Below are 57671 nucleotides of genomic sequence, written 5' to 3' on the forward strand. Positions count from 1 at the left end.
TCAATCTGGTTAAGATCAATGGACTTAGCTAATGGATTTTGTGAGATAAAGGGATCGAATAAGAATTTTTTGGTTTCCGTTTCTAACAAGAAACAAGATTGACCGTAGTATGTATATTTCATTAAAACATCCCCCCTAATCCGCCGAGCATATCTTTAGTGGCAGCTTGCATTTCGTTAGCACTTACCAGATCGGCCTGTGTTAAGGCTTTATTTACTGCAGTTAGCAAAAGCTCTTCTAACTCTTCTTTGTCTGCCTGCTTATAAAAATCTTCATCAATTTCTATTGCAGTTATCACTTTGTTTCCGGTTGATGTAACCCGAATTGATCCACCTTCAACTTCTCCAAACACAGAAATGGTATCTAATCTTTTTTTTATTTCTGCTGCCATACCTTGTGCAGCCATTAATTTATCGAACATAGGTTTAATTTAATAGTTAAATATAAAAATATATTATCTTTTTCTTGGCTTTGCTCGCTCGTATTGCGAAGGCCATTTTACATCGTCACCTAACTCAAATGCCGCATGCAATGGGAAGTAGGGGTCTCGTAAGAATTCACGGGCAATGAATATTAAATCGGCTTCGCCTTGTTGTAAAATAGCTTCGGCTTGCTGCGCTTCAGTAATTAATCCGACGGCTCCTGTGGCAATATTTGCCTTATTTTTAACAGCTGATGCAAAAGGTACTTGATAACCTGCTTTAAGTGGAATTTCTTGTTTCAATGTTAATCCCCCTGAAGAGATGTCCATTAAATCGATCCCCATGTTTTTCAGCACGACTGATAATTGAATAGATTCTTCAAGTGTCCAACCCCCTTCGGCCCAGTCTGTTGCCGAAATCCGTACAAATAAAGGGTTTTCTTTTGGCCAAACCTCTTGTACGGTTTCTACCGTTTCGATTAACAATCTAATTCTATTTTCGAAACTCCCTCCATAGCTATCAGTGCGGCGATTGCTAATGGGCGATAAAAATTGATGTAATAAATACCCATGAGCAGCGTGAATTTCAACGACTTTAAATCCAGCTTTAATGGCGCGTAAGGTGGCGGTTTTAAAATCCTCTTTAACCTTTTCGATACCTGCTAAGTCTAATGCGGTAGGTGTTTTATCTGTCGGATTAAATCTTTCTGAACTTGCCGATACTGTGGTCCAACCTCCATTGTTTTCGTCTAGTTGCAAGGGATTTTCCCAAGGAATATCAAAACTTGCCTTGCGGCCAGCGTGCGCTAACTGAATGCCAGATATTGATCCATTTTCGTGAATGAAATCTGTTATTTCTTTTAATTTTTCGATGTGCTCATCTTTCCATATTCCAAGGTCGCCGACAGAAATTCTACCTTCGGGCGAGACAGCAGTAGCCTCTGTAATCACCAAGCCTGCTCCACCTACGGCGCGAGAACCCAAATGAACTAAGTGCCAATTGTTGGCAAAACCGTCAACAGCAGAATATTCGCACATTGGCGAAACCACTATTCTATTTTTTAACTCAATGTTTTTAATTGGAAATGGAGTAAAAAGCAAGGACATCATATTGTTTTTTCAACAAATTAACAGTATAAGAACTAGAATTGTTCATTTTATTGCAAAAATGACTTTAGTCTAATTATTTCATTAAAGCGGTAGTGAAGCCCACCACAAGTTTGAATAAATTATCGTAAACGGTAAAAGGCAAGGTTTCGGCTTTATCATCGACGTCGTGATAGGCTGCTATTCCACCTTGGGTGTACAAGAAAAATGCAGGCACTCCTTTTTCGGTGAAAAAATAATGATCACTATTGGCAGCTTTTCCTCTTGGATTAATTTTAACTAAAAATTTTCCGTTTGCATTTATTGCGTTTAACAGCGCAAATTCTTTTGGACGAAGTGTTGCGTTAACCACCGTTGCACCTGTTTCCCCAGTTCCAACCAGATCTAAGTTCAATAAAAACCGGATTTTAGAAAGGTCGACCAAAGGGTTTTCGGTGAAATATTTAGAACCAATTAAGCCGGCTTCCTCCGCGCCAAAGCAAATAAAGGCAATTGTATAGGGTGGAGGATTTTTAGCATAATGTTTTGCTAAACTAAGGAGGAATGAAACTCCACTTGCATTATCGTTGGCGCCTGGAAAATAAGTGTTGTTTCCCATACCCCCTAAATGATCGTAGTGCGCAGATATTACTACAATTGAGTCTGGGTGTTTTTTACCTTTTATCGAAGCATACACATTGGAAGCTTTAAATTCTGGAAAGAACTGGTTTTCTATATCAATGGTAAAGTTTTGGGGTTGCTGAGAAATGACATCTTTTTTAACCAAGATTTGGGTATAATTTTCGACTTTTGTGGCTACCGACCAGGTTAATTTGGATTGAAGGGTTAGGATAAGTTTTTGTTCTTCGTTAATGAAGTTGAGGCTATCTTTCTGAACAAATGTGCCTGCTGCATTAACTCCCTTACTTGCTTGTGAAACAATAAAATCTCTTCCGGGAATTAATTTTTTACCATCTATGCTTAGTTCCATTCTTCCCGGAAAAGTATTTACGGGAAAAGAAAACACTTGTTGAATGGGCTTTAGCTTCATTTTTGCGAATTCTTTTTCAATAAAATCTGCCGCGTTTGCCATCCCATTTTTGGTATAGCCTCTGCCCCATAGTGCCGGAGAGGTAAGGGCAGTCAAAGTTTTACGAGTATACGTTAGATCTTGAGCAAAGCAAAAATTTACAAAAGAAAAAAACATTATTAAGAGGAGCCCTTTCATTTTTGCGCCTGTCGGAAACTCTTTTCTAAGCAAAATACTTTTTGATAAATGGTTGCCCATTAAATTAAGCATGAACAATGTTTTTTCGCCAATAAAATGCCATAAATCTGCTCGAAACGCCTTTCTTAGATCTTGTATGAAAACACCATTTTGTGATTCGTATAATTTATGTAATGTATTAACTCGTTTCAACATAATGCTCGGGATCATGAATTATCCGATAAAATTATACTATCGAAGTTAAGTATTTCTTTGTAAAACTAAAGAGCCGTAACAGTGTAGATTTTGTAGATATTTATACTGTTACGGCTAATATATTGGGTAACGGCTAAAAATTTAGCTTTTAGCAAGAAATGTTAAGATAACTTTCTTGACGCTTTCTTTATTCTTTGTAGAATCCCATTTTTCTTTTACAGATTGGTTTCCTAGCGCAAAAAACTGCTCATATAATAATTTGTTATCAACTTTTGGCATTAGTCTAATAACGGTGTTTTCGGTAAAAATAGTATCCCAGGTTTCGCGGGCATCTTTCCAGAATTTTTCTTGTTCTTTCCACCAGGTGTATGCATAGCCGAATGGTTGAGGATCGGTTTTTACAAATTCTTCCATCCCTTTCTCCATAGCTAATAATTTATCGCCGCTTTCCGAACGAATTATTTTTTTATTGTCCTGCTCAAACATCCAACCTGTTTTTGTTAGGTATAATGAGTTGCCACGATTAAGTACATTATAATCGCTCCGTTCTGAGTACTCTCGACGCGGCAATGGAGAGTCGGCATTGCTCTGCCATTGATGTTTGCCATCTACGTGTACCCATGTGCCCATCGCTTGGTAGCGTGGACTATCATCAACTTGATATACTTTCTGAGTCCATTTTCCCTTCACGTCATTTGGCGATACTGTTACTTTCTTCCAAGTATTATTTTTATCAAAAAATAAAATTTGTGTGTCTTCAAAGGTCCAGTCTTCTCTCCAATGTTTAATAATCGTGCTATCGCCACGCATAACTAATAGATGTTGAATTACAATTTTCTTAGGAGAATCTTCTAAAATTAAGGCCAATTCTTTAGCTGAGGAACGGTGTCTTTCATGGAATTCATAATCATCATCAGGAGAAAAGGTTTCAGCATAATTGAAAGTTACCATATATGTTCCTGCCAAAGATTTGATAGCCTCACGGTCTTGATCAAACTTTGTTTGAGCATTTATTACTAGTGCAGAGAGGGCTAAAGCGAAGAAGAAAATTATTTTTTTCATTACTAATTATTTTTTATTTGGATTAATTCTTAATAAATTTTGTGCTTGCTTTCTTTTTCTTTCGACCAAGCCAAATTATAACACCTGTAACCGGCATGCTTGCAGCAATTAAGCTGGCCAAAAAAGCGAGTATTTTACCCGGTAAGCCTGCTATTGCTCCAATATGAATGTCGTAATTCATTCTTATAATCTTATCTGCGGTGCTAGTGTTTAAAAATTTTCCATACAGATGTGTTACTTCAATTTCTTTTAATGTATGTTGATCAAAGTACCGATAGTCTGCTTTCCAATAGGTAGAGGGGTCGGGGTTTCTCGCAATTTCTACAGCGCCCGTTTTATTTTCGGGAATGTGTACATCATAGCTTCCCTTAAAGGAGGGTTCTGCTTTTACAAATTTAGACCATAGGATATCTGCGGCTGTTGCATTTAAACTTAAATTAGCTATTCTGCTGGTATCGGAAAATGTTTCTGCATATTCTGTCATCGATTTTCCTCCTGAACTTAACCAGTACACAGATTTTGAAAACCATTGAAACCCCATTACCATGCCAGATAAAGCGATAAAAATTACAATAAAGCTCATATAAAAGCCTAAGACATTATGGAGATCATAATTTAATCTGCGCCATTTTGATTTTAATCTTACGGTAAAACGCTGTTTTCGTGCGGCCTTACTTTTAGGCCACCATAAGATCAAGCCCGATATTAATAGAAAGACAAAAATCATGGTTGCCGAGGTTAAAATAGGTTGACCAATTTCTGGAGGTAACCACAAATAATAATGGCCCATAATTATAATTCTAAAAAAATCATCATCCATGTTCTTAACCTTTAAAACCTCCCCTGTGTATTGATTTACAAAAACAATAAAGTAATAGGCGGGTTCATCATGATAATACACAACTTGTGTCGTTCTTCCAGATTGGTAGGTTACACTATGCGCTTGTTTATTAGGTAGTGCCTTATCCGCAATTGCTTTTAATGTGGTTGGGGGTAATAAGGGTTTATCTTGTGCGGCTGTAAAACGATAGGTTTGAATGGCATCTTCAATTTCTCTTTCAAAAGCCAATATGCAACCGGTTATACCCAAGAAGAACACAAATAGCCCGGCGATTAATCCGAGCCATAAGTGTATTTTACCTATCCAATATTTGAACGTGTTAATCTTTTTCTTTGGTGGCATAGTTAAAATTTGTAAGCAAGGCTTAATCTAAAGTTCCTAGGCGATTCTGCTTGCCATGAGTACACCGCTTGCGTGTAATCAGGAGCATTCCAGTAATTGGTATAATAAGCTCCGTTATATAAATATTTATCTAAAAGGTTAAATGCATTTACTGTAAGCTTAAATTTTTTCTTTTCCCAGAAAAGGCCTGCATCTAGCTTGAAATAATCAGGCAGATTTTCTGCTGTATTTTCTCCACTATAGGTTCCTATAGCTCGTCCAGCTAGATACGTAAATCCAGTTGAAACACCTGTTCCTTTAAATGTTCCTTTTGATATGGAATAACTTAACCAAGCGTTGGTTGTATGCTTAGAGAAACCTGGCACAACCTGACCAACAAAAACACTAGTTACCCCATCAGCTACCGCTGTTATTTTTCCATCTGTATAGGCATAGTTTGCAATTAACTTTAAGTTAGATGTTAATTCTCCTTTTAAATCGAATTCTGCTCCCTGTGCTCTTTTTTCGCCGATAACTATGCTGAAACTCTCGCCAGCCTTGTTGTAAGGATCGGTTGTAAGTTCATTTTGTTTCATAATACGATATACTGAAAACGTAGTATTCCATTTTCCGCCAAACCAATCTTTCTTCAAACCAATCTCATTATTCGTTCCTGTAATTGGACTAGGAGTTTTACCGTTACGTAGTATGCCGCTTTGAGGGGTAAATGCCTCATCATATACGCCATAAATTGAGGTGTTTTTATCAATAGAAAAACTTAGGCCAATTCGAGGCGTAAAATGCTTTGCTTTATCAGAAGGACCTCCCCAAGCCGATTGACTTACGAAAGTATATCGACCTGCAAGGGTTAACCTAATTTTGTTGGCAAAAAACCCTAACTCATCTTGCACATAGCCACTTAAATATTTTTGATCCATAAGTCCACCAGCCGCCTTGGCTCGTGTTTCTAAGCTTGTTTCACGGTCAAAATTAGGGTAGCCGTTTGAAGGATAGCCATAATTTGGATTATTCACATCAAAGGGTGCGTTGGGAAGATCTAAATCGTGAGATTGACCCCAATCTGCCATGTAATTTTTCTTTCCCCCATCAAATCCAGTCAGAATTCGATGTGTTATACCACCCGTTTGGGCTGTTCCATTAATGAAAAATTGAGCTAGTTTCATGGTGCTTTCTGCATCCCAAATGCCAACATTTCTGATCATTGTATGATTAGCATTGATGGTAGATGGCCAAGAGCTATAACCCGTTTGAAGATACTTTGAATAGGCTCCTTGTGCCGTTGCTTTCCAGTTTTTATTAAAATGGTGCTGTACATTTAAGAAGCCGCTGTGATCGTTTATTTTGGTTGGATCAATTCCTGGCTGTGTTAATGTAAAATTTTGTGGCAACGTCGCGTAACCACTCGTATTAAAAATATAATAAGAACCCACCTCGGTCATCTTCGCATTTTGCCAAGTATATTCTGCGGTTAACTTAGTATGATTACCAAGCTGATAACTTAGAACTGGGGCAAATGTATACCGATCGTTTTGCTCATAAGGTCTGAATGAGCCCTTAGATTGTGCCGCAACGTTTAGTCTAAGCAGTAATTTTCCATCAGCAGTTAATTTTCTATCTAGATCAACTGTGGCACGATACAAGTCGTAGCTCCCAACAGTAATCGCGGCTTCACCTGAATTAAAGCCAGTAGGTTTTTTGGTCACCACATTATACATACCACTCGGGTCGCCATTACCCAGCATAAAACCTGCGGGACCTTTTACAAATTCGATATGATCTACAATACTCATGTCTTCTGTTAACGGTCCCCAATAGGATGCTACAAAATTAAACCCATTCCTCATCGCTTGAATTTGAGAACCGCGCATGTTGATATTGGTATATAAATCTCCCCAATGTTCCAGCCGAACTGCACCACTAATATTTCTTATCAATCCGTCGCTCATACTAATAACCTGTTGGTCTTTGATGGCCTGACCGCTAACAATTTGTATATTTTGTGATGCCTCTAAAAGCGGTTCATTAAGCCGTAATGAGGCAGAGGGTAAGCTAATTTTATAGCTATTCTTTTTACCGGCAATGGTTACTTCCTGTAATATTTCATTATTTTCTGTCAAAGTAAAATCTACTATTTTCGTTTCTCCAGTAGTTACGTATACTTCCTTTTCTTGTGTGCGAATTCCAACTGCACTAGCTTTTAAGCGGTAGGCACCTGGCTTAACCCTAAGAAAAGTGTATTCTCCTTTATCGTTTGATACGGCGGTTTGATTTTTATCCGTAAAACTAACGGTTACATAAACGGCGGGCTGCCCATCGGCAGTGATTATTTTTCCTTTAATGATACCATTTAATTGGGCAAAGGCTGAAATAGAAATACAGAGTAGAACAAGTGTAATTTTAAATTGTAAAGGATTTCGCATAATTATTTTTATTTAGACTGATTATAAATTGTGACAAAGTAACGACCTAAAATGTTAGGTTCCAAATTATTTTGAAAGATTCTAAATAAGCTTTGATGAAGGGGGGAGTAAGCTTGGGTGGGGTAGTATATTAACCTACGTATGGTAAAAACGGTGAGAATGTTAACAGAAAGCAATCTTTAAGGGTAAAAAAGTATAAAAAAATACGATTCTTATTGCACAACTCGATTTTTATTTAAACCTTTGCCTCTCAACTAATTTAATACGGTACACTTAACAAGATAATGAGCAAGAATATTATCCATAAACTTTCGATTTTAGAAGCAAAGAACATTGCTGCTGAGAGCTTGTTTATTGAGCGCTTGCGACCCGTATTTTACATCACCACCAATCGGCAAAATTACACGCCGCGTATTTAGTACACCTTACTAATACATATGAGGAATTGATCCTCTCTAAAAACCCAATTAACAAGAATATCTTAATTTTTCGTTAGAAAACGAATGAATATTGACGAATTTATAGTCCAGGTAGCCATCCCAGAGCATCGTGTTTTTGCTGAGGAGATTGTGACCGAAATGGCCGAATCGGCTAAAGCTCGTGGAACAGGCATAGCAAAACGTTCGCCAGAATACATTTCTGGTAAAATGGAAGAGGGTAAAGCTGTAATTGCTTTTCATAAAGACGGCTCATGGGCAGGTTTTTGCTATATCGAAACCTGGAGCCATGGTCAGTTTGTGGCCAATTCGGGATTAATTGTAAGTCCGAAGTACCGAAAGGCAGGTTTAGCCCATGCCATTAAGGAATCGATTTTTAAACTTTCGAGAACCTTATATCCCAAAGCAAAAATATTTGGTTTAACTACGGGCTTAGCCGTAATGAAAATCAATTCGGATTTGGGCTACGAACCTGTTACCTATTCTGAACTTACACAAGATGAAGATTTTTGGAAAGGATGCCAAAGCTGTGTAAACTTCGAAATATTGAAGATGAAAGATCGCAAAAATTGCATGTGTACAGCCATGCTTTACGATCCGGCCGAAAAGAAACACGAGGCAGCGAAGGTTTTTGCAGAAGAATTGCAAAAAAAACCTGGGCTTTATGAACGTTTTATGCGTATTAAGCAGAGTTTGGTAGTGAAACCAAAAACTGGGTTAAAATCTATTCTCTTGCTATTTACCGTTTTATTTAAATCATAATATAAGATGAAATATTTATTAGTTAATTAAAAGCAAGATTAAACCATAAATATTCCATATGATAATTAAAAATATACAAAAAGACATATGAACAAGAAAGTTGTTTTAGCATTTAGTGGGGGATTAGACACCTCTTTTTGCTGCATTCATTTAGCCAAAGACCGTGGATTAGAAGTTCACTCTGTAATTGTTAATACTGGGGGTTTTTCTGCAGATGAATTGCAAGAAATTGAAAAGCGTGCTTATGCTTTAGGTGTTGCATCACACGCTGTGGTAGACGAAACTGAAAACTATTATAATGGATGTATCAAATATCTAATATTTGGTAATGTATTGAAAAATGCTACTTATCCACTTTCTGTAAGTGCAGAGCGTGTTAGTCAAGCCACTGCCATTGCCAATTATGTAAAAAAAATTGGGGCTGATTATGTTGCTCATGGCAGTACAGGTGCGGGGAACGATCAGGTTCGCTTTGATATGATTTTTAACATCTTAATTCCCGGAGTAGAGATCATCACCCCAATTAGAGATTTAAAGTTATCCCGCGAAGCGGAAATTGAATATTTAAGCGGTCATGGTGTAGAATATAGTGCTGAAAAAGCAAGATATTCTATTAACAAAGGCCTTTGGGGAACGTCGGTTGGCGGGAAAGAAACGCTTACTTCGAACGAAACTTTACCCGAAAGCGCTTGGCCAACTCAAGTTTCGGAAACCGAAGCGCGTAGAATTGAATTAACTTTCGAGAAAGGAGAATTAGTAGCGCTTGATGGAGAGAAATTAAGCCCAGTTGTAGCCATTCAAAAACTACAAGCCATTGCGCAACCTTTTGGCATCGGTAGAGATATCCATGTTGGTGATACCATTATTGGTATTAAAGGTCGTGTAGGATTCGAAGCGGCAGCTCCAATTATCATCATCAAAGCCCACCATACCTTAGAGAAACATACGCTAACCAAATGGCAATTAAGTTGGAAAGAGCAATTGTCTTCTTTCTACGGAAACTGGTTGCACGAAGGTCAATTCCACGACCCAATTATGCGAAATATCGAAGCTTTTTTAACGGATACGCAAAAGATGGTAAGCGGAAAGGTATTTGTAGAGTTATTGCCGTATCGTTTCCAAATTATCGGGATCGAATCAGAGCACGATTTAATGAGCAATAAATTCGGTAGCTATGGCGAAATGAATAACGCATGGAGTGGTGATGATGTGAAAGGGTTCTCGAAGATTTTTGGTAATCAGGTGATGATTTGGCATAAGGTTAATGGAGAAGAAGCTGAAAGCTAAAAGACTAGAGCTAAAAATATGATAGAAATCCTTTCAAAAAAGAATTGTTTAAGCCATTACAAATGGGGTGATAATTGTGATGGATGGAATTTTGTAAGCAATGCTGAAGCTGCAATTAAGCAAGAGTTAATGCCCGCTAAAACTGCTGAAAAATTACACTTCCACACTTATGCAGAACAATTTTTCTATGTATTGAAAGGACAAGCAACATTTTTAATTGAAAATGAAGTCGTTTTAGTCGACGCAAATACAGGCTTACAAATAAAAGCAGGCGACAAACATAAAATCTCGAATGAAACAAATCAGGATTTAGAATTTATACTTTTTTCATATCCATCGACACAAAATGACAGAACAGATTGTGAGTAATATAACCCTTAAGCAGATTAATTTGGCTGAAGCCGATTTGGTAGTTGGTTTGTTTAATCAGTATCGAATATTCTATAAACAGTTTTCTGATCTTGGAATGGCTAAGGCATTTATTGAGGAACGTTTGGGTAATCATGAATCGATTATTTTCATAGCAATGAATACGGAGCAAAAACCTATTGGATTTACTCAACTTTATCCTAAATATTCATCGGCAAGAATGACTAAAAATTGGATCTTGAATGATTTATTCGTTGATGTTAATTATCGCAAACAAGGTGTTGGCGAAATGTTAATCCGAAAAGCAATGGATTTTGCAAAAATACAAGGCTCAACGTTTGTACAATTGGAAACAGCAGTAGATAATTATACGGCTCAAAGTCTTTATGAAACAATTGGTTTTCAGAAGCAGGAAGAAGATAAGGAATTTTTTCTTTATAAGGTAAGTTTATAATCATGACAAAAAAAATAAAAGTTGGAATAATAGGAGGTGCGGGCTATACCGGAGGTGAAATGCTACGCATTTTGATTAATCACCCTAATGTAGAAATCGCCTTTGTAAATAGCACAAGTAATGCAGGAAATTTAATTTCTGATGTGCATACTGACTTAATTGGTGAAACGGATTTAAAATTTACTGCTAATTTGCAACAAGAGATCGATGCGTTATTTTTATGCGTTGGTCATGGCGATGCAAAGAAATTTTTAACCGCAAATCCAATTAACAATAGCATAAAAATTATTGATCTTTCGCAAGATTTTAGATTAACTGCGAACTCCCAACTAGAAACTCAAGACTTAGGACTCAAGACTCGAGACTTCACCTACGGTTTACCAGAGCTTAACCGTGAAGCTATAAAATCTGCTTCCAATATCGCTAACCCGGGTTGTTTTGCTACTTGTATTCAATTGGGATTATTGCCATTGGCGGCTAAAGGTTTGCTTAAAACCGAAGTACATATTAATGCAACCACTGGTTCAACTGGTGCCGGACAAAGCTTATCGACAACGTCTCACTTTAGTTGGAGAAACAATAACCTTTCGGTGTATAAAGCTTTCGAGCATCAACACTTAAATGAAATTGGAGAAAGTTTGAAACAGTTGGATGCTAGCTTTAATCAAGAGTTAAGTTTTATTCCCCAACGTGGCGATTTTGCAAGAGGTATTTTGGCCGCAATATATACAGAGAGTGATTTAACTTTAGAAGAAGCTCAAGCATTATATGAAGCATATTACGCTACACATCCCTTTACCCATGTAAGCAAAAAAAATATCGATTTAAAGCAAGTTGTGAATACCAATAAGGCATTAATACACCTCGAAAAACATGGAAATAAGCTTTTTATAGTAAGTATAATAGATAATTTGTTAAAAGGTGCTAGTGGACAAGCGGTTCAGAACATGAATTTGATGTTTGGATTAGAAGAGCGGCAAGGTTTAAACCTTAAGGCAATCGCATTTTAATCATTATTTAACAATTTCAAATAACTATAACATGAATTTATTCGACGTATACCCATTAAACGACATAGAAATAACAAAAGCATCAGGCAGCACTGTTTGGGATGCTAAGAATGAACAATATCTAGACTTATATGGCGGTCACGCCGTAATTTCTATCGGCCATACCCACCCGCATTATGTGAAACGATTAACGGATCAGCTTAACAAAGTTGGCTTTTATTCGAACTCCGTTAAAATTCCCTTGCAGGTGCAGCTTGCCGAAAAACTAGGAGAGGTTTCGGATAAAAAAGATTTCCAATTGTTTTTATGCAATTCGGGAGCTGAAGCCAATGAAAATGCCTTAAAACTAGCCTCATTTTATAACGGACGAAAAAAGGTGATCGCTTTTAAAGGAGCCTTTCATGGTCGTACTTCTTTAGCCGTAGCCGCTACCGATAACCCTAAAATTGTGGCGCCAGTTAATGAAAATAACAATATCATCTTCTTGCCGCATAATAATGAGGTTGCTTTAGAAGAAACATTTAAAGCACAGGGAGATGAAATAGCTGCCGTAATTATCGAAGGCATTCAAGGTGTTGGTGGAATTAAAGAAGCTTCGAAAAGTTTTCTCCAAAAAATTCGTTCATTATGTGATCAATACAATGCCGTTTATATTGCCGATAGCGTCCAATGCGGCTACGGACGAACTGGTTTGTTCTATTCTCACGATTATGCTGGCATAGCAGCCGATGTGTACACCATGGCAAAAGGAATGGGAAATGGTTTTCCAGTTGCTGGAATTTCTATAGCACCAAAGTTTAAGCCTTGGCATGGTGAACTAGGAACTACTTTTGGAGGCAATCACTTAGCTTGTGCAGCTGCATTAGCCGTGCTTGAGGTGATGCAACAAGATAACTTGATGCAAAACGCTGAAGAAGTGGGTAATTATTTAATCTCAGAGTTAAAGAAGTTTGAACAGGTTAAAGAAGTTCGTGGTCGTGGATTAATGATTGGAATAGAGTTACCCGAAGAACTGGCACACGTTAAAAAGGAATTATTATTTACACATCATATTTTTACGGGCGAAGCAAAGCCAAATGTTATTCGATTATTGCCTGCTTTGAATTTGAATAAAGATCAAGCAGACGAGTTTTTAACAGCATTTCGTAAATTAGTAAACTAAGGCGTCACATGAAAATTTTCACTTCCGTACACGATGTACCCAGCATTAAGCAATTTGTAAATGATGCGCTAGCCTTGAAAGCAAGTCCATATGCTTTCCAACATCTAGGTAAAAACAAAACCTTGGGCTTAGTTTTTATGAATCCGAGTTTGCGTACGCGGTTAAGTACGCAAAAGGCTGCCCTTAATTTGGGGATGAATGTAATGGTAATGAACCTCGATAAAGAAGGCTGGGCCCTAGAAACCCAAGATGGAGTAGTAATGAATGGCGCTACTGTAGAACATATTCGCGAGGCTGCTGCGGTAATGGGTCAATACTGCGACATTTTAGGGTTGCGTTCTTTTCCAAAGCTGAATAATCGAGAGGAAGATTACAGCGAAGATTTCTTTACTAAATTCGTAAAGTATTGCGCAATTCCAGTAATAAGTTTAGAAAGTGCAACACGTCATCCTTTGCAAAGCTTTGCTGATATTATTACCATTCACGAAACTTGGGATTCTTTAAAGGTTGGAGCTAATGCTAAGCCTAAAGTAGTTTTAGCTTGGGCACCACATGTAAAGGCATTGCCCCAGGCCGTTCCAAACTCTTTTGCGGAATGGATGTGTAAAGCACAAGCTGAAGGCATGATCGATTTTACGATTGCCCAACCCGAAGGATATGAACTTGCTGAAGATTTCACGCCTGGTGCAAAAATAGAATACAATTTAGAATCTGCATTAAAAGGTGCAGATTATGTGTATGTGAAAAATTGGAGCAGTTATAAAGAATATGGTAAGGTTTTAACCTATCCAGATGGATGGATGATGAACAATGAGAAGCTAAAAATTACAAATAATGCAAAAGTAATGCATTGTTTGCCAGTTCGTCGCGATTTAGAGTTGTCTTCAGAAATATTAGATGGGCCAAACTCACTAGTGATCCAAGAAGCTGGAAATCGCTTATGGTCGGCCCAAGCCGTATTAAAAGCAATGTTAGAAAAATTATTGTAACCAGAGCGGTATGGCGAGGAAGCAAGCAATGACGCAAGCAAATAAATCATGAATCAATTAACAATCATCAAAATTGGAGGAAATGTAATCGATAACTCCGAAAACTTACATCGGTTTTTGATCGATTTTACAGCTCTTCCTGGCGATAAAATTTTGGTGCATGGTGGCGGAAAAATAGCTACCGAACTTGGGGAATCGCTGGGTATTGAGGCTAAGATGGTCGACGGACGAAGAATTACCGATATCGAAACCTTGCGGATTGTAACGATGGTGTATGCGGGCCTAATCAACAAAAACATGGTGGCACAATTGCAAGCTAAAGGAAGCAATGCCATCGGATTAACCGGCGCAGATGGAAACATCATTAAAGCCAAAAAGCGTCCCGCTACTCCAATCGATTTTGGTTTTGTGGGCGATTTAGACGAGCATTCGGTATCATCAGCTATGCTGGATAACTTATTAAAGGCAGGTTTAGTGCCTGTATTGTGTGCCATTACACACGATGGAGATACGCAGTTGTTAAATACCAATGCAGATACGATTGCTTCGGCCGTAGCGGTGTCAATGTCTTCGCTTTATGAAACCAAATTGGTATATTGCTTTGAGAAAAAAGGGGTGCTAAAAGATGTAAACGACGATTCATCGGTAGTGAGGGAAATTAAGGCCAATGAATTTGAAATTTTAAAAGCCGATGGAACAGTTGTTGGAGGAATGATTCCAAAACTTCATAATGCTTTTGAAGCGATAAAAAAGGGTGTTTCAGCAGTTTACATTGGAAAGGCAAATGAGCTCCCCATGTTGGGTATAGGAGAATTTGGAACAAAAATGATTTTATAAGTTTAGAGGGCTAAATTGTCGGAAAGTCCGAACATCCGAAAAGTCGGATAGTTTAGCTTGCCTAATCTCAATACGCAATACTCACATCTCAATACTCAAACAATGAAAATAACCATCATAGGATCAGGAAACATTGGTCTATCTCTAGCGAAAGGTCTTATTAAAAAAGCATACTGCAAGCCTGACCAAATCACACTTACGCGCCGCAATTTTAAATTAATGACCGAAGAGGTGGCAGCAGGTTTTAACGTAAGCGATAATAACATTGTGGCAATTTACGATGCCGATATGGTAGTGTTAGCTGTTTTACCTCAACAATTAAAAAAAGTTTTGGAAGAAATAGCATCTTCCATTAATCCAGAGAAACAATTAATTATATCAGTAGTATCTGGCGTAAGCTGCGCCGATGTACGCAAAGAGATTGGAAACAATGTGCAGGTAATTAGAGCCATGCCAAATACGGCAATTGCTATCGGACAAAGCATGACCTGCATTGCTAGCGATAATTCAAATACTAAAAACATAAAAGAAGTCACCACTCTTTTCGAAACGGTAGGTGCAGTGGTAACGATTAACGAAGATTTGATGACTTCTGCAACTGCACTTTGTGCATGCGGTATAGCCTTCTTTTTACGTAGCATTAGAGCCGCTTCACAGGGTGGCGTAGAAATTGGTTTTCATGCCCACGATGCTTTAAAAATGGCTGTTCAAACTGCAAAAGGGGCGGCCGATCTTTTGCTGTTAACGCAAGCACATCCAGAAAGTGAAATCGATAAAGTAACTTCACCTAAAGGATGTACCATCGCAGGTTTAAATGAAATGGAACATAATGGCTTTAGCTCTGCCTTTATTAAAGGCATTAAACTTTCGGCACTTAAGGCAGGTGGCTTATATAAGGAGGGTTAGGGCATGGAAGATGTAAAATGGAAGATAGAAAAGCTGGTACAAGAAAGTACAGAATTGCTTCGGGATTTGATAAGGACTCCATCCTTTAGTAAAGAAGAACAGCAGACTGGAAATAAAATAGCGTTATTTTTGCAGCAACATGGCGTAAAAACCAATCGAAAACTCAATAATATCTGGGCGTATAATAAGTTTTACGACCCTGCCAAACCCACGGTATTATTAAACTCACATCACGATACCGTGAAGCCCAATTCTGGCTATACGCGAAATCCATTTTCTGCAGATTTTGTAGAAGATAAACTGTACGGATTGGGGAGTAATGATGCAGGAGGCTGTTTAGTGTCGTTGATTGCAACATTTTTATACTTTTATCCCCAAGAGCACCTAAGTTATAACTTTTGCTTAGCGGCAACTGCCGAAGAAGAGATATCTGGAAATGATGGTTTAGAATTGGTTATTCCAGATTTGGGAGAATTAGAATTTGCAATTGTTGGTGAACCTACCGAAATGCATTTGGCTATTGCAGAGAAGGGATTGTTAGTGATCGATTGTACTACGTATGGTAAAGCTGGCCATGCTGCGCGCGACGAAGGCGAAAATGCGATTTACAAAGCACTAAAAGATATTGAATGGTTCAGAACCTTTGAGTTTCCAAAAATTTCTGAGGTTTTTGGGCCAGTTAAAATGACCGTTACCATTATAAATGCGGGTTCACAACATAACGTTGTCCCGGCAACTTGCACCTTTACGGTCGACGTTCGTGTTACTGATTCGTATACTAACGAAGAAGTAGTAGAAGTTATCAAACAACATGTAAGCTGTGAAGTTAAACCGCGTTCTGTTCGCTTAAAACCATCGAAAATAGACAAAGCACACCCCATTGTGCAATCTGGCATAGCTTTAGGAAGAAACACATATGGCTCTCCCACAACATCAGATCAGGCCCTTTTGAATATTCCATCTTTAAAATGCGGGCCAGGTTTTTCAGGGCGGTCGCATATGGCAGACGAATTTTTATATATCCACGAAATTAAGGAAGGAATTGAGGGTTATATTAATATGTTAAAACCAGTAGTTAACGGGAAATGAAGGACTAAAAGCGGGTTATGTCCGCTTTTAGCATTATAAAATACGTTTGTCCCAAAAGAAGTCTTCTATCGTCTCTATTTTAATAAGGGACGCAAATAAAGGGTGCTCAGTATTGATTATATATTATATTCTTGTGTAATGATCGCAGATGGAACTTTTAAAATTTCTTTATCCGCATACCAATCTGAACCAATTTTTTGAAGGCGGGGATATGCATCTAATTTGTTCCATTTTCTTGGTAGATCAGAAATTAAAACCTGTTTATGTTTTAACGCTAATGTTAAGCCAGTCTGAAATAACTTCATCATTGAACGTTGTTAATTCTTTAAGATAATTAAGGTAATTTGAACCTATCTCATGATTTCTAATATAAAAGAAGACCTCCGAATAATTAGTAATATTCGGAATATTCTTTATTTTTTTTGGCGAAATTGCTTGAAAACCCATATATACTATAAAAACAGGGAAAATTACCCATCTAAAAGAGTAATTTTCCCTAAAATATTTTAATGCTCCTCACTTTCGTCAAACGCTCTGGCTTCTAAGTGTTTTTCCATATCCGAACGGTCTACCCCTTTGCTCCACCACCCCGGAGCGGGTTTCCCTTTCAGCATATAATCAAAATACTCCATCATGCGCACTGCATAATCTTTACGATTTGGTAATTTGGCAATACCATGGTTTTCTCCTTTATACGTAATCATCACCACGGGTTTATTTAATCGTCTTAAGCCATTGTAATATTCGATACCTTGGGTAAAATCAACCGCCCCATCTTTATCATTATGTAATAAAAGTAATGGCGTTTGTACTTTTTTAATGTGATAAATGGGCGAGTTGCGGGCAAAAGCATCCCAATTATCCCAATATCCCGGAGTTAATCGACCTTGGCTAGCCTCAAATATCGCTTGGTTTGTGCCACCGCTATTCCAATAAATTAAGCTGTACATACTGATCATATTGGTTAATGGGGCTCCTGCTGCGGCCGCTTTAAAGATATTGGTTTGGGTAATTAAGAACGAAGTTTGATAGCCACCCCAAGAGTGACCATGGATGGCAACATTCTTTTCATCCACAATTCCCGTTGCAATTGCAGCCTTAACAGCTGGAACCACACAGGCAACTGCCGACATTCCTGGGTCATTTAATTTATACTTAATATCTGGTTCTAAAACGGCGTAGCCGTTGCTTAAATACATTGCTTTATTAAAACCTCCACCTGGAAAACTTGGCATCGAATAATTATTTAACCCATCAGTTAAACGTTCGTATATATAAGTGATGGTTGGATAGGCCTTTCCTGGGACATAATTAGCTGGTAGATAGATAGCGGCTTGCAAGCTATCGCCATTGGCACTAACATAATCAATCAATTTTACGCCCGAAGTCCATGCATATTTTGCTTGATCGGGCGTGTTTGAATTTACCTGCTTAGGGGCTGTTAAAGTAGCTGTAGTGCTGGCATAATAGCTCGGCGATTCTTGGGCATTACTTTTGGTATATACATATACACTGCCCTTTTCTGCCTTGGCAAAATTTCCATAAGCGTTATCGTCCATAAACAAAATCTCGATTTTGCTTTTCCCAGCGGGTAAAAGTCCGATCCCTCCTTTTTTATCTTTTGTGTTAAACACACTGAAGTATTGGTCTTTACTTAAATCAGTTCCTTTTTCGTCTTGGTAAATTCTCAATCGACCCGCCACTTCAGTTTTCTTACTTTTCCAATCCGATAAAGCGACTACAGTTTTACCATCTGCAGCGATTTTCCAAAGGTCGTAATTATCCATAATCAGCGCGTATTTCGAATCGCTACTCCACCCTAAGTTTTGTGTAGCAGGCTTGCTCACATTATGGTCGTCTAATTGATCAACAAAACTAGATTTGATGTTCCCTGTTAAGTTTGTACGTATACCTGTTTCTAAATTAATGCTGTAAAATACACCATCCACATAGTAACTGGCCATTTTACCATTCGGCGCAACAGATAAACGGCCACCATTGGTAGCATACATCTTTTCGAACAAGCGTTTTTTAGTTCCAGTCTTGAGGTCGATTAAATACACATCGGTATAACTCTGCCCATCTAAATTGCCCATTAGTTCGTAATTAGAGTTATCATATCCAATGGCATAAAGTTGTTTTGGCGCAACGGTTACTGAGCGCATTAGGCTGTCAGCGAGTTGAGTGAATTTTTGATCAGCCACCCGGTAAGAGCTGATGTAGCTAAACATTTTATCCCTCATTTCTTGCGTTTGCTGTGCAGATTGTAGGCGCTTGTCTTGCCAGTTCCAGATAATCATGTCTGGCTTTTCGATATCCTCTTTTTTAGGTTCAGGCTTAGTTTTACTGCTATCTGCTTTCTTATCGTCTTTTTTAGCTAAGCTGTTAATCCCGAAATATAAAGTGGTTTGATCATCTGACCAATATGGACTAGCATTTGTATGAATACCCTTTCCTTTTGGGAAGTTAGAATCTTCTAAACCATTGTAAATTACCTTACTGGTTAAATCTCCGTTAATTTTGTTAATCCCAATTACACTAAATACCTCGTCTTTATATTTCTCGTTCTTATTCGATTTTAATAAAGCAAAAGCAGTTCCGTTTTCGTTCCAGTTAATGCTTTTATAGGTAGCTTTATCATTGTCAAGCGCTGTAGTAAGTCCTGTTTTCATGTCACGCAAGAAGATGCCATTTCCATTTTGACCATTAGCGTCTATTATATAAGCGAATTGATCGCCAGCCTTGTTAAATGCAAATTCTGTAACATTCCCTAAGTTAAAACTCTTTTTTGTATTTAGGTTGTATAAGAGCACATCGGTTCCTTTTGCGGCGGTTGGTTCTTTTGGAGCGGTCTCTAGGGCCATAAATTGGATTGCGACCCACGACGGAGAATCCCCTGAAAAACTAAAATTTCGCACCCTTTCAAAAGAGGTTTGCTTATTTTCTGCTAAAGAAACAATGGTTAGTTTATCATATGCAGGTTTGTTTGCTTTTCGAGCAGCTTTCGCTTCTGCATCTTTAGCAGACACTTTAAATGCAGCATATTTCGAATCTTTAGAAAATTGCAGCACTCCTGCATTTGCCCCTATCGGATAAGAATATGTGTTGGTATCTAATGTTTTTCGAAGGGTCATTTTTAAATCTCCCTCCGTAGGACCACTTGTCCAAGCCAGCCACTGTCCATCGGGCGATAGCGAACTACCACGATTATACGTCCATTTCGAAACGTCTTTCCAGCTTAATGCGGGCTTTTGTTGTGCAAAGCTGTGGCTAAAAAGGGGCACGAGAAATGCCACCATGATAAATTTTAAATTCTTCATAATTAAGAGTTTGGTAGTGCTAAAATAAGATTTTTAAACTCAAAACAAACATTCCGTCATTTCCATCATCGGACGACGGAAGCCCGTCATCCGATGACCATGTCTTGAGCTAAGAGATTTATTTGTATTTTTGTAGCGTATTCATCTACATAATCGTTAAAAATGAAGATTTGGCAAAAAAGCATTGAGGTTAACAAAGGAATTGAAGTATTTACCGTTGGCAAGGATAGGGAGCTCGACTTGCAAATGGCCGCTTTTGATGTTTTAGGCTCTTTAGCCCATGTTGAAATGCTAGCTAGTATTAATTTGTTAACCCAGCATGAACTCCATCAGGTACAAATTGCCTTAAAGGAAATTTACAGCGAAATTTTAAGTGGTAACTTTACTATAGACGAAAGTGTAGAAGATGTACATTCTCAGGTAGAGTGGATGTTAACACAACGAATTGGTGAAGCGGGAAAAAAAATCCATAGCGGTCGTTCAAGAAATGACCAGGTTTTGGTAGATCTAAAGCTCTATTTTAGAGACTGTATACAAGAAATAGTTGAAAACACAACCCACTTATTCCATCAGCTCATCACCTTAAGTACTACGCATAAAGACAAATTATTGCCAGGCTATACGCATTTACAAATTGCTATGCCTTCTTCTTTTGGCTTATGGTTTGGTGCTTATGCCGAAAGTTTGGTGGATGATATGGAACTAATGTTAGCTGCATATAAAATTTGTAATAAAAATCCATTGGGCTCAGCAGCAGGCTACGGGTCGTCGTTCCCCTTAAACAGAGCGATGACGACAACGTTGTTAGGTTTTGAAAAGCTGAATTATAATGTGGTATACGCACAAATGGGCAGAGGTAAAACAGAAAGGATTTTGGGGCAAGCCATGTCGTCTGTTGCTGCCACTTTAGCAAAAATGGCTATGGATGTGTGTTTATTCATTAACCAGAACTTTGGATTTATCAGTTTTCCTGATGAGTTAACTACAGGTTCGAGTATTATGCCTCACAAGAAAAACCCTGATGTGTTTGAATTAATTCGTTCGCGTTGCAATAAAATCCAGGCTTTGCCAAATGAAATCGCCATGATGACGACCAATCTTCCGTCTGGTTACCATCGCGATTTGCAATTGCTTAAGGAAAATCTTTTTCCAGCAATCACTTCGTTAAACGAGTGTTTAGAAATGTGCACTTTTATGTTGCAAAATATTACCGTTAAGGATCATATTTTGGAAGATAAGAAATATGATTATCTATTTAGTGTGGATGTGGTGAATGAGTTGGCGCTAAGTGGGATACCTTTTAGAGAAGCATATAAAATGGTGGGCGAAACAATAGATAACGGTACATTTTCGCCTAATAAAACCTTAACGCATACGCACGAAGGAAGTATTGGCAATTTATGCAACCCAGAAATTGAAGCGATGATGAGTGATGTTTTAGTGCAATTTCAGTTCGAAAAGGTTAATAAAGCCATCGAGAATTTAGTTAAGTAAGTAGATTGCTATTCCGAAGTTTCGGGATAAACCCAGCCCCGAAAATAACGCATGACTGCAAATTTTTAACCGCTTCGCTAGTCGCTAAGCAAAATACAAACAGTATGAATGTATCAATATTAGCCAACACCCTTATTGGATCAGAAATTATTAAAATTGGCAACGAGGTTAATGAAATGAAAAGAAAGGGTGCTAAAATTGCCAATTTAACCATTGGCGATTTCGATTCCTCAATTTTTCCTATACCAGAAGCATTAGAAGACGCTATTGTGAATGCCTATCGCGATGGGCAAACCAACTATCCGCCAGCAGAAGGTATTCTGGCTTTACGCGAAACCATTGTAGACGTGGTAGCAGATCGTTATCAATTAGATTATACCCTAAACGAAATTTTGATAGCAGGAGGTTCTCGTCCGCTAATTTATGCCCTATACTTAGCATTAATTGATCCTGGCGATAAAGTTTTATATCCAGCGCCATCGTGGAACAATAATCATTATTGTCATCTATCATCCGCCAATGGCGTAACCATAGAAACTACGGTAGAGAACAATTTTATGCCGACCGCAGCGCAATTAAAACCGCATTTAAAAGGAGCAAACTTATTAGCGTTATGCTCGCCACTAAATCCAACGGGTACTATGTTTACCCAACAACAGTTGGAAGAAATTTGCGATATGGTAATTGAGGAAAATAAATCACGTAAGGCGGATGAAAAACCGCTTTATATTATGTATGATCAGATTTACTCGTTGTTAACTTTTGGTAAAGCCCATGTAAATCCGGTTAGTCTTCGTCCAGAACTGAAAGATTATGTAATTTATATCGACGGAATATCGAAGTGCTTAGCAGCTACAGGTGTACGTGTAGGTTGGGCTTTTGGCCCGGCGCATATTATCGCTAAAATGAAATCACTTTTAGGCCATATTGGTGCCTGGGCTCCTAAGGCAGAACAAGTTGCCGTAGCAGGATATTTCAAGAATAAAGACTTGGTAGATCAGTATTTGAGCAATTTTAAAGTACAAGTTCAGGCTAGTTTAGATGAACTTTACAGCGGCTTTCAACAGTTAAAAAGTGAAGGGTTTGCGGTTGATGCCGTGGTACCTATGGGAGCCATCTACCTCACGCTAAAAATAGATTATATTGGTAAAACTACGCCATCCGGTGATGTATTAACCAATAGCGCGGATGTAAATTTCTACCTCATTAAAGAAGCGAAAACTGCTATCGTTCCTTTCTCGGCCTTCGGAAATGAAGAAAATATGCCGTGGTTTAGGGCATCGATTGGAGGCTGTTCTTTGCAGGATATTAAAGACATGATGCCGAGAATTGCGGAGGCGCTTGGGAAGTTAAGTTAATTCCAAACCTCGTAGGTTTTTTAAAACCTACGAGGTTTAAATTCACCTATTTAAACTCACTCGTTTTATGAAACTCAATATCCGGATAATCGCGCATCGTCATGTTAATCATGAATTCGTTATCGGCTAGATAAACAGGGTTTCCATCTTTATCTTCACCAATATGCTGTTGCTTGCGCTTTAAAAATTCTTCTAATTTCTTAGGGTCTTTTGAGGTTACCCAGTTAGAACGGGTATAACTCAGCATCCTGAAGTGGGCTTTTGCACCATACTCGTGCTCTAACCGAAATGCAATTACTTCGAACTGCAGGTCGCCAACCGCCCCAATTACTTTCCGATTACCTGGTTGCATCACAAATAATTGTGCCACACCCTCTTCAGTTAATTGTTGTAAGCCTTTTTCTAGTTGTTTTGTTTTTAAGGGGTCTCTGTTCTCAACTTCCTTAAAAATTTCTGGTGAAAAGCTAGGAATGCCCTTAAATTGCAATTTCTCACCCTCTGTAAGCGTATCTCCGATTTTAAAGGTGCCACTGTCGTATAAACCCACAACGTCTCCTGGCCAAGCTTCTTCTACAATGCTTTTCTCATTGGCCATAAAATCCATCGGATTAGAGAATTTAATCTTTTTATTATTTCGGGTGTGGAAATAAAATTTATTACGCTCAAATTTACCTGAGCAAATTCGTAAAAAGGCAATCCGATCGCGGTGATTTGGATCTAAATTAGCGTGGATCTTAAACACAAAGCCACTAAAATTTTTCTCGGTTGCTAAAACCTCTCTTTCTTCGGCCTCGCGGCTTTTCGGACTAGGGGCAATATTAATAAAGGTATCTAACAACTCTTTAATCCCAAAGTTATTAATTGCACTACCAAAAAACACAGGAGCCAACAATCCTTCTAGGTACATGTCTTTATCCACTTCGCCGTAAACGCCCTCAACTAACTCTAAATCGTCTTTGAGCGCGCTCAATGCTGGAGCAGCTAAAAATTTACTCAATTTTTCATCTGCCAAACTGCTCACCTCAATTACTGGTGTGCTAATTTTAGTTTTATCTGGCTCAAATAAATTAAGGTGTTTGTTATAAATGCTATATACGCCTTTAAAGGTATGGCCTTGACCAATTGGCCAACTTAATGGGCACAAACTAATATTTAATTTGTTTTCAATTTCGTCTAATAGATCGAAAGCGTCTTTACCTTCACGATCCATTTTATTTACAAAAATGATAACTGGAGTATTTCTCATTCGGCAAACCGACATCAGTTTTTCGGTTTGTTCCTCTACACCTTTTACACAATCAACTACCAGAATTACGCTATCAACTGCCGATAAAGTTCGATAAGTGTCTTCCGCAAAATCTTTGTGGCCAGGTGTATCAAGGATGTTAATCCGCTTTCCATTGTATTCAAAGCCCATTACCGATGTAGCAACCGAAATACCACGTTGTTTTTCGATCTCCATAAAATCAGACGTGCTGCTTTGGTTGGCTTTATTTCGTTTTACGGCACCGGCGGTGTTAATTGCGCCACCAAAAAGTAGAAATTTCTCAGTTAAAGTTGTTTTTCCGGCATCGGGGTGACTGATAATGGCAAATGTCTTTCTTTTTTCTATTTCAGGATAAACCATGGAATGGGGATAATTTGCAAAGATAACAAAAGGCTATACTTTGACAAACTTCTAAAGTTTGTCAAAGTATAGCCTTTTTTCGATTATGGCCTACTTATTCACCTATCCACCACCTCTTACTCTTCCACCCCCATTACTTTCGCCTCCTCTACTTCCTCTACTTTCACTTCTACCGCCACTACTTCTTTGAGAAGGGGGAGATTGTGTACGCTCTACACGTTGAGGTTGAGCTTGTGGTTGTGAACGCTGAGTTCGCTCAGTGCGTTGTGGTGCTTGCTGTTGTTGAGGCTGTGTTTTGCCCTCCATGGTACGCTGTGGCATTTGTTGTTGTGGCGCTTGTACACGTTCGCTTCTTTCTTGAGCTTGAGGGCGTTCCATTCGTTGCTGTGGTTGCTGCGGAATATCTCTGCCTCTTTCAGCACTTTGTTGAGGGCGAATCTGACTAGGAACTCCATTTCCTTCTCTCGACGGATTGGTATTCATCGTGCCATTACTTCGGCTATCGCCTCTGCTTGGCTGATTGGTATTCACCTCTCTATCTCTCGACGGATAAGTATTCATGGTATTTCCAGTTCCTCTTTCTCCTCTGCTTGCATTTACATTATTATCTCTACCCACTACGCCGCGATTAATGCTGCCTTGTACTGCATCTCTTGGTGAAGCATTGGTGTTTGCCGAACCTCGAACGGGACGTGGGGTATAAATATTCACGCTATTGTTAGCAATTCTACTTGCACCTGGTCGGCTATCTCGGTTTACATTATAAACGGTTACACGTTGGTTGGTAGCACGTCTAATATCATCAGCCCTTGGTCCGGTATAATAGGTTCTATTGTTACGAACATAAGTATTGTTAATGATTACCGTATTCTGGATATAAATTCTATTTCTGTTGCCATAGTAACGCGGATAGCTATTATAATAGATATTATTGTAGGGAATAAAGTTCCAGCACATATCGGGGATTCGATATCCACCTCGCCCAATATTAATACCTATGCTTATGCTTGGTCCTAACGGAGCCCATCCGTAATAGCCACCCCCACTTCTCCAACTTACCCATGCTGGCCCCCAAACGGTATCTGGAATCCATATCCAGTTATTATAACGGTTGTATACCCATCTGCCGTAGTGGAACGGGGCCCAACCCCAATCGTAATTCGATACCCAGGTGTTGCCATATTCGGTCATCACCCATCGCCCATTGGTATAATAGGGTCTAAATTCTTCTTGATCTACATCCGGTCGCCAAACATAGCCATATTGAGGATCTTTGATCCATTGTCCATATGGCGACAATTCATCGTAAAACGATTGTAAAGATACATCGTCATTTTGTGCCATTACGTTTTGTGTGGTTCCGGTAAGAAGGAGCAAGAGCCCCACCAATATTGCCGGTAATTTGATTTTGGTTTTCATAATGTGTGTGTTTTAAAATTTATAATTAACCTAACGTACTGTGTATATCAATTTAAACACCATTTTTTTAATATAAATCAAACAATTGTGTTTAATCTTTGTTATTGTTCTTTTTTAACGCTTTTTGTACATATAAAGTGTTATGATACGCCATTTTGGAGTGCGAAATTATGTGCGAAAAAGCAGTCACGCGGAACTAAATTTGCTACATACTTCAGCGAAGCAAACTGCACCGCATAGGTACACAGTTCGTCTAGTTTTATTCGACTTGGCTATGTGCGCTATGTTTCTATGTGTTTAGAAAACAATCGCTTCAAAACCGTACTTTTGCATAAAATTATTACTATGCAACGAGGCACCCTTTTTTTAATACCTGTACCTTTGGCCGAAAATGCCACTCAAAAATCATTTACACCCTTTTTAATTGATACCATCAATAGCCTTAAAACGTATATCGTTGAAAATGAAAAAACGGCACGTAAATGCTTAAAGGAAGCAGGCATAAAAATACCACAGAGCGAATTGGTTATTCATGATTATGGTAAGCATAAGCGAGGGAACAGCTTGGTTCCGTATTTTAAAGAATTAATGTCGGGTACAGATGTAGGTTTAATGAGTGAGGCGGGATGTCCTGGTGTTGCCGATCCAGGTGCCGAAGTTGTTGCCGAAGCGCATAAACGCGGCATTAAAGTAGTGCCTTTGGTGGGTCCGAATTCGATGTTGCAAGCGTTAATGGCATCGGGCTTTAGTGGACAAAGTTTTACATTTCATGGCTATTTGCCAATTGATAAAGTAGAACGCGCAAAACGGATAAAAGAATTAGAAATCCTATCAGTCCAAAACAAACAAACACAATTGTTTATGGAAACACCATTCCGTAACAATCATTTGTTTGAAGATGTGTTAAAAAATTGCCATGGAAGTACGCAGTTGTGTATAGCCTGTAATATAAATGGGGAGGATGAATACATTAAAACGCTAACTATTGCTTTATGGAGGGCGGAGCGAATCGATCTTCATAAAAAGCCGACCGTTTTTTTATTGTATAAAGGCTAGTGATACAAACTTTTATTTTCAATAAAGGTTAATACTTGATCGGGCACAAAAAACTGGATACTCTTTTTATCCTTTAATGCTCTTCTAATAAATGTAGAAGAAATTTCCATTTCTGGAGTATCGGTGAAAGTGATGGATGGATGATTTTGCCACGAGGAGGTATCAATTCCTGGGCGAGGATATACAAAGATTTCGTGATTAGCTAAGAGTAGCTCGTAATTTTTCCACTTTTTTAGTGATACTAAATTATCGGCTCCCATAATAAGGACGAATTCTTTATTAGGATATTTTTCTTGAAGATAGGTTAAGGTATCTATGGTGTAAGATGGTTGTGGGAGCTTAAATTCGATGTCGCTTACCTTAATTTGAGGTGCATTTTCTGTTGCCAACTTTGCCATTTCTAACCTATCGTACATATTGGCTAATCCAGTTTTTAATTTCAAAGGATTATGAGGGGAAACCACTAGCCAAACTTCATTTAAATTGGTAAATGTTGCCATATAATTGGCAATAATTAAATGACCAATATGAATAGGGTTAAAAGAGCCAAAGAAGAGGCCAATTTTCATGAAAGAAACTCCCTAACTAAAACTTCCGCTTCGGCACAAGCAATTTCTAGATCGTAATTCTTCAAAATTACATCGAATTTATCAGCATATGCTAATTCCTTCTCTGCTTTTGCAAAACGCTCTTGCAGTTTTTCCTTGCTATCGGTGCCACGACCTGTTAAACGCTCTTTTAGGACTTCTAAAGAGGGTGGTTGAACAAAAATAGCCAATGCTTCGTCTTCGTATTTACGTTTTAATCGAAGCCCGCCCTCTACATCAATATCGAAAATTACGTGTTTGCCTTCGTTCCAAATGCGCTCAATCTCCGAGCGCAAAGTTCCATAAAACGTTCCATTGTAAACTTCTTCAAATTCTACGAACTCTTGCCGTGCAACTTTATGCAAAAAATCTTCTTTGCTAATAAAATAGTAATCGTCTTTGTGTTTTTCTGATCCACGCGATTCGCGAGTGGTTGCAGATATAGAAAAACTGAGTTGTGGGAACTTCTTCAAAAGATGTTTAACAATAGTGGTTTTACCTGCTCCAGAGGGTGCTGAAAATATAATGAGCTTGCCTTGCATCACAACACATTTAATAATTGTTCCTTAATTTTCTCTAATTCCTCTTTCATTCCCACTACCAACTGTTGTATTTGAGCATCGTTGGCTTTTGCACCCATCGTATTAATTTCTCTTCCAATTTCTTGGGAAATGAAGCCTAGTTTTTTGCCATTTGCATCTTTACTTTTTAGTGTTGCTATAAAGTAATCGCAATGACTTTTTAAACGTGTTTTTTCTTCGGTGATATCTAATTTGTCGATAAAATAAATTAACTCCTGCTCTAAACGATTTTGATCAACATTTAGCTTTCCAACGGCTTCTTCTAAAAACTGCGAAAGACGAGCTTTAACCTGGGGTACACGTAATGGCGCAAGTTTATCGATTTCGGCAAAAAAGTTAAGGATATTTTGGATGCGCAGCTCTAGATCTATTCTTAAAACATTTCCTTCATCTTCTCTAAATTGATTAAAATTGGCCAAGGCTTTTAAGAAAGTTTGATGCAACATTTCCCAATCATTCTCGCCAACCTCTTCTTCAGTGTAGGTAATTACTTCGGGAAAGTTTAAAACAGTTTGAAGAAGATTGGCAGCAACTGGGGCGCCAAGTGCAGTATTAATTTCTTCTAATTGTTTGTAATACCTAATAAGTAAAGCAGTGTTTATGGTTGCACCCTTTTGATTTTCTTCGTTACGTTCTATGTTAATAGCAACATTTACTTTTCCGCGCTCAATTTCTTTGCTACAGGTGTTGCGTAAAAGCACTTCCTTATCAGAATAGGCCCTAGGAAGCTTGAGGTTAAGCTCTAAAAATTTTGAGTTTAAGGACTTTATTTCAACTGCAAACTTTACGTTTTCGTAATCTGAAGCCGCCAAGCCAAAGCCTGTCATTGATTTTATCATGTGCAAAGATAACAAAATTAGCGTATTCGCTAATTCGCCATTTAGCTAATCCAGGCTAGACGATGCAATGGCCTCTTCCATCATCCCATATACCTTTCTTTTCAGTACTTCCACATCATTATTTCCATATTCGTTCACGGCAACAGCCGGAAGAAAAACTGTTTTAATTACACCTGGGCGAGCGGATAGTGGTTTAACTCTCGATAGCAACCTACGATTGTTTAAGATTACAAAAGGTTGGATAGGGGTTTGAGTTTCGATAGCGATCCGAAAGGCTCCGTCGTAAAAATCGCCCAAAGGTGCCTTAGTTTTATTCATTGTGCCTTCTGGAAAGAGTAAAATAGATTGCCCGTTATTGATTTCATTTTTCAAAGTTAGCACCGATTGTTCTCGGCTTTCCTTGCTACTTCTGTCGATCATTACTACCATGCGCCGATAAATCCACCCGAAAATAGGGACCTTAGCCATTTCTATTTTTCCTAAAGCACTAAAAGATTGCGGCACGCTAATACAGACTGCGATCGCATCTAAATAGGAACCATGATTACCCACATAAATATGAGGAGTGTTACGATTAACTAATCGTGCATTCTTTGTACGTACCCAATAAAAAGAAAGCAGGCTAAATCCCCATGCCCAACACCTTAAAAATAACAACCCTATTCTTTTTCCTCTAAGCGGATTAAATAACGTGGTTACGATTAACACAAAAGGCAAGGTAATGAACATCAGGCTGATAAAGACCAATCCGGCATACACTAAATATAGAGCCGATAAAACTTTAGACATTAATTAACGTTTTTTAACTAATTAGATAAGTTAACATTCCTTAAGTTTACAAAATTAATATATCATACCCTAATGAAACGGTTCATTATATTTTTCTTGTTGATCTGCTCTTTAATTTTTGCTCCCTGTTCTTTGATTTTCGCTCAAGATTTTAAGCTAAATGGGGTGGTTTTCGAAAAGGAAACGAAGCAAAGAGTAGCGTTAGTAGAAATTACCAACAAACGAAATAAATATAGTGTTGGAAGTAATGATATTGGCATTTTTTTGATAAATGCAAGTATTGGCGATACTTTGTTAATTATTAAGAGAGGTTTTAATGATCAACAAGTGGTGGTAAGATCGACCAATGATTTAATAATCTATTTAAATCGGGGCATTAGTTTAAACACGGTAGAGATTAAAGGCGAAAGCAAAAAACAAACATTGGATGCCATTAAGCGAGATTTTAAAAACAAGGGGTCTTTTTATGCTGGGAAACCCCCATTCTTATCGTTTTTGTTTACCCCACTCACTGCCCTTTACGAATTAGTTGGTCGAACCCCGAAGAACGCAAGGCGATTTAGCCGGTACTATGCTACCGAAATGCAGCAGACCCACATTGATGGATTCTTTAACAAATCAATTATTAGTGCTAATACCGGGTTAGCAGGTAAAGCATTAGATAATTTTATGATCAATTATCGCCCAGAGTACGAGCAATCTAAAAATTGGAATACCTACGATGGGTTGAAATGGATTAGGGAATCATTTAAGAAGTATTCGGATACGGCAGGGAAGAGGTAGTTTTCCTTTTGATAAGTCGTCTTATCGTAGCGACGAGATATCTATAAGAATTATCCGATAGTTCTCTCCTCCTTTGTCGTTCGAGATGACGAATTTAGTAAGAACACTGCGAACTGGAAACTAAATCGCAAGCGAATCACACGCCTTTTCAGCCGCTAGCTTTTCGGCGTTTTTTTTGTTGTAATCTCTTCCAATACCATGATTTTCGCCATCCACTACTGCATGGATGGTAAATAATTTAGGGCTTTCTCCTTCTCCATTTACAACCATATCGAACGAGATATCTTTGCCATGCCTTTGGCACCACTCAATTAACTTACTCTTAAAATTCGTTTCCGTCATTTCGAGTGTATGAATGTCAATGTAGGGCTTAACAATTCTTTTCAGTAAAAAATTGCGTGTAAAATTGTATCCTTTGTCGAGGTATATTGCGCCAATTAATGCTTCAAAAGCATCGCCAAGCATAGAATGATGCTTGGTTTGTACGTTAACTGTTTTTTGATCGAATACAATAAGAAGTTCGAAGCCCATTTTACGGGCGAGTTGGTTTAAGTTAGCCCTATTTACAATTTTAGAGCGCATTTCGGTTAAAAACCCTTCTTCTTTATATGGATAACTTTTGAATAGAAGTTCTGCTATAACTGCTCCTAAAATCGCATCGCCTAAAAACTCTAATCGCTCATTGCTGCTACGAATACCATTTTTTAAAACCAATGCTGCCGAACGATGCCTAAATGCCATCTTATACAAAGTGACATTCCCGGGTATAAAACCCAAAACGTTTTTTAGTTTTTTAACAAACTCTTTGTCGGCAGATAGGTAAAGCTTATATAAATTATACAATGCGATTTCACGTTAATGTTACTCCTCGTATTTTTTGAAAATAACAGAAGCATTATGCCCACCAAAGCCAAATGTATTGCTTTGTGCAGCCCGAATAACACGTTTTTGAGCTTTATTAAATGTGAAATTTAATTTAGGATCAAACTCTGGATCATCGTTAAAATGATTGATTGTAGGAGGAACAATGTCATTTTTTACGGCAAGAATTGTAGCAATGGCTTCAATAGCACCTGCGGCGCCTAATAAGTGACCTGTCATTGATTTAGTAGAGCTGATGTTTAATTTGTAGGCATCTTCTCCGAATAAATCAACAATTGCTCTACTTTCGCTAACATCGCCTAGTGGAGTAGAGGTGCCGTGAACATTAATGTAATCAATGTCGGCAGTTGTCATTTTAGCATCTCTTAACGCATTGGTCATTACCAATCTTGCACCTAATCCTTGTGGGTGTGGGGCTGTAATGTGATTTGCGTCAGCACTCATACCGCCACCAACAATTTCTGCGTAGATTTTAGCACCACGAGCTTTTGCATGTTCTAATTCCTCTAGAATAATAGTTCCAGCACCTTCTCCAGCCACAAAGCCTTCGCGATCTCTATCAAATGGACGAGAAGCGGTTTTTGGATCATCATTTCGAGTAGAAAGTGCATGCATTGCATTAAAGCCGCCAATACCGGCCTCGTTTATGATAGCTTCAGAACCACCACTTATAATGATGTCAGCAATATCTAAACGGATATAGTTAAAGGCATCAATCATGGCATTCGTTGCCGAAGCACAGGCCGAAACAGTGGAGAAGTTTGGGCCTCTTAGGCCATATTTCATTGAAATGTGACCAGGAGCAATGTCAATAATTACTTTTGGAATAAAAAATGGATTGATACGTGGAGTACCATCACCTAAGAAGAAATTTTTCATTTCTTCTTGGAAAGTCTTAAAACCGCCAATTCCGGAGCCCCAGATTACACCAACACGGTTGGTATCAATTTTTTCCCAGTCGTAACCACCATCTTGTACGGCTTCGGCTGTGGCAACTAGTGCATATTGTACAAATGGATCTAATTTGCGCGCCTCTTTTTTATCCAAATGATCTTCTGGATTAAAGTTTTTAAGCTCACAAGCAAATTTTGTCTTGAATTTTTCTGTATTAAACCCTGTAATTGGCCCAGCGCCACTCACTCCATTAATCAATCCTTCCCAAAATTCTTGGGTGGTATTGCCAATTGGAGTGAGTGCACCCAAACCCGTAACTACTACTCTTTTCAATTCCATTTATACGTATTGTACGGAAGCGTATTTTTACTTAACGTTTTTTTCTAAATAAGCAACTGCTTGACCAACTGTACCAATGGTCTCAGCCTGATCATCAGGAATTGCCACATTGAATTCTTTTTCAAATTCCATAATCAACTCTACAGTATCCAAAGAATCCGCACCTAAGTCATTCGTGAAAGACGCTTCTGGCGTAACTTCGCTTTCATCAACACCTAGTTTTTCTACGATAATAGCCTTAACTCTTGAAGCAATATCAGACATAATTTTATAATTTAATGGTTAAATAATTCAGTGCAAAGAAAAATAAAATTCTAACAATTTCAAATGTTTTTATTTCTCAATCAATTTTAATGTTTTTATTTCAAACTTAATGTAAAATTACTTTTATAATTTTGTATTCCTAAATAAATATTCAGTTTTGAACAAAACTTATTTAAAACTCTCTTTAGATCTCGACTTTGTATTAATTGCAATCACGGCTTCGTTAAAAGATTATACACTTTGTCATAAAATAAATAAGAATTTAGAATTTGATTTCGAAAAGATAGATGATCACGAAGTTTATTACAATATTGATGAAGCACCATTGGCCTTCTCACGGTATCATTTTTTTGTTGAAGAAGGAGAAATAGACTACTATTTAGTGAGCAATCGAAATAGTGATGGGTTTTTAATTCCTGAAATGAATAAAGTAGATTTTTTTATCATCATACAACAATTTATTGCCAAGGAAGACCTCGATTTTATACTTGGACGATTAAATAAACTTGCTGATATACAGGTAGCTGCGCAAATAGATCCTCTTAAATTGAAGTCTAAAGAAAATTTGGTAATGTAAATTTTATATTGTTAGTGTATTAAATACACTATATTTGAATCTTATTTCTAACCAAAAATTTAAAAAATAACAGATAAAACAAACGTGTTTTATATAAATTTCAATAAATGAAACCATTTCATTCAAGAACAAAAATCGTTGCTACTTTAGGGCCAGCTTCCGCAAAACCAGATGTTTTATATAGTATGTTTAATGCTGGTTTGGACGTTTGCCGATTAAATTTCTCTCATGGCTCACAGGCTGATCATCAAGAAGTTTTAGATACAATTAGGAGCATTAATAAGAAATATAAGTATAATGTGGGCATTTTAGCCGATTTACAAGGCCCGAAGATTAGAATTGGGATGGTAAAGGATGGCGGAATCCACTTAGTTAATGGGAGCAGAACGGTAATTACTACGAAAGAGTGCATTGGGAATGAAGAGCGAATATATATTACCTACGAAAATTTCCCGCAAGATGTAAAAGCAGGCGAAATCATCCTTTTAGATGATGGAAAGCTACAAATGAAGGTAATTGAAACTAATTATAGAGATGAAGTGGTTTGTGAAATTGTTCACGGTGGTATTTTAACATCTAGAAAAGGGGTGAATTTACCAAATACGAAAGTTTCCATTCCTTCACTCACCATCGAAGACCGTAAAAATCTTGATTTTGTATTAGATAACGATGTAGAGTGGATTGGATTATCATTTGTAAGAAATGCAGAAGATATTATCGAATTAAAAGATCTTATTAAAGCAAGAGGTAAAAAGGCGAGAGTAGTGGCCAAAATTGAAAAACCAGAGGCTATTGCTAATATTGATGCCATTATTGCGGTTACCGATGCCATTATGGTAGCTAGGGGCGATCTTGGTGTTGAAATGCCAATGGAAGAAGTTCCTTTGTTGCAAAAGATGATTGTTAAAAAATGTAGAGCGGCTTCTAAACCGGTAATTATTGCTACTCAAATGCTAGAGAGCATGATCACTACCCCTCGCCCTACGCGTGCAGAAGTAAATGATGTAGCGAATTCAGTATTGGATGGTGCTGATGCAGTAATGTTAAGTGGAGAAACTTCGGTTGGTGAATTTCCATTAATCGTAATCGAAACCATGCAAAAGATTATTTGTAATATCGAAGACAATAACTATCCATTTAATCCAGAGAAGTTCTTGATAAAAGATTCTTCAACATTCTTGAGCGATGCACTTTGTGATTCTGCTTGTGTATTAGCCAAACAAACAAATGCTGTAGGAATTGTTTCAATGACTTCAAGCGGATATACTGCTTTCGAAATTTCGGCCCACCGCCCAAAGGCGCCAATTTTTATTTTTACAAGTAACGAAACGTTGCTGAATACATTAAGTTTGATTTGGGGAGTTAGAGGCTTTTTCTACGATAAATTTGAAAGTACAGATATTACTGTTACGGAGGTAAATGATGTATTGAAGAAAAATAAGTTGGTTAAAAAGGGAGACATACTTATCAATACAGCAGCGATACCTTTAGAGAAAAAAGGCAAAACCAACATGCTTAAGCTTACGGTAATAGAATAAATGGTAAAGTAGCACAAGCTGGAGAGGTGTCCGAGTGGTTGAAGGAGCACGCCTGGAAAGTGTGTATACCTCAAAAGGGTATCGAGGGTTCGAATCCGTCTCTCTCCGCCATCAAAATGCTGCCTCGGAGGGCGGCATTTTTTGTTTGATCGAGCTTAAGCCGAAGGCTTAAAAGCGAAGATGAAACAAAAAATGCCCTGGTGCGGAGCGCCAGCATTTTGATACGCCCAATCCCCCTCTGCGGATCACCGGAGCGCAGCGGAGGTAATCCGTTAATCGAAGGTTAAATTGATCGAGCTTAAGCCGAAGGCTTAAAAGCGAAGATGAAACAAAAAATGCCCTGGTGCGGAGCGCCAGCATTTTGATACGCCCAATCCCCCTCTGCGGATCACCGGAGCGCAGCGGAGGTAATCCGTTAATCGAAGGTTAAATTGATCGAGCTTAAGCCGAAGGCTTAAAAGCGAAGATGAAACAAAAAATGCCCTGGTGCGGAGCACCAGCATTTTGATACGCCCCATCCCCCTCTACGGATCACCGGAGCGCAGCGGAGGTAATCCTTTTTCAGCCTTCAAAATGCTATTGCTTTATCAGTTTTGTAAGAATATAAGGTAATTGGGTTATATCTAAGTCTTTTGCGATAATCTTTCCTTCAGGATTGATTAAAAAATTAGCTGGAATAGCACCGACCTTAAATGTTTGTGTCAATTCATCAGAATAGGCTTGGTCGCCTATAAAACCTTTATCTGTAATCATATTTTTCACTTTCGTTACATCATCTTTGGAAGCAATATTAACGGCTAACGCAAAAACGTTATTCTGACTCAATAATTTGGATGCTGCCTTTATAGTTAAGAGCGACTCGATGCAAGGTGGGCACCAGGTAGCCCAAAAATCAATTAGCACATACTTACCCTTATAATTAGCTAATGAAATTGTGGCATTGGTAATTACATCCTTAACAGAAAATGCAGGAGCATTGAATCCAACTTTGGGAGAACTGATATTTTCATCATTCAATTTTCTAAGGTGGAGTACCTTTTCGTGAATATCAATACCTACGTTCTCGTAAACCTCGTCCCCAATTCTGATAAATTTCTCTTGCTCTACTGCCATATCATCTTTTTTATATCTGCTAACATAAAATTGTGCTCCAAGAAAATTCATCGACATAGAATACATAGAAGAAAATTTCACTTCATAGGTTGTTCCGTTTTTTTCAAGGCGAGAAACAGCATGGGTAGGAAAATTATAGGATAACTGCGACATATTTCCTTTTGCGCCCCCATAAGAAATACGAACTGGCATTTGTTCCTGAATCATTCCTTTTTTTGACGGCAATTGAGCGGTTATTTTCTTTGTATAACCATTACTCGTTTTTTCGGGACTTTCATCCATGTTAAAACGTTCATCATCACTAAAATCACTGTTATTATTGCTGTCGAATATCAATTCAATTTGACCCATTTCATTAAATCCAGCAACAATTGTGGCATAGCACTTAAGTTGTTTATTAATCAAATATTTAGAAGAGCTTTTATATTTTTCTGCCTTTAATGCATAAGCTGTAGAGTCTATTTTTTTAGCAAGAAATTGCTGGTAATAATATTGAGGTTCATCAAAGATTATTCTTGCCAACTTTATGTTTTTCCAATTATTCGGAATTCCTTTAAGTTGTGAGTACAATTCATAATCTGCATTTTGAATATTTTCTTTAGCTATCCATTTTAGAAAGTTGCCCATTATCGTTGCATCTTTATCTACATAGCCATCCGTGAGTTTATAGCTTACCTTAATTACGCTATCGGTTTTTTTCTCTTGCGCATAACTGGTCATGCAAAAGATTAATAGTCCAAAAAATAGAGATTTTAATATCATATGGTTTGATTTATACCCGTTTGATAATTTAACTTTAACTAAGTTTATAGGTAACGAAAATGTTTCCTTTAATAGGTTAAAAATGAAGGATGGAAAGTGACTTATAACAGCTTTATATTCGAAAAATCCGATCTTACTGTGCTTAATATGATGTTACGTTAAGAGTGTGGTTATCTATCGCTGAAAAAATATGTTTAGAAAACAACTGTAAAGCAATCTTATTTCTAACGGCACGAGCTATACCTAAGATGTATCAAAAGAGTATATGGCTGGGGAAATGACTGCCTAAAAAAGCCATTTGATATGCAAGAGTTAATTGTGCGGATAAAGGTATTGCTCAGTCAAAATCGTTTACTCGAAAATAAGTATCCCGAGTTAAAACCCGGCTTAGTTGAGATGACCTTAAGTAAAAATAATAATAGAATTGAAAAGTAATGTTTAACCTATTAACTTAGCTATTACTAACTAAATCAAAATGCTAATGAAACGTTCGGCCTTAATCGCTTTGATGTTGCTGTTCACTGGACAGTTCGTGTTTTCTCAAAAAACTATATCTAACAGTATTCTAAAGAGCAGATTACAATCCAAATTGGATTCCTTTCAACTGGTGAATAAATTTCCGGGAATTACATTCGCTGCGATTTTGCCCAATGGGGAGAAAATCTCTTTAGCGACTGGTATTTCCGATTCAGTAAAAATGACCGCAATGAAAGCAGATCACCGAATGCTTTCTGGAAGTAACGGTAAGACTTTATTCGCTGTGGTTGCTTTAATGTTAAAAGAAAAGGGTTTGTTTAAATTAGACGACAAAATAGCCGCTTACATTGGTAATGAACCTTGGTTCAATAAGTTGCCTAACTCAAATGATATTACAATTAGACAATTGATGAACCATACCTCCGGAATAGAAGAGTATTACCAATTAGGCGATTTCATGCAAAAAATTGAAAAAAATCCTTACAAAGTATGGTCTCCTGTAGAAACGTTTGGGTATGTGTTTAACCGGAAGCCCTTATTTGTTGCGGGAACAGACTGGGGTTATGCGGATACTAATTATTTGTTATTAGCTTATATATTGGAAAAAATAAGTGGGAAGAAAATGTACGATATGATTAAAAACCAAGTTATAAAGCCATATAAGTTAGTCAATACCGAACCATCCATTAAACCAAAATTCGAAAGGTTGGCTACGGGGTACTCTGGAAAACAAAGCCCATTCCCTTTTCATGGTGCCATGGTTAGGGATGGGGAGATGGTTTTAAATCCGCAATTTGAATGGGCTGGAGGCGGCTTTGTTTCCAATTCTACAGATTTGGCATTTTTCGCGAAGGAACTTTATTATTTTAAGGGGTTTTCGGAAGCGAGTAGACAAGAGATGCAAAAAGGTGTAAAGGCTAAAACAGGTAAAGATCATCTTTATGGTTTGGCAATGCAAATTAGACCAAGTAAAGATTTTGGATTGGGATATGGTCATAGCGGTTGGTTTCCAGGATACAGTACAGATGCCGAATATTTCCCAGACGAGGATGTTGCAATGGCTATCCAATTTAATACCGACGACCGTTCTAAGCTTAAAAAATCGACTCATGCCTACATTTTAGAATTGATGGCTGTAATCAAAAAGGGATTGAATTAGAAATAAATTGTATTAATTATTGGACTTAACATGATCGGCTAATCCATACCCTTTTCTTGCTTCTCCATTTTTTTTCTTATCAATTACAAGAAGCACAATTAACGAAACTATGGGAATTAGAAAAGAAATTAAAAACCAGAACCAAAAACTTCTGCCCTGACTATTTGCGAAAATACCTGCCACTAATTGTGGAATAAGCATAAAGCATAAAAGGAGTAATTCGGGCATTGCTTAATGTACTTATGCAAAGATAATAGTTCTCTTTAAATGTTAATCTCTGTTAAAGTTTTTGATTGCCAACTGGTTAACCTTAATTTAGACTTATGTCTAGATTAACAATATTCATTTTTATATTACTTTTAAGTTGGCCAACATTTGTTTTTGCGCAAGATTTGAAAGGAGTAGTTAAAGATGTTAACAGCAGATTGCCTATTGAAAACGCTCAGATTATTAGCTTAAAAGCAACAGTTTTGACAAACAAAAAGGGGGAATTTAAGTTAGAGAACGTAAATCTGGATGATCGTATTGCTATTCGAATTATGGGTTATGAAACAGTAGAACTCACTCTCCAAAAGTTAGCCGATACACTTAGAATCTATCTTAGGCAAGACCCTTTTGCTTTAAAAGAAATAATAATTAAAGGCAAGCGAAATTATAAACTCGATTCGTTAAATTTAAGAAAGGAATATGCAAGAGAATTTGCTTATAAGGGGCCAAGCTTTTCGGATATGTTTATCGGGAAGGTACCGAAGAAGAATGATTATGTTCCTAGTTTTGCCAATGGTAGCTCTACAGCTTCATTGGTGAGTTTGAATCTTCTACAGGTTGCCAGTTTATTTGGAAAGAAAAAATCACGAAATACTAAACTAAAGGAAACCCTTTTGCGTGACGAGGAGCTAAATTATGTTGACCATGTTTTTTCAAAAGATAAAATAAAATTACTTACTGGATTAGAAGGAGAAGCCTTAATTAAATTTATGAATCTTTATAGACCCAGCATTTTAACATTAAAGAAAATGACAGGGTATGAACTTACAGTTTACATTAAGAAATGTTATGTGGAATTTGCCAAGGGAAAACTATAGCAAAAACCCTTGCTGCCTTTCAGCCTGCAAGGGTTCTTTTAATAGCAAGAAGTTAATTAAAAACCAAAACCAAGCGATAATGCAAATCCGCTAAATCGGGCTTTATCTTGATTAATATCATCTTTCGCAATGGCTTGAAAGTCCATCGAATAACGTGCATTTAAATTTACATTGGGTGTAAATTTGTACCCTAAACCTACAATTCCGCCCGCAATAGACGGCCTGAAGTTGTCTTTATCAGTAGTTGAAGTGTTTAATTGACCATTTGCATAAATTTTTGTGCTTTGATTTACTAAAAATGAAGCTTGTGGGCCAAATAGCAAACTGAATTGCGGAGTAGCATTAAATGATAATAAAACAGGAACATCAATGTAGCCTGTCCTCAATTTAATTTCGCCCGTAGTGGCACCAACAGTAGCCTCCACTTTTCCACTTTTTTGCGAATATAACACTTCGGGCATAAATGATAATTTTTCGCTTAGCGGTAGATCCAAGTAAAAACCAGCCTGCCAACCTGGAACGTATTTGGAAGTATAAGTAGTTCCAAGAAAATCATATTTTCCCATCATGCTTAGGTTGGCGCCAGCTTTTATGCCAAATTTAGTATCCATCGTTTGCGCTTTAAGGGTTAAATTTGAAAAGGTTAAGGCAATGCCTAATCCGATTATAGCTAACTTTTTCATATCTTAAATTTTTTTAGTGGTTAATAAACAGGAGTAATTGTAAATGTATTTACAAAAAAAAGACCGTTTATCAAAAACGGCCCCTCTTAGCTAATTATTAATTAGAATTTCAATCCTAAACCAACTTGAAACACTTGGTTTTTATATTCTGGTGTTTGTGAACTACCGTTTTCATTATTTTTTTGGAAGTCTAAAGCATAACGGCCATTTAATCCAATTTTATTACTGAAGTCGTATCTAAATCCAATAACCCCACCTACTAAACTCTTTTTAAAACGATCGGCATCATCTTCAACAATTTGCTGTTGAGCAGTACCAAAACCTGTTTCGAACGTGTTTGTGGTCGACATTAAAAACGATACCTGTGGACCAGCTACTAAGTTTAATCCACCGCCCAATTTAATACTCGCTAAAATTGGAATTTCAATAAAATCTGTTTTTTGAGTAAACTCGCCAAATGTTGAAGTCGATTTATATCCTTTAGTTGAATAAAGTGCTTCAGGAGTAAAGGCTAGGTTATCTAATAGTTTAATATCTAAAGTTATACCAGCATGATAACCCACAAGATAGTCGGTTTTAAAACTATTATTACCGTCGTCTTTAATGATATTAGAGAAGTTGGCACCTGCTTTAACTCCAAATTTGATCGGTTTGTCTGTCGATTGTGCATTTGCAATACCTGTACTTAACAATGCAATTGCGAGAATAAATATTTTTTTCATGATTTTTCTTTTTTATAGTTTTTCAGTAGTATCGAATAAATGTGCCAAGAGTTAGACTGTAAAGCCTAAAAAATAGAATTAGTGTTGTTTTTGACTGTAAATGAAGCTATTATTAGAAATGAGATCGCTTACCGGCTCTATAAAGTCGACCACTGTAAAATGCCATAAAGTGTATCAAATTAAATACAATAATCGGCTAAAATGGGATAAAGCGCTAAAAATTAATTAATATTGGGGAATAATTAGATACTACCTAAATGAAGAAATACCTGTTTACCTATGCCCTTATTGCCGTTTTGTTAACCTCATTAACAGCCCATGCGCAACAACCTTCTTATATCGACATGTTAGGGCAACAGCCTAAATGGGTTGATTCGGTTTTTAAAAAGCTAAGTAAAAAGCAAAAAATTGCACAATTGTTTTTTGTCGCAGCGTATTCCAATAAAAGCGCAAGGTTTACGGATTCGATTGCAAAGGTAATTAAGAAAGAAAAAGTAGGCGGATTGGTGTTTTTTCAAGGAGGGCCATATAGACAAGCTGTTTTAACGAACCAATATCAAAAAAAGGCCAGAGTACCACTTTTAATTGCTTCAGACGGAGAATGGGGCTTGGGAATGCGTTTAGATAGCACCATAGCTTATCCTTATCAGATGGCTTTGGGGGCTGTTCAGAATAAAGAACTGATTTATAAAATGGGTTTAGAAGTGGCAAAGGATTTTAGGCGGATCGGAATGCACATGAATTTGGCGCCAGATGTTGACGTTAATAACAATGCAAAGAACCCAGTAATTAATTATCGTTCTTTTGGTGAAAATAAATATAATGTAACTGAAAAAGCGGGGGCTTATTTAAAAGGAATGCAAGATGGGGGATTGCTGGTAAGTATAAAGCATTATCCGGGCCACGGCGACACCGATGTCGATTCCCATTTCGATTTGCCTCAACTTAAGTTTACAAAAGAGCGCTTGGATAGTTTAGAAATGTATCCTTTTAAGGAGTTAATTAAACAAGGGGCTGCGGGTGTAATGATTGCCCACATGAATATCCCGTCGTTAGATGCCACCCCAAATATGCCGTCTACCTTATCAAAGCCCATTGTAACTGGAATTTTGAAGGAACAGCAGAAATTTAAGGGCATTATCATCTCCGATGCAATGGGCATGAAAGGGGTGGTAAAATATTTTAAGGATGGAGAGGCCGATGTAATGGGTATAATTGCCGGAAACGACATTCTAGAACTTTCTGAAAATAGTAAACGAGCAGTAAAAATGGTTCGCCAGGCTATAAAAGATCAACGTTTAACTATAGAACGGATAGATGAGAGTGTAAAGAAGATTTTAACCGCTAAATACTGGGCAGGATTAAATAAAAAGCAGAGGGTAAACGAAGAAAACGTTTATGAAGATGTAAATCGCCCCGAGAGTATGGTTTTACTACAGCAACTGGCTGACGCAAGTATGACCTTATTGAGAGGTAGAGATTTTATTCAAGCCCTTACGCCTAATAAACGCACGTTTATGATTGATGTAGGTTTGTCTGCAACGAGTAAGTTCCAACAGGAAATGGCGATGGTGTATAAAAATTCAATTCGTTTTAATCTCGATAAAGCGGCAACACCAGCTGATATTGCGAACGTATTGTCGCAAATTACACCGGAAGATCAGGTGATAATAGCCATACACGATACACGCACTCGCCCTGGTAATAATATGCCATTAAATGCCGATTTAAAGGCAATGATTTCCAATATGGCTACCAAAGAGGTTGCATTTGTATTGTTTGCGAATCCCTATAACCTAGCTGCAATTCCTGGAATAGAAAATTCAAGGGCATTATTGGTGGCCTACCAGAAGGAAGAATTTATGCAAAAAGCAGCGGCTTCTGTACTAAAAAATCAGCTTATTCCAACTGGAAAGCTGCCAGTAACAGCAAGTACTTTCTTTAAATATGGAGATGGACTTTAGTAGATAGTAAACTAATACTTATTGTTCTCTGGCTGCAACGCTGCATAATTCCAACCTTTTAGGAATTCAGTAATTTTTTTAACGCTATGCCCGCTGCCTTCTTCGAGGTAGGCAGAGTTTTGTGTGTGGATTAATTTCCCATCACCGTCTAGCACCAAAAATACTGGAAAACCAAAGCGGCCGGGATAGTTATATTTCTTTAAAATGGCTTCATTTTTATTTTCTGGACTCCAGTTCAGTAAAACGGTTTCATAATTGTCGTTCAGAAGCTTTTTAAGCTCCGGAGTGGCATCAACAAGGTCGTGAAAACGGATACACCAGATGCACCAATTGCCACCAACTTGTATAAAAACGTGTTTTTTCTCTTTTTTTGCTTTAGCTACAGCCGCATTAATATCGGCTTCGGCATTGGCTTTAGGGTTATAAATAGTTACCGCCGGCTTTGCTGGCGCTTGTGCAAAAGTACTCGTGCTTAATGCTAAAACTGCGAATAATGTAAGAATTGATTTCATCTGTTTATAATTTTGTTTTTTAGGGGTCAGATGTTCCTTACCATGAATAAATAATCATGCCCTTGTGTGTTTAATGATTCTTTAATCATGGTTGGTTCATAATACAAAAGTAATAAAGTCTACTACTTTAATAGGTTATTGTGTTATTGTTTACAGAAAAACTACATTTATGCTAATTTATTAAATAATGCACTACTTAGATATACATACTCATTATGTTACGCAAAAAAAAGAAGTATATAGCATTCAGAGTTTAACGCTAACGGATAAACTTTTCTTAGCTATACCTAAAAGAGTGCCTATTTCTGTGGGTTTACATCCTTGGTTTGCAAAAATAAATGAATTTGAAATGCATCTCCAGTATTTAACTGTAATTGCCGCTCAGAAAAATGTGAAGTTAATTGGCGAGTGTGGTTTAGATAAGCTAAGAGGGGAAAACATAGAGGTTCAAATGGTTATTTTAACGCAACAAATTTTATTGGCTGAAAGGCTGGGTAAACCACTAATTTTACATTGCGTGAAATCTTTCTCCGAGTTAATTGCCCTAAAAGATAAACTGAAGGTTAAAGTGCCAATGATTATTCATGGGTTTAATAAAAACGAAAAATTGGGCGAACAGTTATTGGCTAAGGGGTTTTTCTTTTCAATAGGCGAGGCGGTGCTTAAAACCGAATCAGGAGCAGCTAAATTGGTTCAAAAAACCGATCGATTCTTCTTGGAAACAGACACTAGTAGGGTGCCTATTGAGCGAATTTATGAGCATGTGGCCAATTTAAAAAATTGCAAAATAGAAGATTTAAAAGCACGTATTTTTGAAGATTGGAAAAAATTAATTGATGTAAATGTCTGATGTAAGTTGGCTATCACGCTCGGCGCTTCTGCTGGGCGATGAGGGCATCGAAAGGTTGCAAAGTAAGCATGTTGTGGTTGTGGGTTTAGGCGGAGTAGGCTCTTTTGCTGCTGAATTTATTTGTAGGTCGGGTATTGGTGAAATCACTATTGTAGATGGCGATGTTGTTGATCCTAGCAATCGAAATCGGCAACTTCCTGCTTTGGCAACCAACCACGGGGTAAGTAAGGCCGAAATTATGAAAGAGCGTTTGCTGGCAATTAATCCAGCATTAAAACTACAAGTTGTGAACTCGTTTCTTACACCCGAAATGTGTAGAGAACTGTTATTAAGTCCATTTGATTATATTATGGATTGTATAGATAGCGTAATGCCGAAGATTACGCTACTCTCTACCGCATTAGAAAAAAACATCCCTATTGTAAGCTCAATGGGTGCGGGAGGGAAAATGGACCCCACGCAATTAAGAATTACTCGCTTACCCGATACGTATCAATGCGTGTTTGCCAGTTACATTAGAAAACGTTTACGCAAGTTGCCAAATTTGAGTAAGGTTAAAGCCGTTTTTTCTACTGAAGAAATGGATAAAGCATCGTTAATCCATACCGATGGAAGTAATTTTAAACGATCGGCTTACGGAACGGTATCTTATTTGCCTGCGGCTTTTGGTGGTGCCTGTGCTTCGGTTGTTATTCGCGATTTATTAGGTTACCAGATAGAGATGGCGGAACGGCCGTTACGAATTAGCCATACAACGTTGGCAAAGAGGAAGAAAAAATAGGCTATATATTCATTATATTTGTGTAATGGCTAAACCCCTCAAAATTCTTCAAGCCTCTGCTGGCTCGGGTAAAACCTTTAGCTTAGCTGCTCATTACCTCACTCTCCTGTTTAGTGACGATAACAAGTACCGCGAAATTTTAGCGGTAACGTTTACGAATAAGGCTACTGAAGAGATGAAGAGCCGAATTTTAGAGGTGCTTTTGGGCTTTGCTATCGGCGATCAATCGAAGAAGATTAATGATTACCGTGTGCTAGTACTTGCAGCTCATCCTCAGCTAAATACCGAAAGCTTAAAGCTAGAGGCCGATAAGATTTACCGTAAAATTCTGCATGATTATAGCCGTTTTTCGGTGAGTACTATCGATGGCTTTGTGCAAAAGGTGATTCGCGGCTTTGCTTTTGAACTCGGTTTAGATAGTGGTTACAGCTTAGAAATGAATATCGATAAGGTGAAGCTCGAACTAACCAAGAAACTGGAGAAGTTATTAGATCAAAATAGTACATTATTGCAGTGGGTAGTAGAATTGGCATTAGATCGAGTTAGCAATAATCTATCATGGAATTATAATGCCGAGCTGCTTAAGTTAGTTGGCGAAGTTTTTAAAGATCAATTTTCGGAGTTCGAAACTGCGATTGCTAGTTTTGGAACTGAAAATACAGATGAAGTATTTAAACGGTATATCGATTTCTCTAAAAACCTCCGCTTAAAATTTGAAGAGCATATAGCCGCACTAGCTTTAGAAGTACAACAGGTTTTTGAACTATATACCGAAGAAGCTGAAGCACTTAATAAAACCAAAACTGGGCAACTTTATCAACTTCAAAAAATAATTGATGGCGATTATAAAGGCATGACTTCCCTAGAAAAGTTGGTCGACTGCCCTGAATTATGGTTTAAAAAGGGGAAAACAAATGGTCTGTACGACGAACTGAATCCTTTCATTAAGAAATTAGTGTCGAGCTATCAAGAAGGAGTCGGTAATTATACTTTAGCCATTGCTTTTATCAAGAATGGTTATTTTTTACGGTTGATGCAAGAAATCGCAATTTTATTAAGCCAATATCGTGAAGAAAACGAAAGCTTACTCATTAGCGATGCACAAAAATTATTAAATGGAATTGCAGAAGATGCTGGAGAAAACCCATCCTTTATATGGGAAAAAATGGGCAACAGGTATAGAAATTTTTTGTTCGACGAGTTTCAAGATACTTCTGCCAATCAGTGGAACAGTTTTAAAGCCTTAGTCGGCAATGCTATTGCCACCCATACTGGAAAGCTTCACGACCACTTAATTGTTGGTGATGCCAAGCAATCAATTTATCGTTGGCGGGATGGCGACTATAAACTTTTACATCAAAAAGCAAAGGCCGATTTGGGCGAACCTACTGTTTTGGAAGATAAATTATGGGAAAACTATCGGAGTACAGAAGAAATTATAAATTTTAACAACGAATTGTATCAAAAATTAGCGGTACAACTACAAGATAAAATCAATGGAGAAATTACCGTTGATGATGAAGAAATAAATGCCTTTTGGAATGCTAGTAAGAACCGATATGGGAACATCATTTCCACTATTTATGAAGGCGTTAGTCAGCATGCCCCAGCTAAAATAAAGAAAGGCGGCTTCATTAAAATCAAAAAAATTGAGTTCGAAAAGCCTAAAAACACGAGCGAACAGCTTTTGGATAGTCTATTAGTAGATGTTGAACCTGAAAACAAAAAGGAAGCATCATTACTAGAAATGCTTAAAGAAGTTAGGTTGCTACTTAATGACAAGGGGTATCAGCAGCGTGAGATTGGTGTTTTGGTTCGGTCTAATGCCGAGGCTGTGGAAGTAGTAAATGCCTTAATGGAGGCAGGATTTGATGTGCTATCGGGCGAAGCCTTAAAAATTGCAAGCAGTACTGCAATTAAACTCATTATTAATGTGCTAAAGTTGCTCGTGGTTACTCCCTCAAACTCGGCACTTTACAAAGCCAATTGTATTGCATTGTATGCCCAGTTACATGAAAAGCCAATAAACGGGGATTTCTATTTTGGCTTAAAGGATGAATTGATTGTAAACCTACAGCATGTTTTACCAATCGAATTTTGCATCCACCATAAAGCTTGGATGGCTTTACCAGTATCAGAATTGATAGAAAAGATAATTTCGACGTTTGGTTTAGCAAGCTATCAAAAGAATGGGGTCAATCCTTTTTTGCCCTATCTTTTGGCTTTTAGAGATTTAATCAATAAATCATCCAAACAAGGAGAAAAGGGCATATCAAATTTCTTAAAATGGTGGGAAGAAGAAGGGCTAAATAAGAATTTGCCTTCGCCAGAAACGGCTAATGCGATACAGGTTATGACCATCCATAAATCGAAAGGATTGGCATTTAGAGCGGTACTTATTCCATTTTGTGATTGGCCTTTGGCAGGAAAACCAAATAATACGTTCTGGGTGCCCACAGCAGGAACGCCTTATGCCGATTTGAAAAGTATTCCGTTACAATTTAATAGCAAGTTAAAAGCATCTAGCGTTGGTAAATATTATTTTGAGGAGTTGCTGATGAATTATTTAGATGCTTTAAATAGTCTGTATGTAGCAACTACCCGGGCCAAGGATTACCTCTATATCTCTTTTCCTGCTAAGAAGAAGCCTTCGTTAACGCACATTGGCGATGCTGTTTTTAATGTTTATGCAACCGATTTCGAAAACACAGATGAGCTTGAAATGGGTAGTTATGCTGAGCAGGGCGATGGAATAAACACCGTTGATACGTTAAATTTAACCGGATATCCAACCACTAATCGCTTAGAAGAAGTTTATGAGGAAACTGAAACCCGACCACAAAAGTATATAGATAATATCACCAAATCTGGAAAAAGGGGCGGTAACCTGCATTTAATTTTAGCTTCGGCAAACAGGGTTGAAGAAATTCGACCTGCAGTAGAAAAATTAATTTTAGAGGGCTTAATCGCTGAGAATGAAACCGAAGATTACGTTAAACAAGTAACTGAAGTATTGTCGCATCCTGATTTGAATGCCTTGCTGAGTAAGCATGCTAATCAGGCAAACGAGAAATCGATTATTGGCACTGATGGAAAGGCTTACAGGCCAGATAAGTTAATTTTAAACGGTGGGGAGGTTTCCATTATTGATTATAAGTTTACTGCAGAAGAAAGTCAGGCTCACATCACTCAAATCATTAATTATAAAAATTTAATTGAAGCAATGGGTTATGAAAATGTAAAACCCTACCTTTTTTATGCCACATTAAAGAAATTAATAGCTGTTTAACACCTCTAAAATGAACCCGTTTTTAAAAGAAGTTGCCGAAGATTTAATAGCCAAATTTGGCGATAACTTGCAAGATTGTGCGATTATTTTTAACAATAAACGGCCGGCGGCGTATTTGCAAAAGCATCTTGCCGATAGCTATCAAAAGCCTTTTTGGAGCCCTTCTTTTTTTACAGTCCAAGAGTTTTTTGCTGAAGCTACCCATTTAAAAATTGCCGATAATTATACCCAGTTCTTTACATTATACGATTGCTATATCGAGATATTGAAAAGCGAAGGGATTATAAAATTGCCCTCAATTGCTAAATTCCATGCTATAGCTAGGATTATTTTAGGCGATTTTAATCAAATTGATAATGATTTGGTTGATGCCAATAAGCTCTTTACCGAATTGGAAGATATCGCGACGATTAATCAGCAATTTGATTTTTTAACCCCAGAACAAAAGGAGTTTTTATCGCAATTTTGGCAATCGTATGCTGATGGAAAATATAAAAAACAGCAAGCACTTTTTATTAAAATGTGGCAGCGAATGCCAATGTTATATCATCAATTTCATCAACAACTAAAAGAAAATGGTTTTATAACCATGTCGAGGCTATACAAAACCATCGCCGATGGTAGAAATGATGTAGATTTTACTGCGAAATATGCAGGACGAAAATTGATTTTTATTGGCTTTAATGCCTTAAGCAAAGCCGAAGCAAAAGCATTTGTACGTTGGCAAGAAGAAAATAAGGCCATTTTCTACTTTGATACAGATCGTTATTATTTGGAAGATGAAACGCAAGAGGCAGGTTTGTTTTTGCGCAGAAATTTGAGAATGGGCTTAATCAATCAGCTTTCTAATCAACAAAGCTTTATTAGTGCTTCGAAACGAAATGTGAATGTGTACAAGGTTCAAGGGCAAACGGCTCAGGCAAAAATCATAAACGAGCTATTGATTACCGAGAAAGAATTGATCTTAAATGATCAACCAGTTGAATCTACTGCAATTATTTTGGCCGACGAGAGTTTGTTGATCCCGTTAATGCAAACTATTCCATCTACCATCGCTAATAAAAAGATTGATGTAAATATTTCTATGGGTTTTGGCTTGTCTAATTCATCACTTTATGGCTTGGTCGACCTATGGTTAAGTATTCAGTTAGAATTGAGTGCCAAAAAAACTATCCAACATCAAACCGCCGAAGCATTTATCTCCCATCCTTTAACGGGAATCAGTGAGTTAATGCGTCCAAAAATTATGGATGCATTAATTAAAGAACAATTAGTCGAAGTTCCTTTTGAACGCCTTATTAAACAAGGCGGAGTATTTGTGCCTTTTTTTACAATGGTCTCCTCGTCAGCAGTTGCGGTTAGCTCATTAATCGAAGTGCTGCAATATATTTTACAACGTGAACTGGCTTCGAAAAAATTAAAAAGATTTGATGCCGACTTATTTGGTAAAGCCATACAAGAACTTACTCGCTTGCAGGACACACTTCAACATCATATCGAAAAATATGGTAAAGAAATTGAACTGGGTTTTGTGCTTTCGCTTATTCAGAAATCGCTTTCGTCTGTAGCGGTACCTTTAGCGGGTGATCCTTTAAACGGAATTCAAATTATGGGCTTGTTAGAAAGTAGAAATCTAAATTTCGACCGAATAATTGTATTGGGCCTAAACGAAGGCATTGTTCCACAAGCATCAACGGGAACTACGTTTATTCCAGATAGTTTAAGACGAGCCTATGGATTGCCCGTTTTAGAAAATCAAGATGCAATTTCGGCCTATATGTTTTACAGGTTGATACAAAGAGCAAATAATATAGATTTTATCTATAACTCGTTAACAGACGAAAGTAATAGTGGCGAACCGTCTCGATTTATAAAGCAATTAGCCTACGAAAGTGGATTTAATTTTAGCTATAAAGAACTGCAATTGCCCATTAAAACCGAGGTAAAAAGGGAAGAAATCATTGTAAAATCTGAAAAGGTACAAGCAGTTATGAATAAATACCTTTCGGGGAAAAAATACCTTTCGGCTTCTGCTTTAACTACCTACATATCAAATCCTATCGATTTTTTTTACAAATACATTGCTGGGATTGAAGAACCAAAAGAAGTAGAAGAGACCGTAGAAGCGAAAACAGTAGGCTCTATTTTACATTATGTAATGGAGAATTTTTATGAAGTGCTAAAAAATGAAAGTCCGGAGATTACAGCCCCACGAATTCGCGCACATAAAACAAACATTCCGAATCTGATTTTATACGGTTTTGCCGACAATTTATATGGTAAAAATGATGATGAACCTAAAAATGAGCGATTAAATAATGTAAAAAAATTGGCCAAATCGATCACCTTTAATGGGATGCAAAAGGTTGTCGTAGAAATTATAAATGCGTACGTTGATATTATCTTAGAACAAGATATAGAAAACACACCTTTTACTATAATTGGATTAGAGCAAAAAGGAAATATAAGTTTCGATTTCGAAGTTAATGGTGTGGCTCAGCAAGTAAAGCTATTTGGTATTATTGATCGGGTTGATTTAAAAAATGGGGTTTATCGGATTGTAGATTATAAGACTGGGAGCGATAAATTGAAATACTCCTGTATTGAGGATTGTTTTGATACCAATGGTTGTAAAATTAATAAAGCATTGGTACAAACCTTATTTTATACGCACGTTTACGAGCAAATTTCTAAAAATGAAAATGTAGAACCTAATTTGTACATTGTTAAAACGATGCGAAAGGAAGGTGTAAATTTTACAAGCAAAAATGGTTTATTAAAGGATGAGTTTTTAGTAACAGAAAAACAAGCCTTTCAAAATGCTTTGCGCGAGAAACTTAAAGAGCTTTTCGATTTTAACATTCCTTTTAAGGCGAGCGAAAATCCAGCAAATTATCCGTATTCTATTTATAAAACATTGTTTGGGAAAAGCTAATGGGTTGCGGGTTGTGTGTTGCAGGTTATGGGTTTGGGCGCACAGAAGTTGATCACTGAAATTAGTGTAATTAAACACAAGGCGAAAATATGTTAACTCTGAATTTTAAAGAATTTCCTATACTAACAACTGAAAGGTTAGTGCTTCGTGAGCATGCGATTACCGATGCGCCTACCTTATTTAAAATGCGAACCAATGAGGAAGTGATGCGCTTTATTCACAGGGAACGGCCTACAACCGTTCAAGATATCGAAACCTTTATTGAGTCCTTTAATGAAGGGTATAGGAGGGGGCAGCATATTGCTTGGGTGATTTCGCTAAAAGACGATCCTGATCAAATGGTTGGCTCGATAGGCTATTGGCGAACGAATTTTCCCAATTACCGAGCCGAAATAGGCTATATGCTTCATCCTGATTATTGGAGAAAAGGAATAGTTTCTGAGGCGCTTAAAACTACGATTGATTTTGGCTTCGTAGACATGAAATTGCATTCTATTCAAGCGAATATTAATCCGGGTAACGAGGCATCGCGACAAATATTATTGAAGCATGACTTTGTAAAGGAAGCTTATTTCAAGGAAGATTATTATTTTGGCGGTAAATTTTTAGACAGTGAGATTTATTCGCTTTTAAACACCACTACCATCCATTTTGGATAGGATATTCCTTGAAAATATGAGCATGGGGCCTGGTGCGCGGATTAAGGTGCAAAGTGTAATCAAAACACTACTTTAAAATTACGATACAATAGTTATATTTGCGCACGGTAATTTTTGAATAAACAAATGAGAGAGATCCAATTTAGAGAAGCACTTCGTGAGGCATTGAGCGAAGAAATGCGTAAAAACGAGAACATTTTTTTAATGGGCGAAGAAGTTGCGCAGTATAATGGTGCATATAAAGTTAGTCAAGGCATGCTCGACGAGTTTGGCGACAAACGCATTATCGATACACCAATTGCAGAGTTAGGCTTTGCAGGTATCGGTATCGGTGCAGCAATGAATGGCTTAATTCCGATTATTGAGTTCATGACTTTTAACTTCTCATTAGTTGCGATTGATCAAATTATCAATGCTGCGGCAAAAATCTTATCGATGAGTGGTGGTCAGTTCTCTGTTCCAATCGTTTTCCGTGGCCCAACTGGTAATGCAGGTCAGCTAGGTGCGCAACACTCTCAAAACTTCGAAAATTGGTTTGCCAACTGCCCAGGTTTAAAGGTAGTTATTCCATCAACTCCTTATAATGCTAAAGGCTTATTAAAAGCATCTATTAATGATCCAGATCCTGTTATTTTTATGGAGTCGGAAGTAATGTATGGCGACAAAGGCGATGTGCCAGAAGGCGAGTATACCTTAGAAATTGGCAAAGCGCACGTAGTAAAAGAAGGTACAGATGTAACTGTGGTAACTTTTGGTAAAATGTTAACCCGAGTAGTTAACCCAGCAGTAGAAGAATTAAGTAAAGAAGGAATTAATGTAGAGGTAATCGATTTGCTAACCGTTCGTCCGATAGACTACGCTACCATTATCGAATCAGTTAAAAAAACTAACCGTCTTGTAATCGTTGAAGAAGCCTGGCCATTAGCCTCGATTTCTTCGGAAATTACATTTAACGTTCAACGAAATGCATTCGACCATTTAGATGCGCCTATTTTGCGTATCACTTGTGCCGATGTTCCACTTCCATACGCGCCAACTTTAATTGCAGCTAGTTTGCCAAATGCAGAAAAAGTAATTAAAGCAGTTAAAGAAGTAATGTACGTTGCTAAATAATATTGTCATCTCGAGCGAAAGCGAGCGATCCATGTCTTAATTACAAATCCTCTAAGGTTTTCTTAGGGGATTTTTTATGTACAAACCTATTTTTCATCTGATGAGCGAGGTAATCGTATGCTTAAAACCATTATCTTTAACGCATGGATAAGCAAAAAGAATGTTATCGTATTCGAATTAAAATCGTCCCCATGTTATTTTTTCTGATCATTTCTACATCCTTATTTGCACAAGACATAACAGGTCAATGGAATGGCGTGCTAAAAGTTCCTGGAACTCAATTAAGGGTCGTATTTCATGTAAATAAAATACCAACTGGATTTAGTTCGACGATGGATAGTCCAGATCAAGGAGTTAAGGGAATTGCCATTAAAGAAACTTCCTTTGAAAATAACACCTTAAAATTAATAGCGCCAAATATGGGCTTGGAGTATATTGGCCAATTAGGGCAAGATCAAATCATTAAAGGGGAGTTTAAGCAAGGGGGACAAAGCTTTCTATTAACGCTATCGAGAGGAATTGTAAAAAAAGAAATATTAGTTCGTCCACAAACCCCAGTTAAGCCTTATTCCTATTATTCAGAAGAGGTTGCTTTTGAAAACAAAACTGCAGGTATTCGTCTCGCAGGCACCTTAACTTTGCCCAAAAAAGAAGGCGTATTTCCGGCTGTAGTATTAATTAGTGGAAGTGGCCCGCAAAATAGAGATGAAGAATTATTTGGGCATCAGCCGTTTTTGGTACTGGCTGATTACCTAACAAAAAACGGGATCGCGGTGTTGAGGTATGATGATCGTGGGGTAGCAAAATCAGGAGGAGATTTTAAAACAGCTACTACGCAAGATTTTGCTACCGATGTAGAAAGTGCCTTAACGTTTTTAAAAACAAGAAAAGAAATTAACCCAATGAAAATGGGTTTAATAGGGCATAGCGAAGGAGGGCTAATCGCACCAATAATTGCATCAACCCATAAGGATCTTGGGTTTATCATTTTAATGGCTGGTCCGGGTATACCAATATCATCGCTCATGCTCTTGCAAAAGGAGAAGATTGAGCGCCAAATGGGTGTTTCCGAAGCTGAATTAGCAAAAAGTCAGGAAATTTTTAAGGGGGCTTATCAACTTATTTTAAATGCAACGGCGAACGATGCTGCGCTTAAAATAAAGTTAAATAGCTATTTCGCAGAAAAATTTGGCCTTGCAACAGCAAATAAGGAAATTGATACGATTACCGATCAAATTACTACTGTTTGGATGTTTAATTTTCTCAGAATGAACCCAAGCAATTTTCTGAAATATGTAAATTGTCCAATACTTGCCATAAATGGAGAGCGAGACTTACAAGTTCCCGCTAAAGAAAATTTGCAGGCCATCAAATTAATACTTGAAAAATCAGGCAACAAAAAGCTAACAATTAAAGAATTCCCTAGATTAAATCATTTGTTTCAAGAAAGTGAGACTGGTGCAGTGGGTGAATATGGGAAAATAGAACAGACCATTTCGCCCGAAGTGTTAAGCGAAATTTTAAATTGGATAAGCCTACAAATAATGCAATAAAAGAAATGAGCGCCATCGGAAACACCCCATTAATTAAGTTAACTAAACTATCAGAACCTAACTGTGCAGAAATTTATGTGAAATACGAAGGCGCCAACCCAACGGGTAGCATGAAAGACCGAATGGCCTTATCAATGATTGCGGGAGCTGAACGCAGAGGGGAATTGGCGACTGGTGGAAAAGTGATGGATTATACTGGTGGGAGCACAGGAAGTTCGCTTGCCATGGTTTGTGCGGTTAAGGGATATAAGGCCTATTTTGTTACGTCTGATGCTTTTTCGGCTGAGAAATTAAAAACCATGCGTGCCTTTGGAGCGGAACTCGAGATTTTCCCCAGCGATAATGGAAAGATTACTGCAAAACTAATGGCCGATATGGTGGCACGCGCAAAGGAGTTAAGCATGGAACCTAGCGTATTCTATACTGATCAATTTAATAATGTTGATAATCGAAATGCCTACCATGATATGGCTAGAGAGGTTGTTGCAGTTCTTGGAAAAGAAATTGATGAATTTGTGATGGGGGTAGGTACAGGCGGGTCTTTTTCTGGCAATGCCGAAATATATAAACAAGAAATTCCGGGTATTCATTGTGTAGCCATTGAACCAATACATGTGCGTGCGCTTTCTGGGGGTGATATTTCAGGTATGCATAAATTAGAAGGAATGGGTGCTGGTTTTGTACCTGCTATTTATAGAGCTGATTTAGCAGATGAGGTTATCGCCGTAGCGGATGAAGATGCTTTCGAAACAGCAAGAAAGTTGGCAAGGTTAGAGGGTATATTTGGCGGCATCACATCTGGTGCAAATGTTTGGGCAGCCATTCAACGCGCACGAATTATTGGTCCGGGAAAGAAAATTGTAACAGTGGTTTGCGATTCGGGGCTTAAATATTTAAATGGCGAACTGTATAAATCATAAAAATGGCTAAGCAAGAAGAACTTTATAGTATTCCGGCTCGGTACCGCAAAATAGAAAACCTTCACATTGTGTTTTGGCTCATCAAAGATTTATGTTGGGTAATGCTTTGGAAACCTTTGGGCATAGTGATGATTGTTCCCACCCTTGGCGCAGCACTGTTAATTACCTGGCAAACCCGAGCCATCAAAAGTGAGTTGCTTCATAATATTGCAGTTGTATTTTGGATTACTGCTAACGCGTATTGGATGCTATCAGAGTTTTATTCAACTGATGATAGCTTGCGTTATTATGCAGTGATCCCTTTTTCGTTAGGGTTAATTACCATTGGGTATTATTATTTGGGGCTGATGTTTGGGAGGAAAGTATTGAATAAAGCGAATTAAGACAATAATTTCTAATTTACTTTATAAGCAATTCCTTCTTAAAATATAAATCCCATTTGGTTTGCACAGGATCAATCAATCCTCTATTTGTTTCTTCGCTATATTTCTTATGTTTGATTTATTATTCGAATTAAACAATTAATTAAAAGTAAAATTAAAGGCTTTGTGAAAACCATATATTTATCTACAAATACAATCAAAACTGAGAAGGGAGATGTAGAGAATTTTATGGTTACTGTTAACTTTCCAAATCAATTAAAAACAAATTATGGGCCCAAACTCGATGTGAAATTGGATACTAAAGGAAGTGCCGAAATTGTCACTAATGATAGAAGACTAATAGAACGATTTTTTGATAATTTGAAATACGCTGTAAAAAAATAATATTTACTTTAGTCTATAATTTTTATACCATGAAAAAATTCGCTTACTTGATTATTGCCCTGTTAATTTCTACAACTGCCTTTGCCCAAAAAACATCGAACAAGCAAAAAAAGCAGAGCACCTCTTTAAAAACTCGGTTTTTTGTCGACGAAAAGGAGGCCGACCATCTAGTTGCAAAATTAATAGACCCTAAGAATTACGCCTCAATGGGAATATCTGGTATTTCGCCAGGTGATATCGCAAATAATAGACCAATTGGAAACAAACAAAAGACACTTAGAATGGTGACAAAGCCAAATGCTAAATTCATGAACTTAGATCAATTCTTCGAACACTATAAAGTACCAGTTGCGAATCAACAAATAATTAAAGTAAATGGAGATTTACTATCCATTAGAGAAAATTTTCTAGCAAATGAAAATAGGATTGGCAAGGTAGAGCTAAATACAGATAATGAGGGCAAGCCATATGTAAACATTATCTCTAAAGTGCCTGATTATGCTAAAAATCCTAACTAAATTAGCGGTCGCTAATTTTTAGTATGAACCCACACTTTCAATCCATTGCCTCGGCCCTTACCGTCTCTATCAAACAAGTTAGTGCAACATTAGCTTTGTTAGATGAAGGCGCTACCATTCCTTTCATTTCTCGCTATCGTAAAGAAGTAACTGGAAGTTTAGACGAGGTACAGGTCGCCGCCATTAGAGATTTAGCCCAACAACTCCGTGAACTCGATAAACGTAGAGAAGCCATCTTAAAATCCTTAACCGAATTAGACAAGTTAACATCCGAACTCGAAAAGAAAATAAATGAAGCGGAAACAATTACCGCTTTAGAAGATATTTATTTGCCTTTTAAGCCAAAGCGCAAAACCAGAGCCTCGGTAGCTAAAGAGAAAGGACTGGAGCCCCTAGCCTTGCGTATTTTAGCGCAAAGTAGGATAGATCCTGAGCAAGAAGCATCAACCTATGTTAATGATAAAAAAGGAGTAGGCAGCACCAGTGAAGCCCTAGCTGGTGCGAGAGATATTATCGCTGAAATGATCAGCGAAAATACAGAGGCTCGGACGAAAATGCGTCACCA

The 57671-nt window shown here is 37.6% G+C and carries 56 protein-coding genes and 1 tRNA gene (2 of these 57 only partly in view); 34 read left to right on the forward strand and 23 right to left on the reverse strand.

The window, feature by feature from the left end:
• The 7 genes from WG904_RS06140 to WG904_RS06170 form a co-directional block, all read right to left on the reverse strand.
• Nucleotides 1–122, reverse strand: the 5' portion of a protein-coding gene (locus WG904_RS06140) for a metal-dependent hydrolase (RefSeq protein WP_339578415.1). 556 nt of this gene lie to the left of the window's left edge; the window shows 122 of its 678 coding nt (coding positions 1–122); the start codon lies at nucleotides 120–122; its stop codon lies beyond the left edge, outside the window.
• Complete coding sequence (locus WG904_RS06145; RefSeq protein WP_339578416.1) at nucleotides 122–421, reverse strand: YbaB/EbfC family nucleoid-associated protein; 300 nt, start codon at nucleotides 419–421, stop codon at nucleotides 122–124. Before WG904_RS06145 ends, WG904_RS06140 begins: the two co-directional genes overlap by 1 nt.
• A 33-nt stretch (nucleotides 422–454) precedes the next feature.
• Entirely contained in the window at nucleotides 455–1531 is a 1077-nt protein-coding gene (locus WG904_RS06150; RefSeq protein ID WP_339578417.1) for an NADH:flavin oxidoreductase/NADH oxidase, read from the reverse strand.
• Between the two features lie 73 nt (nucleotides 1532–1604).
• A complete protein-coding gene (locus WG904_RS06155) occupies nucleotides 1605–2930 on the reverse strand; it encodes a M28 family metallopeptidase (RefSeq protein WP_339578418.1) in 1326 nt (441 codons plus the stop codon).
• A gap of 141 nt (nucleotides 2931–3071) precedes the next feature.
• Nucleotides 3072–3992, reverse strand: coding sequence for a DUF6607 family protein (locus WG904_RS06160; RefSeq protein ID WP_339578419.1), 921 nt, complete (start codon nucleotides 3990–3992; stop codon nucleotides 3072–3074).
• A 22-nt stretch (nucleotides 3993–4014) separates the two neighbouring features.
• Nucleotides 4015–5175, reverse strand: coding sequence for a PepSY-associated TM helix domain-containing protein (locus WG904_RS06165; protein WP_339578420.1), 1161 nt, complete (start codon nucleotides 5173–5175; stop codon nucleotides 4015–4017).
• A gap of 2 nt (nucleotides 5176–5177) precedes the next feature.
• Complete coding sequence (locus WG904_RS06170; protein ID WP_339578421.1) at nucleotides 5178–7595, reverse strand: TonB-dependent siderophore receptor; 2418 nt, start codon at nucleotides 7593–7595, stop codon at nucleotides 5178–5180.
• A gap of 284 nt (nucleotides 7596–7879) precedes the next feature.
• On the opposite strand from WG904_RS06170, the gene WG904_RS06175 reads away from it, so the two are divergent.
• The 11 genes from WG904_RS06175 to WG904_RS06225 all read left to right on the forward strand — a co-directional run bounded on the left by WG904_RS06175 (nucleotide 7880) and on the right by WG904_RS06225 (nucleotide 16897).
• Nucleotides 7880–8014: a hypothetical protein gene (locus tag WG904_RS06175; RefSeq protein ID WP_339578422.1), complete on the forward strand. Its 135-nt coding sequence runs from the start codon at nucleotides 7880–7882 to the stop codon at nucleotides 8012–8014.
• An 84-nt stretch (nucleotides 8015–8098) separates the two neighbouring features.
• The gene (locus tag WG904_RS06180) at nucleotides 8099–8794 is read left to right on the forward strand and encodes a GNAT family N-acetyltransferase (protein ID WP_339578423.1); all 696 of its coding nucleotides are present in this window, start codon (nucleotides 8099–8101) and stop codon (nucleotides 8792–8794) included.
• Nucleotides 8795–8881: 87 nt separating this feature from the next.
• Nucleotides 8882–10081: an argininosuccinate synthase gene (argG, locus tag WG904_RS06185; RefSeq protein ID WP_339578424.1), complete on the forward strand. Its 1200-nt coding sequence runs from the start codon at nucleotides 8882–8884 to the stop codon at nucleotides 10079–10081.
• An 18-nt stretch (nucleotides 10082–10099) separates the two neighbouring features.
• The gene (locus tag WG904_RS06190; protein WP_339578425.1) at nucleotides 10100–10450 is read left to right on the forward strand and encodes a cupin domain-containing protein; all 351 of its coding nucleotides are present in this window, start codon (nucleotides 10100–10102) and stop codon (nucleotides 10448–10450) included.
• Entirely contained in the window at nucleotides 10428–10904 is a 477-nt protein-coding gene (locus WG904_RS06195; protein ID WP_339578426.1) for a GNAT family N-acetyltransferase, read from the forward strand. Before WG904_RS06190 ends, WG904_RS06195 begins: the two co-directional genes overlap by 23 nt.
• 2 nt (nucleotides 10905–10906) lie before the next feature.
• Complete coding sequence (gene argC, locus WG904_RS06200) at nucleotides 10907–11914, forward strand: N-acetyl-gamma-glutamyl-phosphate reductase (RefSeq protein WP_339578427.1); 1008 nt, start codon at nucleotides 10907–10909, stop codon at nucleotides 11912–11914.
• Nucleotides 11915–11945: 31 nt separating this feature from the next.
• Complete coding sequence (locus WG904_RS06205; RefSeq protein WP_339578428.1) at nucleotides 11946–13076, forward strand: aspartate aminotransferase family protein; 1131 nt, start codon at nucleotides 11946–11948, stop codon at nucleotides 13074–13076.
• 8 nt (nucleotides 13077–13084) lie between these two features.
• A complete protein-coding gene (locus WG904_RS06210; protein ID WP_339578429.1) occupies nucleotides 13085–14065 on the forward strand; it encodes a Rossmann-fold NAD(P)-binding domain-containing protein in 981 nt (326 codons plus the stop codon).
• A gap of 48 nt (nucleotides 14066–14113) precedes the next feature.
• Nucleotides 14114–14902 carry an acetylglutamate kinase gene (gene argB, locus WG904_RS06215; protein WP_339578430.1) on the forward strand — a complete coding sequence of 263 codons (789 nt, stop codon included), beginning with the start codon at nucleotides 14114–14116 and terminating at the stop codon, nucleotides 14900–14902.
• 102 nt (nucleotides 14903–15004) lie between these two features.
• Nucleotides 15005–15808, forward strand: coding sequence for a pyrroline-5-carboxylate reductase (proC, locus tag WG904_RS06220; protein ID WP_339578431.1), 804 nt, complete (start codon nucleotides 15005–15007; stop codon nucleotides 15806–15808).
• Between the two features lie 3 nt (nucleotides 15809–15811).
• Nucleotides 15812–16897, forward strand: coding sequence for a M20 family metallo-hydrolase (locus WG904_RS06225; protein WP_339578432.1), 1086 nt, complete (start codon nucleotides 15812–15814; stop codon nucleotides 16895–16897).
• Between the two features lie 116 nt (nucleotides 16898–17013).
• Here WG904_RS06225 and WG904_RS06230 read toward each other — a convergent pair whose 3' ends face one another.
• Both WG904_RS06230 and WG904_RS06235 read right to left on the reverse strand, forming a co-directional pair.
• Nucleotides 17014–17205: a hypothetical protein gene (locus WG904_RS06230; protein WP_339578433.1), complete on the reverse strand. Its 192-nt coding sequence runs from the start codon at nucleotides 17203–17205 to the stop codon at nucleotides 17014–17016.
• A gap of 198 nt (nucleotides 17206–17403) precedes the next feature.
• Nucleotides 17404–20217, reverse strand: a complete 2814-nt coding sequence (locus WG904_RS06235; protein WP_339578434.1) for an alpha/beta hydrolase family protein — start codon at nucleotides 20215–20217, stop codon at nucleotides 17404–17406.
• Between the two features lie 162 nt (nucleotides 20218–20379).
• On the opposite strand from WG904_RS06235, the gene argH reads away from it, so the two are divergent.
• Together argH and WG904_RS06245 are read left to right on the forward strand one after the other, a co-directional pair.
• On the forward strand, nucleotides 20380–21711 hold the full coding sequence (gene argH, locus WG904_RS06240; protein WP_339578435.1) for an argininosuccinate lyase: 1332 nt from the start codon (nucleotides 20380–20382) through the stop codon (nucleotides 21709–21711).
• Between the two features lie 104 nt (nucleotides 21712–21815).
• A complete protein-coding gene (locus WG904_RS06245; protein ID WP_339578436.1) occupies nucleotides 21816–23069 on the forward strand; it encodes a pyridoxal phosphate-dependent aminotransferase in 1254 nt (417 codons plus the stop codon).
• 46 nt (nucleotides 23070–23115) lie between these two features.
• On the opposite strand, the gene WG904_RS06250 is transcribed toward WG904_RS06245, so the two are convergent.
• Nucleotides 23116–24696, reverse strand: a complete 1581-nt coding sequence (locus WG904_RS06250; protein ID WP_339578437.1) for a peptide chain release factor 3 — start codon at nucleotides 24694–24696, stop codon at nucleotides 23116–23118.
• 102 nt (nucleotides 24697–24798) lie between these two features.
• Nucleotides 24799–26115, reverse strand: a complete 1317-nt coding sequence (locus tag WG904_RS06255) for a DUF6600 domain-containing protein (RefSeq protein WP_339578438.1) — start codon at nucleotides 26113–26115, stop codon at nucleotides 24799–24801.
• A 345-nt stretch (nucleotides 26116–26460) separates the two neighbouring features.
• Between WG904_RS06255 and WG904_RS06260 the strand changes: the two genes are divergently transcribed.
• A complete protein-coding gene (locus tag WG904_RS06260; RefSeq protein ID WP_339578439.1) occupies nucleotides 26461–27171 on the forward strand; it encodes an SAM-dependent methyltransferase in 711 nt (236 codons plus the stop codon).
• Here WG904_RS06260 and nadD read toward each other — a convergent pair.
• The 4 genes from nadD to WG904_RS06280 are packed head-to-tail and all read right to left on the reverse strand — an operon-like array spanning nucleotide 27168 to nucleotide 29967.
• Complete coding sequence (gene nadD / locus WG904_RS06265; protein ID WP_339578440.1) at nucleotides 27168–27740, reverse strand: nicotinate (nicotinamide) nucleotide adenylyltransferase; 573 nt, start codon at nucleotides 27738–27740, stop codon at nucleotides 27168–27170. The genes WG904_RS06260 and nadD overlap by 4 nt on opposite strands.
• A complete protein-coding gene (gmk, locus tag WG904_RS06270; RefSeq protein WP_339578441.1) occupies nucleotides 27737–28303 on the reverse strand; it encodes a guanylate kinase in 567 nt (188 codons plus the stop codon). Before gmk ends, nadD begins: the two co-directional genes overlap by 4 nt.
• Entirely contained in the window at nucleotides 28300–29166 is an 867-nt protein-coding gene (locus WG904_RS06275) for a YicC/YloC family endoribonuclease (RefSeq protein ID WP_339578616.1), read from the reverse strand. Before WG904_RS06275 ends, gmk begins: the two co-directional genes overlap by 4 nt.
• A gap of 57 nt (nucleotides 29167–29223) precedes the next feature.
• Nucleotides 29224–29967, reverse strand: a complete 744-nt coding sequence (locus WG904_RS06280; protein ID WP_339578442.1) for a lysophospholipid acyltransferase family protein — start codon at nucleotides 29965–29967, stop codon at nucleotides 29224–29226.
• A 72-nt stretch (nucleotides 29968–30039) separates the two neighbouring features.
• Here WG904_RS06280 and WG904_RS06285 point away from each other — a divergent pair, with 72 nt between their 5' ends.
• Nucleotides 30040–30750 (forward strand): hypothetical protein, encoded by a 711-nt coding sequence (locus tag WG904_RS06285; protein WP_339578443.1) that lies wholly within the window; start codon nucleotides 30040–30042, stop codon nucleotides 30748–30750.
• A gap of 120 nt (nucleotides 30751–30870) precedes the next feature.
• Here the strand turns inward: WG904_RS06285 and rnc are convergent, their stop codons facing one another.
• From rnc to WG904_RS06300, 3 genes are read right to left on the reverse strand one after another with little or no spacing between them, the layout of a single operon-like run.
• Nucleotides 30871–31599 (reverse strand): ribonuclease III, encoded by a 729-nt coding sequence (gene rnc, locus WG904_RS06290; protein ID WP_339578617.1) that lies wholly within the window; start codon nucleotides 31597–31599, stop codon nucleotides 30871–30873.
• A gap of 12 nt (nucleotides 31600–31611) precedes the next feature.
• A complete protein-coding gene (gene fabF, locus WG904_RS06295) occupies nucleotides 31612–32865 on the reverse strand; it encodes a beta-ketoacyl-ACP synthase II (RefSeq protein WP_339578444.1) in 1254 nt (417 codons plus the stop codon).
• Nucleotides 32866–32892: 27 nt separating this feature from the next.
• Nucleotides 32893–33129 (reverse strand): acyl carrier protein, encoded by a 237-nt coding sequence (locus WG904_RS06300; protein ID WP_031266521.1) that lies wholly within the window; start codon nucleotides 33127–33129, stop codon nucleotides 32893–32895.
• Between the two features lie 157 nt (nucleotides 33130–33286).
• Between WG904_RS06300 and WG904_RS06305 the strand changes: the two genes are divergently transcribed.
• The 3 genes from WG904_RS06305 (at nucleotide 33287) to WG904_RS06315 (ending at nucleotide 35355) form a co-directional block, all read left to right on the forward strand.
• Nucleotides 33287–33706, forward strand: coding sequence for an IPExxxVDY family protein (locus tag WG904_RS06305; protein WP_339578445.1), 420 nt, complete (start codon nucleotides 33287–33289; stop codon nucleotides 33704–33706).
• A 107-nt stretch (nucleotides 33707–33813) separates the two neighbouring features.
• Nucleotides 33814–35244 carry a pyruvate kinase gene (gene pyk / locus WG904_RS06310; protein WP_339578446.1) on the forward strand — a complete coding sequence of 477 codons (1431 nt, stop codon included), beginning with the start codon at nucleotides 33814–33816 and terminating at the stop codon, nucleotides 35242–35244.
• Between the two features lie 20 nt (nucleotides 35245–35264).
• Nucleotides 35265–35355 (forward strand) — tRNA-Ser (locus WG904_RS06315).
• Between the two features lie 465 nt (nucleotides 35356–35820).
• Here the strand turns inward: WG904_RS06315 and WG904_RS06320 are convergent.
• Nucleotides 35821–37119, reverse strand: coding sequence for a TlpA family protein disulfide reductase (locus WG904_RS06320; protein WP_339578447.1), 1299 nt, complete (start codon nucleotides 37117–37119; stop codon nucleotides 35821–35823).
• 303 nt (nucleotides 37120–37422) lie between these two features.
• Between WG904_RS06320 and WG904_RS06325 the strand changes: the two genes are divergently transcribed.
• Together WG904_RS06325 and WG904_RS06330 are read left to right on the forward strand one after the other, a co-directional pair.
• A complete protein-coding gene (locus WG904_RS06325) occupies nucleotides 37423–37554 on the forward strand; it encodes a hypothetical protein (RefSeq protein ID WP_339578448.1) in 132 nt (43 codons plus the stop codon).
• A 40-nt stretch (nucleotides 37555–37594) separates the two neighbouring features.
• Nucleotides 37595–38755 carry a serine hydrolase domain-containing protein gene (locus WG904_RS06330; RefSeq protein WP_339578449.1) on the forward strand — a complete coding sequence of 387 codons (1161 nt, stop codon included), beginning with the start codon at nucleotides 37595–37597 and terminating at the stop codon, nucleotides 38753–38755.
• A gap of 12 nt (nucleotides 38756–38767) precedes the next feature.
• Here the strand turns inward: WG904_RS06330 and WG904_RS06335 are convergent, their stop codons facing one another.
• Nucleotides 38768–38983 carry a hypothetical protein gene (locus WG904_RS06335; protein ID WP_339578450.1) on the reverse strand — a complete coding sequence of 72 codons (216 nt, stop codon included), beginning with the start codon at nucleotides 38981–38983 and terminating at the stop codon, nucleotides 38768–38770.
• A 95-nt stretch (nucleotides 38984–39078) separates the two neighbouring features.
• Between WG904_RS06335 and WG904_RS06340 the strand changes: the two genes are divergently transcribed.
• On the forward strand, nucleotides 39079–39840 hold the full coding sequence (locus tag WG904_RS06340) for a carboxypeptidase-like regulatory domain-containing protein (protein ID WP_339578451.1): 762 nt from the start codon (nucleotides 39079–39081) through the stop codon (nucleotides 39838–39840).
• A 56-nt stretch (nucleotides 39841–39896) separates the two neighbouring features.
• Here WG904_RS06340 and WG904_RS06345 read toward each other — a convergent pair whose 3' ends face one another.
• Nucleotides 39897–40523: a porin family protein gene (locus tag WG904_RS06345; RefSeq protein ID WP_339578452.1), complete on the reverse strand. Its 627-nt coding sequence runs from the start codon at nucleotides 40521–40523 to the stop codon at nucleotides 39897–39899.
• 101 nt (nucleotides 40524–40624) lie between these two features.
• Nucleotides 40625–41245: a porin family protein gene (locus WG904_RS06350; protein WP_339578453.1), complete on the reverse strand. Its 621-nt coding sequence runs from the start codon at nucleotides 41243–41245 to the stop codon at nucleotides 40625–40627.
• Nucleotides 41246–41502: 257 nt separating this feature from the next.
• On the opposite strand from WG904_RS06350, the gene WG904_RS06355 reads away from it, so the two are divergent.
• Entirely contained in the window at nucleotides 41503–43209 is a 1707-nt protein-coding gene (locus WG904_RS06355) for a glycoside hydrolase family 3 protein (protein ID WP_339578454.1), read from the forward strand.
• A gap of 11 nt (nucleotides 43210–43220) precedes the next feature.
• Here the strand turns inward: WG904_RS06355 and WG904_RS06360 are convergent, their stop codons facing one another.
• Nucleotides 43221–43721 carry a thioredoxin family protein gene (locus tag WG904_RS06360; protein ID WP_339578455.1) on the reverse strand — a complete coding sequence of 167 codons (501 nt, stop codon included), beginning with the start codon at nucleotides 43719–43721 and terminating at the stop codon, nucleotides 43221–43223.
• Nucleotides 43722–43908: 187 nt separating this feature from the next.
• On the opposite strand from WG904_RS06360, the gene WG904_RS06365 reads away from it, so the two are divergent.
• From WG904_RS06365 to WG904_RS06420, 12 genes are all read left to right on the forward strand, one after another.
• Nucleotides 43909–44571 carry a TatD family hydrolase gene (locus WG904_RS06365; RefSeq protein WP_339578456.1) on the forward strand — a complete coding sequence of 221 codons (663 nt, stop codon included), beginning with the start codon at nucleotides 43909–43911 and terminating at the stop codon, nucleotides 44569–44571.
• A complete protein-coding gene (locus tag WG904_RS06370; RefSeq protein WP_339578457.1) occupies nucleotides 44564–45352 on the forward strand; it encodes a tRNA threonylcarbamoyladenosine dehydratase in 789 nt (262 codons plus the stop codon). Before WG904_RS06365 ends, WG904_RS06370 begins: the two co-directional genes overlap by 8 nt.
• Before the next feature lie 25 nt (nucleotides 45353–45377).
• A complete protein-coding gene (locus tag WG904_RS06375; protein WP_339578458.1) occupies nucleotides 45378–48641 on the forward strand; it encodes a UvrD-helicase domain-containing protein in 3264 nt (1087 codons plus the stop codon).
• A 10-nt stretch (nucleotides 48642–48651) separates the two neighbouring features.
• The gene (locus WG904_RS06380) at nucleotides 48652–51576 is read left to right on the forward strand and encodes a PD-(D/E)XK nuclease family protein (RefSeq protein ID WP_339578459.1); all 2925 of its coding nucleotides are present in this window, start codon (nucleotides 48652–48654) and stop codon (nucleotides 51574–51576) included.
• Nucleotides 51577–51665: 89 nt separating this feature from the next.
• The gene (locus WG904_RS06385; RefSeq protein WP_339578460.1) at nucleotides 51666–52235 is read left to right on the forward strand and encodes a GNAT family N-acetyltransferase; all 570 of its coding nucleotides are present in this window, start codon (nucleotides 51666–51668) and stop codon (nucleotides 52233–52235) included.
• A gap of 126 nt (nucleotides 52236–52361) precedes the next feature.
• Nucleotides 52362–53348 carry a pyruvate dehydrogenase complex E1 component subunit beta gene (locus WG904_RS06390; RefSeq protein WP_339578461.1) on the forward strand — a complete coding sequence of 329 codons (987 nt, stop codon included), beginning with the start codon at nucleotides 52362–52364 and terminating at the stop codon, nucleotides 53346–53348.
• Between the two features lie 143 nt (nucleotides 53349–53491).
• Nucleotides 53492–54901 (forward strand): alpha/beta hydrolase family protein, encoded by a 1410-nt coding sequence (locus WG904_RS06395; protein ID WP_339578462.1) that lies wholly within the window; start codon nucleotides 53492–53494, stop codon nucleotides 54899–54901.
• A gap of 5 nt (nucleotides 54902–54906) precedes the next feature.
• A complete protein-coding gene (locus WG904_RS06400) occupies nucleotides 54907–55821 on the forward strand; it encodes a PLP-dependent cysteine synthase family protein (RefSeq protein WP_339578463.1) in 915 nt (304 codons plus the stop codon).
• A 2-nt stretch (nucleotides 55822–55823) separates the two neighbouring features.
• Complete coding sequence (locus WG904_RS06405; protein ID WP_339578464.1) at nucleotides 55824–56204, forward strand: hypothetical protein; 381 nt, start codon at nucleotides 55824–55826, stop codon at nucleotides 56202–56204.
• Between the two features lie 165 nt (nucleotides 56205–56369).
• On the forward strand, nucleotides 56370–56588 hold the full coding sequence (locus WG904_RS06410; RefSeq protein WP_339578465.1) for a hypothetical protein: 219 nt from the start codon (nucleotides 56370–56372) through the stop codon (nucleotides 56586–56588).
• A gap of 29 nt (nucleotides 56589–56617) precedes the next feature.
• On the forward strand, nucleotides 56618–57106 hold the full coding sequence (locus WG904_RS06415; RefSeq protein ID WP_339578466.1) for a hypothetical protein: 489 nt from the start codon (nucleotides 56618–56620) through the stop codon (nucleotides 57104–57106).
• Between the two features lie 23 nt (nucleotides 57107–57129).
• Nucleotides 57130–57671 carry the 5' end (the start) of a Tex family protein gene (locus WG904_RS06420; RefSeq protein WP_339578467.1) on the forward strand. 1732 nt of this gene lie beyond the right edge of the window, so 542 of the gene's 2274 nt are visible here — the first part of the coding sequence; the start codon lies at nucleotides 57130–57132; its stop codon lies beyond the right edge, outside the window.

This window comes from Pedobacter anseongensis (assembly GCF_037482965.1).
Taxonomy (GTDB): domain Bacteria; phylum Bacteroidota; class Bacteroidia; order Sphingobacteriales; family Sphingobacteriaceae; genus Pedobacter; species Pedobacter anseongensis.

Bases quoted from the DNA above. Each gene is read 5' to 3' on its own strand.
- WG904_RS06145 (WP_339578416.1), bottom strand. From the start codon at position 421: ATGTTCGATAAATTAATGGCTGCACAAGGTATGGCAGCAGAAATAAAA.
- WG904_RS06150 (WP_339578417.1), bottom strand. From the start codon at position 1,531: ATGATGTCCTTGCTTTTTACTCCATTTCCAATTAAAAACATTGAGTTA.
- WG904_RS06155 (WP_339578418.1), bottom strand. From the start codon at position 2,930: ATGTTGAAACGAGTTAATACATTACATAAATTATACGAATCACAAAAT.
- WG904_RS06160 (WP_339578419.1), bottom strand. From the start codon at position 3,992: ATGAAAAAAATAATTTTCTTCTTCGCTTTAGCCCTCTCTGCACTAGTA.
- WG904_RS06165 (WP_339578420.1), bottom strand. From the start codon at position 5,175: ATGCCACCAAAGAAAAAGATTAACACGTTCAAATATTGGATAGGTAAA.
- WG904_RS06170 (WP_339578421.1), bottom strand. From the start codon at position 7,595: ATGCGAAATCCTTTACAATTTAAAATTACACTTGTTCTACTCTGTATT.
- WG904_RS06175 (WP_339578422.1), top strand. From the start codon at position 7,880: ATGAGCAAGAATATTATCCATAAACTTTCGATTTTAGAAGCAAAGAAC.
- WG904_RS06180 (WP_339578423.1), top strand. From the start codon at position 8,099: ATGAATATTGACGAATTTATAGTCCAGGTAGCCATCCCAGAGCATCGT.
- argG (WP_339578424.1), top strand. From the start codon at position 8,882: ATGAACAAGAAAGTTGTTTTAGCATTTAGTGGGGGATTAGACACCTCT.
- WG904_RS06190 (WP_339578425.1), top strand. From the start codon at position 10,100: ATGATAGAAATCCTTTCAAAAAAGAATTGTTTAAGCCATTACAAATGG.
- WG904_RS06195 (WP_339578426.1), top strand. From the start codon at position 10,428: ATGACAGAACAGATTGTGAGTAATATAACCCTTAAGCAGATTAATTTG.
- argC (WP_339578427.1), top strand. From the start codon at position 10,907: ATGACAAAAAAAATAAAAGTTGGAATAATAGGAGGTGCGGGCTATACC.
- WG904_RS06205 (WP_339578428.1), top strand. From the start codon at position 11,946: ATGAATTTATTCGACGTATACCCATTAAACGACATAGAAATAACAAAA.
- WG904_RS06210 (WP_339578429.1), top strand. From the start codon at position 13,085: ATGAAAATTTTCACTTCCGTACACGATGTACCCAGCATTAAGCAATTT.
- argB (WP_339578430.1), top strand. From the start codon at position 14,114: ATGAATCAATTAACAATCATCAAAATTGGAGGAAATGTAATCGATAAC.
- proC (WP_339578431.1), top strand. From the start codon at position 15,005: ATGAAAATAACCATCATAGGATCAGGAAACATTGGTCTATCTCTAGCG.
- WG904_RS06225 (WP_339578432.1), top strand. From the start codon at position 15,812: ATGGAAGATGTAAAATGGAAGATAGAAAAGCTGGTACAAGAAAGTACA.
- WG904_RS06230 (WP_339578433.1), bottom strand. From the start codon at position 17,205: ATGATGAAGTTATTTCAGACTGGCTTAACATTAGCGTTAAAACATAAA.
- WG904_RS06235 (WP_339578434.1), bottom strand. From the start codon at position 20,217: ATGAAGAATTTAAAATTTATCATGGTGGCATTTCTCGTGCCCCTTTTT.
- argH (WP_339578435.1), top strand. From the start codon at position 20,380: ATGAAGATTTGGCAAAAAAGCATTGAGGTTAACAAAGGAATTGAAGTA.
- WG904_RS06245 (WP_339578436.1), top strand. From the start codon at position 21,816: ATGAATGTATCAATATTAGCCAACACCCTTATTGGATCAGAAATTATT.
- WG904_RS06250 (WP_339578437.1), bottom strand. From the start codon at position 24,696: ATGGTTTATCCTGAAATAGAAAAAAGAAAGACATTTGCCATTATCAGT.
- WG904_RS06255 (WP_339578438.1), bottom strand. From the start codon at position 26,115: ATGAAAACCAAAATCAAATTACCGGCAATATTGGTGGGGCTCTTGCTC.
- WG904_RS06260 (WP_339578439.1), top strand. From the start codon at position 26,461: ATGCAACGAGGCACCCTTTTTTTAATACCTGTACCTTTGGCCGAAAAT.
- nadD (WP_339578440.1), bottom strand. From the start codon at position 27,740: ATGAAAATTGGCCTCTTCTTTGGCTCTTTTAACCCTATTCATATTGGT.
- WG904_RS06275 (WP_339578616.1), bottom strand. From the start codon at position 29,166: ATGACAGGCTTTGGCTTGGCGGCTTCAGATTACGAAAACGTAAAGTTT.
- WG904_RS06280 (WP_339578442.1), bottom strand. From the start codon at position 29,967: ATGTCTAAAGTTTTATCGGCTCTATATTTAGTGTATGCCGGATTGGTC.
- WG904_RS06285 (WP_339578443.1), top strand. From the start codon at position 30,040: ATGAAACGGTTCATTATATTTTTCTTGTTGATCTGCTCTTTAATTTTT.
- fabF (WP_339578444.1), bottom strand. From the start codon at position 32,865: ATGGAATTGAAAAGAGTAGTAGTTACGGGTTTGGGTGCACTCACTCCA.
- WG904_RS06300 (WP_031266521.1), bottom strand. From the start codon at position 33,129: ATGTCTGATATTGCTTCAAGAGTTAAGGCTATTATCGTAGAAAAACTA.
- pyk (WP_339578446.1), top strand. From the start codon at position 33,814: ATGAAACCATTTCATTCAAGAACAAAAATCGTTGCTACTTTAGGGCCA.
- WG904_RS06320 (WP_339578447.1), bottom strand. From the start codon at position 37,119: ATGATATTAAAATCTCTATTTTTTGGACTATTAATCTTTTGCATGACC.
- WG904_RS06325 (WP_339578448.1), top strand. From the start codon at position 37,423: ATGCAAGAGTTAATTGTGCGGATAAAGGTATTGCTCAGTCAAAATCGT.
- WG904_RS06330 (WP_339578449.1), top strand. From the start codon at position 37,595: ATGCTAATGAAACGTTCGGCCTTAATCGCTTTGATGTTGCTGTTCACT.
- WG904_RS06335 (WP_339578450.1), bottom strand. From the start codon at position 38,983: ATGCCCGAATTACTCCTTTTATGCTTTATGCTTATTCCACAATTAGTG.
- WG904_RS06340 (WP_339578451.1), top strand. From the start codon at position 39,079: ATGTCTAGATTAACAATATTCATTTTTATATTACTTTTAAGTTGGCCA.
- WG904_RS06345 (WP_339578452.1), bottom strand. From the start codon at position 40,523: ATGAAAAAGTTAGCTATAATCGGATTAGGCATTGCCTTAACCTTTTCA.
- WG904_RS06350 (WP_339578453.1), bottom strand. From the start codon at position 41,245: ATGAAAAAAATATTTATTCTCGCAATTGCATTGTTAAGTACAGGTATT.
- WG904_RS06355 (WP_339578454.1), top strand. From the start codon at position 41,503: ATGAAGAAATACCTGTTTACCTATGCCCTTATTGCCGTTTTGTTAACC.
- WG904_RS06360 (WP_339578455.1), bottom strand. From the start codon at position 43,721: ATGAAATCAATTCTTACATTATTCGCAGTTTTAGCATTAAGCACGAGT.
- WG904_RS06365 (WP_339578456.1), top strand. From the start codon at position 43,909: ATGCACTACTTAGATATACATACTCATTATGTTACGCAAAAAAAAGAA.
- WG904_RS06370 (WP_339578457.1), top strand. From the start codon at position 44,564: ATGTCTGATGTAAGTTGGCTATCACGCTCGGCGCTTCTGCTGGGCGAT.
- WG904_RS06375 (WP_339578458.1), top strand. From the start codon at position 45,378: ATGGCTAAACCCCTCAAAATTCTTCAAGCCTCTGCTGGCTCGGGTAAA.
- WG904_RS06380 (WP_339578459.1), top strand. From the start codon at position 48,652: ATGAACCCGTTTTTAAAAGAAGTTGCCGAAGATTTAATAGCCAAATTT.
- WG904_RS06385 (WP_339578460.1), top strand. From the start codon at position 51,666: ATGTTAACTCTGAATTTTAAAGAATTTCCTATACTAACAACTGAAAGG.
- WG904_RS06390 (WP_339578461.1), top strand. From the start codon at position 52,362: ATGAGAGAGATCCAATTTAGAGAAGCACTTCGTGAGGCATTGAGCGAA.
- WG904_RS06395 (WP_339578462.1), top strand. From the start codon at position 53,492: ATGGATAAGCAAAAAGAATGTTATCGTATTCGAATTAAAATCGTCCCC.
- WG904_RS06400 (WP_339578463.1), top strand. From the start codon at position 54,907: ATGAGCGCCATCGGAAACACCCCATTAATTAAGTTAACTAAACTATCA.
- WG904_RS06405 (WP_339578464.1), top strand. From the start codon at position 55,824: ATGGCTAAGCAAGAAGAACTTTATAGTATTCCGGCTCGGTACCGCAAA.
- WG904_RS06415 (WP_339578466.1), top strand. From the start codon at position 56,618: ATGAAAAAATTCGCTTACTTGATTATTGCCCTGTTAATTTCTACAACT.